At 72.3% G+C, this 57,671-nt stretch carries 51 protein-coding genes (2 of these 51 cut by a window edge); 27 read left to right on the top strand and 24 right to left on the bottom strand.

What is annotated here, in order from left to right:
• Both VKK44_RS28970 and moaC read right to left on the bottom strand, forming a co-directional pair.
• On the bottom strand, positions 1-32 hold the 5' portion of the coding sequence (locus VKK44_RS28970) for a MogA/MoaB family molybdenum cofactor biosynthesis protein (protein ID WP_343444324.1). 439 nt of this gene lie to the left of the window's left edge; the window shows 32 of its 471 coding nt (coding positions 1-32); it begins with the start codon at positions 30-32; its stop codon lies off the left edge, out of view.
• A complete protein-coding gene (gene moaC, locus VKK44_RS28965) occupies positions 29-520 on the bottom strand; it encodes a cyclic pyranopterin monophosphate synthase MoaC (protein WP_343444323.1) in 492 nt (163 codons plus the stop codon). Before moaC ends, VKK44_RS28970 begins: the two co-directional genes overlap by 4 nt.
• 636 nt (positions 521-1,156) lie before the next feature.
• On the opposite strand from moaC, the gene VKK44_RS28960 reads away from it, so the two are divergent.
• From VKK44_RS28960 to VKK44_RS28940, 5 genes are all read left to right on the top strand, one after another.
• Positions 1,157-3,685, top strand: coding sequence for a putative bifunctional diguanylate cyclase/phosphodiesterase (locus VKK44_RS28960; RefSeq protein ID WP_343444322.1), 2,529 nt, complete (start codon positions 1,157-1,159; stop codon positions 3,683-3,685).
• 53 nt (positions 3,686-3,738) lie between these two features.
• Complete coding sequence (locus VKK44_RS28955; RefSeq protein ID WP_343444321.1) at positions 3,739-5,094, top strand: glycosyltransferase 87 family protein; 1,356 nt, start codon at positions 3,739-3,741, stop codon at positions 5,092-5,094.
• Positions 5,078-5,710: a phosphoribosyltransferase gene (locus tag VKK44_RS28950; RefSeq protein WP_343444320.1), complete on the top strand. Its 633-nt coding sequence runs from the start codon at positions 5,078-5,080 to the stop codon at positions 5,708-5,710. Before VKK44_RS28955 ends, VKK44_RS28950 begins: the two co-directional genes overlap by 17 nt.
• Before the next feature lie 23 nt (positions 5,711-5,733).
• A complete protein-coding gene (locus tag VKK44_RS28945) occupies positions 5,734-6,123 on the top strand; it encodes a TFIIB-type zinc ribbon-containing protein (RefSeq protein WP_343444319.1) in 390 nt (129 codons plus the stop codon).
• A 99-nt stretch (positions 6,124-6,222) separates the two neighbouring features.
• Positions 6,223-6,906 carry a maleylpyruvate isomerase N-terminal domain-containing protein gene (locus VKK44_RS28940; protein ID WP_343444318.1) on the top strand — a complete coding sequence of 228 codons (684 nt, stop codon included), beginning with the start codon at positions 6,223-6,225 and terminating at the stop codon, positions 6,904-6,906.
• Between the two features lie 220 nt (positions 6,907-7,126).
• On the opposite strand, the gene dnaB is transcribed toward VKK44_RS28940, so the two are convergent.
• Positions 7,127-8,530, bottom strand: coding sequence for a replicative DNA helicase (gene dnaB / locus VKK44_RS28935; RefSeq protein ID WP_343444317.1), 1,404 nt, complete (start codon positions 8,528-8,530; stop codon positions 7,127-7,129).
• A gap of 483 nt (positions 8,531-9,013) precedes the next feature.
• Between dnaB and VKK44_RS28930 the strand changes: the two genes are divergently transcribed.
• Positions 9,014-10,423 carry a hypothetical protein gene (locus tag VKK44_RS28930; RefSeq protein WP_343444316.1) on the top strand — a complete coding sequence of 470 codons (1,410 nt, stop codon included), beginning with the start codon at positions 9,014-9,016 and terminating at the stop codon, positions 10,421-10,423.
• Positions 10,424-10,512: 89 nt separating this feature from the next.
• Here VKK44_RS28930 and rplI read toward each other — a convergent pair whose 3' ends face one another.
• The 4 genes from rplI to rpsF all read right to left on the bottom strand — a co-directional run bounded on the left by rplI (position 10,513) and on the right by rpsF (position 12,155).
• Positions 10,513-10,959 carry a 50S ribosomal protein L9 gene (gene rplI, locus VKK44_RS28925; RefSeq protein ID WP_343444315.1) on the bottom strand — a complete coding sequence of 149 codons (447 nt, stop codon included), beginning with the start codon at positions 10,957-10,959 and terminating at the stop codon, positions 10,513-10,515.
• Positions 10,960-10,973: 14 nt separating this feature from the next.
• On the bottom strand, positions 10,974-11,213 hold the full coding sequence (gene rpsR, locus VKK44_RS28920) for a 30S ribosomal protein S18 (RefSeq protein WP_007073789.1): 240 nt from the start codon (positions 11,211-11,213) through the stop codon (positions 10,974-10,976).
• Positions 11,214-11,254: 41 nt separating this feature from the next.
• Positions 11,255-11,785: a single-stranded DNA-binding protein gene (locus VKK44_RS28915; RefSeq protein ID WP_175438580.1), complete on the bottom strand. Its 531-nt coding sequence runs from the start codon at positions 11,783-11,785 to the stop codon at positions 11,255-11,257.
• A 79-nt stretch (positions 11,786-11,864) separates the two neighbouring features.
• Positions 11,865-12,155 (bottom strand): 30S ribosomal protein S6, encoded by a 291-nt coding sequence (gene rpsF / locus VKK44_RS28910; RefSeq protein ID WP_088643630.1) that lies wholly within the window; start codon positions 12,153-12,155, stop codon positions 11,865-11,867.
• A gap of 625 nt (positions 12,156-12,780) precedes the next feature.
• Between rpsF and VKK44_RS28905 the strand changes: the two genes are divergently transcribed.
• The gene (locus tag VKK44_RS28905) at positions 12,781-13,563 is read left to right on the top strand and encodes a deoxyribonuclease IV (RefSeq protein ID WP_343444314.1); all 783 of its coding nucleotides are present in this window, start codon (positions 12,781-12,783) and stop codon (positions 13,561-13,563) included.
• A complete protein-coding gene (locus VKK44_RS28900) occupies positions 13,560-15,803 on the top strand; it encodes a hypothetical protein (RefSeq protein WP_343444313.1) in 2,244 nt (747 codons plus the stop codon). The genes VKK44_RS28905 and VKK44_RS28900 overlap by 4 nt, the downstream gene beginning before the upstream one ends.
• A 17-nt stretch (positions 15,804-15,820) precedes the next feature.
• Here the strand turns inward: VKK44_RS28900 and VKK44_RS28895 are convergent, their stop codons facing one another.
• The 3 genes from VKK44_RS28895 to VKK44_RS28885 all read right to left on the bottom strand — a co-directional run bounded on the left by VKK44_RS28895 (position 15,821) and on the right by VKK44_RS28885 (position 21,025).
• Entirely contained in the window at positions 15,821-17,386 is a 1,566-nt protein-coding gene (locus tag VKK44_RS28895) for a glycosyltransferase family 87 protein (protein WP_343444312.1), read from the bottom strand.
• Positions 17,387-17,507: 121 nt separating this feature from the next.
• The gene (locus VKK44_RS28890) at positions 17,508-20,384 is read right to left on the bottom strand and encodes a transglycosylase domain-containing protein (RefSeq protein ID WP_343444311.1); all 2,877 of its coding nucleotides are present in this window, start codon (positions 20,382-20,384) and stop codon (positions 17,508-17,510) included.
• Positions 20,385-20,578: 194 nt separating this feature from the next.
• Positions 20,579-21,025 (bottom strand): DUF5318 domain-containing protein, encoded by a 447-nt coding sequence (locus VKK44_RS28885; protein ID WP_343444310.1) that lies wholly within the window; start codon positions 21,023-21,025, stop codon positions 20,579-20,581.
• Between the two features lie 177 nt (positions 21,026-21,202).
• On the opposite strand from VKK44_RS28885, the gene VKK44_RS28880 reads away from it, so the two are divergent.
• Entirely contained in the window at positions 21,203-21,841 is a 639-nt protein-coding gene (locus tag VKK44_RS28880) for a PadR family transcriptional regulator (protein WP_343444309.1), read from the top strand.
• Between the two features lie 23 nt (positions 21,842-21,864).
• Positions 21,865-22,944, top strand: a complete 1,080-nt coding sequence (locus VKK44_RS28875; RefSeq protein ID WP_343444308.1) for an inositol-3-phosphate synthase — start codon at positions 21,865-21,867, stop codon at positions 22,942-22,944.
• A gap of 329 nt (positions 22,945-23,273) precedes the next feature.
• Here VKK44_RS28875 and VKK44_RS28870 read toward each other — a convergent pair whose 3' ends face one another.
• A complete protein-coding gene (locus VKK44_RS28870) occupies positions 23,274-23,753 on the bottom strand; it encodes a methylated-DNA--[protein]-cysteine S-methyltransferase (protein WP_343444307.1) in 480 nt (159 codons plus the stop codon).
• A 67-nt stretch (positions 23,754-23,820) separates the two neighbouring features.
• Between VKK44_RS28870 and VKK44_RS28865 the strand changes: the two genes are divergently transcribed.
• Genes VKK44_RS28865 through VKK44_RS28850 form a run of 4 tightly spaced genes read left to right on the top strand, consistent with a single transcriptional unit; the run spans position 23,821 to position 27,521 of the window.
• A complete protein-coding gene (locus VKK44_RS28865) occupies positions 23,821-24,330 on the top strand; it encodes a SigE family RNA polymerase sigma factor (RefSeq protein ID WP_343444306.1) in 510 nt (169 codons plus the stop codon).
• The gene (locus VKK44_RS28860; RefSeq protein WP_343444305.1) at positions 24,327-25,427 is read left to right on the top strand and encodes a TolB family protein; all 1,101 of its coding nucleotides are present in this window, start codon (positions 24,327-24,329) and stop codon (positions 25,425-25,427) included. Before VKK44_RS28865 ends, VKK44_RS28860 begins: the two co-directional genes overlap by 4 nt.
• Positions 25,428-25,468: 41 nt before the next feature.
• Positions 25,469-25,990 carry an NfeD family protein gene (locus VKK44_RS28855; RefSeq protein WP_281933951.1) on the top strand — a complete coding sequence of 174 codons (522 nt, stop codon included), beginning with the start codon at positions 25,469-25,471 and terminating at the stop codon, positions 25,988-25,990.
• A gap of 25 nt (positions 25,991-26,015) precedes the next feature.
• Complete coding sequence (locus VKK44_RS28850) at positions 26,016-27,521, top strand: flotillin family protein (RefSeq protein ID WP_343444303.1); 1,506 nt, start codon at positions 26,016-26,018, stop codon at positions 27,519-27,521.
• 58 nt (positions 27,522-27,579) lie between these two features.
• Here VKK44_RS28850 and VKK44_RS28845 read toward each other — a convergent pair whose 3' ends face one another.
• Both VKK44_RS28845 and VKK44_RS28840 read right to left on the bottom strand, forming a co-directional pair.
• On the bottom strand, positions 27,580-29,619 hold the full coding sequence (locus VKK44_RS28845) for a S8 family serine peptidase (RefSeq protein ID WP_343444302.1): 2,040 nt from the start codon (positions 29,617-29,619) through the stop codon (positions 27,580-27,582).
• Between the two features lie 182 nt (positions 29,620-29,801).
• On the bottom strand, positions 29,802-31,259 hold the full coding sequence (locus VKK44_RS28840) for a CCA tRNA nucleotidyltransferase (RefSeq protein WP_343444301.1): 1,458 nt from the start codon (positions 31,257-31,259) through the stop codon (positions 29,802-29,804).
• Between the two features lie 131 nt (positions 31,260-31,390).
• Here VKK44_RS28840 and murJ point away from each other — a divergent pair, with 131 nt between their 5' ends.
• From murJ to VKK44_RS28805, 7 genes are all read left to right on the top strand, one after another.
• Complete coding sequence (murJ, locus tag VKK44_RS28835; protein WP_343444300.1) at positions 31,391-33,142, top strand: murein biosynthesis integral membrane protein MurJ; 1,752 nt, start codon at positions 31,391-31,393, stop codon at positions 33,140-33,142.
• Between the two features lie 373 nt (positions 33,143-33,515).
• On the top strand, positions 33,516-35,132 hold the full coding sequence (locus tag VKK44_RS28830; RefSeq protein WP_343444299.1) for a protein kinase family protein: 1,617 nt from the start codon (positions 33,516-33,518) through the stop codon (positions 35,130-35,132).
• On the top strand, positions 35,129-35,839 hold the full coding sequence (gene sigM / locus VKK44_RS28825; RefSeq protein ID WP_343444298.1) for an RNA polymerase sigma factor SigM: 711 nt from the start codon (positions 35,129-35,131) through the stop codon (positions 35,837-35,839). The genes VKK44_RS28830 and sigM overlap by 4 nt, the downstream gene beginning before the upstream one ends.
• Entirely contained in the window at positions 35,836-36,807 is a 972-nt protein-coding gene (locus VKK44_RS28820; RefSeq protein ID WP_343444297.1) for a hypothetical protein, read from the top strand. The genes sigM and VKK44_RS28820 overlap by 4 nt, the downstream gene beginning before the upstream one ends.
• A gap of 179 nt (positions 36,808-36,986) precedes the next feature.
• On the top strand, positions 36,987-37,940 hold the full coding sequence (gene trxB / locus VKK44_RS28815; RefSeq protein WP_343444296.1) for a thioredoxin-disulfide reductase: 954 nt from the start codon (positions 36,987-36,989) through the stop codon (positions 37,938-37,940).
• A gap of 28 nt (positions 37,941-37,968) precedes the next feature.
• Entirely contained in the window at positions 37,969-38,292 is a 324-nt protein-coding gene (gene trxA / locus VKK44_RS28810) for a thioredoxin (RefSeq protein WP_343444295.1), read from the top strand.
• Positions 38,293-38,459: 167 nt separating this feature from the next.
• Positions 38,460-39,620 carry an N-acetylmuramoyl-L-alanine amidase gene (locus VKK44_RS28805; RefSeq protein ID WP_343444294.1) on the top strand — a complete coding sequence of 387 codons (1,161 nt, stop codon included), beginning with the start codon at positions 38,460-38,462 and terminating at the stop codon, positions 39,618-39,620.
• 5 nt (positions 39,621-39,625) lie between these two features.
• Here VKK44_RS28805 and VKK44_RS28800 read toward each other — a convergent pair whose 3' ends face one another.
• Positions 39,626-40,291 (bottom strand): GNAT family N-acetyltransferase, encoded by a 666-nt coding sequence (locus tag VKK44_RS28800; protein ID WP_343444293.1) that lies wholly within the window; start codon positions 40,289-40,291, stop codon positions 39,626-39,628.
• A gap of 289 nt (positions 40,292-40,580) precedes the next feature.
• On the opposite strand from VKK44_RS28800, the gene VKK44_RS28795 reads away from it, so the two are divergent.
• Positions 40,581-41,894: an aminotransferase-like domain-containing protein gene (locus VKK44_RS28795; protein WP_343444292.1), complete on the top strand. Its 1,314-nt coding sequence runs from the start codon at positions 40,581-40,583 to the stop codon at positions 41,892-41,894.
• Positions 41,895-41,901: 7 nt separating this feature from the next.
• Positions 41,902-42,897 carry a D-alanine--D-alanine ligase family protein gene (locus VKK44_RS28790; protein WP_343444291.1) on the top strand — a complete coding sequence of 332 codons (996 nt, stop codon included), beginning with the start codon at positions 41,902-41,904 and terminating at the stop codon, positions 42,895-42,897.
• A 35-nt stretch (positions 42,898-42,932) separates the two neighbouring features.
• Here VKK44_RS28790 and VKK44_RS28785 read toward each other — a convergent pair whose 3' ends face one another.
• The 10 genes from VKK44_RS28785 to rpmH all read right to left on the bottom strand — a co-directional run bounded on the left by VKK44_RS28785 (position 42,933) and on the right by rpmH (position 52,039).
• Complete coding sequence (locus tag VKK44_RS28785; protein WP_343444290.1) at positions 42,933-43,796, bottom strand: hypothetical protein; 864 nt, start codon at positions 43,794-43,796, stop codon at positions 42,933-42,935.
• A gap of 1,433 nt (positions 43,797-45,229) precedes the next feature.
• Complete coding sequence (locus tag VKK44_RS28780; RefSeq protein ID WP_343444289.1) at positions 45,230-45,454, bottom strand: hypothetical protein; 225 nt, start codon at positions 45,452-45,454, stop codon at positions 45,230-45,232.
• Between the two features lie 167 nt (positions 45,455-45,621).
• Positions 45,622-46,662 (bottom strand): ParB/RepB/Spo0J family partition protein, encoded by a 1,041-nt coding sequence (locus tag VKK44_RS28775; protein ID WP_343444288.1) that lies wholly within the window; start codon positions 46,660-46,662, stop codon positions 45,622-45,624.
• Between the two features lie 27 nt (positions 46,663-46,689).
• Positions 46,690-48,021, bottom strand: coding sequence for a ParA family protein (locus VKK44_RS28770; protein WP_343444287.1), 1,332 nt, complete (start codon positions 48,019-48,021; stop codon positions 46,690-46,692).
• A gap of 241 nt (positions 48,022-48,262) precedes the next feature.
• Positions 48,263-49,054 carry a 16S rRNA (guanine(527)-N(7))-methyltransferase RsmG gene (rsmG, locus tag VKK44_RS28765; protein WP_343447937.1) on the bottom strand — a complete coding sequence of 264 codons (792 nt, stop codon included), beginning with the start codon at positions 49,052-49,054 and terminating at the stop codon, positions 48,263-48,265.
• A gap of 323 nt (positions 49,055-49,377) precedes the next feature.
• Complete coding sequence (locus tag VKK44_RS28760; protein ID WP_343444286.1) at positions 49,378-49,959, bottom strand: Jag family protein; 582 nt, start codon at positions 49,957-49,959, stop codon at positions 49,378-49,380.
• Positions 49,960-50,176: 217 nt separating this feature from the next.
• Complete coding sequence (yidC, locus tag VKK44_RS28755) at positions 50,177-51,169, bottom strand: membrane protein insertase YidC (protein WP_343444285.1); 993 nt, start codon at positions 51,167-51,169, stop codon at positions 50,177-50,179.
• A gap of 3 nt (positions 51,170-51,172) precedes the next feature.
• Positions 51,173-51,457: a membrane protein insertion efficiency factor YidD gene (gene yidD / locus VKK44_RS28750; protein WP_343444284.1), complete on the bottom strand. Its 285-nt coding sequence runs from the start codon at positions 51,455-51,457 to the stop codon at positions 51,173-51,175.
• Positions 51,454-51,867: a ribonuclease P protein component gene (rnpA, locus tag VKK44_RS28745; protein WP_343444283.1), complete on the bottom strand. Its 414-nt coding sequence runs from the start codon at positions 51,865-51,867 to the stop codon at positions 51,454-51,456. The genes yidD and rnpA overlap by 4 nt, the downstream gene beginning before the upstream one ends.
• A gap of 34 nt (positions 51,868-51,901) precedes the next feature.
• Entirely contained in the window at positions 51,902-52,039 is a 138-nt protein-coding gene (rpmH, locus tag VKK44_RS28740) for a 50S ribosomal protein L34 (protein ID WP_091061882.1), read from the bottom strand.
• 574 nt (positions 52,040-52,613) lie between these two features.
• Here rpmH and dnaA point away from each other — a divergent pair.
• From dnaA to recF, 4 genes are all read left to right on the top strand, one after another.
• A complete protein-coding gene (dnaA, locus tag VKK44_RS28735; RefSeq protein ID WP_343444282.1) occupies positions 52,614-54,452 on the top strand; it encodes a chromosomal replication initiator protein DnaA in 1,839 nt (612 codons plus the stop codon).
• A gap of 804 nt (positions 54,453-55,256) precedes the next feature.
• Complete coding sequence (gene dnaN / locus VKK44_RS28730; RefSeq protein WP_343444281.1) at positions 55,257-56,390, top strand: DNA polymerase III subunit beta; 1,134 nt, start codon at positions 55,257-55,259, stop codon at positions 56,388-56,390.
• A 40-nt stretch (positions 56,391-56,430) separates the two neighbouring features.
• A complete protein-coding gene (gene gnd, locus VKK44_RS28725; RefSeq protein WP_343444280.1) occupies positions 56,431-57,303 on the top strand; it encodes a phosphogluconate dehydrogenase (NAD(+)-dependent, decarboxylating) in 873 nt (290 codons plus the stop codon).
• Between the two features lie 16 nt (positions 57,304-57,319).
• Positions 57,320-57,671, top strand: partial view of a DNA replication/repair protein RecF gene (gene recF, locus VKK44_RS28720; protein ID WP_343444279.1) — the start only. It continues 782 nt past the right edge of the window; only the first 352 of its 1,134 coding nucleotides appear in the window; its start codon is at positions 57,320-57,322; its stop codon lies beyond the right edge, outside the window.

Genomic DNA, 57,671 nt, shown 5'->3' with positions numbered 1-57,671 from the left:
TTCGAGGCCACGATCACCCGGGCCCGGATCACGGCCGGTCCTCCGGCCGGAGCCACTCGCCGGTCTTGCCGCCCTCCTTGCGGAGCACCCGGACGGCGTCCACCGACGCGGCCGGGTCGACCGCCTTCACCATGTCGACCAGGGCGAGCCCGGCGACCGCCACCGCGGTGAGCGCCTCCATCTCCACCCCGGTGCGGTCGGCCGTCCGCGCGGTGGCCGTGATCTCCACGGTGTCAGCGGTGAGGCGCAGGTCGACGGTGACGCCGTGCAGGGCGATCGGGTGGCAGAGCGGGATCAGGTCAGGGGTCCGCTTGGCCCCCATGATCCCGGCGAGCCGCCCGACCGCGAGCGCGTCGCCCTTGGGCAGGCCGTCGCGGCGCAGCAGCTCCACCACCTCGGCGGTGGTGCGGAGCCGGCCGGCGGCGACCGCGAGCCGGCCGGACACCGGTTTGGCGGAGACGTCGACCATCCGGGCCGCGCCGGCCGGGTCGACGTGGGTGAGCTGCGCGGGATCGGTCACCGCCCGACCCTATCCGCCGGGTACGACGGCACGGCGTCGCCGCCCGGGCCGCAAATCCGGATGTCAGCCGTGCCCGCGACCCATTCGGACAACCTGGTCGCAATTAACGCCGGCGGGATCACCATTCATCGCCGGAAAGCCACTCCGATTTCATCTGCCGTCGACACCGCCCGCCGGCCCGTCACCGGCCGCACGTCCGACGCGACATCGAGTTGCCCCGGAGGGTATCTTCCCCTGATTCGAAGCCGAACCCGACTGAACTGTGGATGAGACGCCGCCGGGATGCGGTGAGACTGATGGAGCGCTCCGGACCGAGCAGGTAGCGACGTTGCAGTCCGCAATGGATCGCGCACGGAAAGGAGAGGTATAGACGCGCTCCGCACTCTTTTGCAAACGCAAAGTTGCGAAAAGCCAAGCTATTCGCTCATATTGCATATAGTTACATATTTGCCTTCTAAACGCCACGTTCCTGACCTAACCTCTTTTTCGTCAGAAAGATGCGCCGAAAGATACGGGCGCCGACGATCGAAGGAGGCAGGGACATGCGCGGGACCGACTGGAACTGAAAGCAGGACCGGCACCACGGAGCGTCCGCGGTAGGCTCTTGCCACAGCCGGCGCAGCAACTGGGAGCGGCGTGACTTCTTCCCAGCGACGTGAGATCGAGACCGACAGGCGGCTACGGCTGCTGGTCGGTCTCGTCGTCGTGGCAGCCGCCGTGGTGGTGCTGACCTCGCTCCCCGGCGCCCTCGTCGACGCGCCCCCCACATCGGTCTACGACGCCGCCACCCTGATGATGCTGACCTTCATGATCGCGGTGGGGACACTCGTCAAGGCCCGCATCCGGATCCGTTCCACCACACAGTCCATCAGCTGGAACGAGACCGCGATCGTCATCGGCGCCGCGGTCATCCCCCTGCCCTGGGTGGTGCTGTGCACCGTCGTCGGGATCACGCTCGCCTCGCTGCAACTGACCCCGATCAAGATCGCCTTCGGGATCGGCAAGAACACCCTGGTGGCCTTCGGCGCGGGTCTGACGCTCACGCTCCTGGACTGGACGTGGCCGTCCCCCCACCCGCTGGAGATGCTGGTCCCGCTCGGCGTCGCCTACCTGGCCGTCGCCGTCATCGACGACCTGCTCGCAATCCCGGTCATCGCGCTCGCCTCCGGCACCCGCGTACGCCGCCAGTTCCTCACCAACCTCGACCTCCGGGTGGCAGGCTTCGTCGTCCGCTTCGTGGTCGCGGTCTGCACCCTGGCGATCCTGTCGATCGACCCCCGCCTGCTGCTCGCCGTACCGCCGCTGGTGCTCAGCCTGCACCTGGCCTACTCCACCCGGATCCGCACCCGCACCGAACAGCAGGCCTGGCAGCGACTCGCCCGCACCACCGACGCGCTCAACGTCGTCGACCTCGGCCAGGTGCTCACCACCGCCGTCACCGAGGCCGCCGAACTCTTCTCCGCCGACGAGGTCGAGATCGAGCTGCGCGAGGGCGGGCGCACGGTCCGCGGCGGCGCGGCCGGCATCGCGTACGACGGAACGTCGCCACGGCCCAGCGGCACCGACGGCCGCATCATGCCGGTCTCGCTGGAAGGACACGACCGGTCCGAGGACATCGGCGAGCTGCGGCTCCGCTTCGCCGGGCCGGTCGAGCTCTCCGAGCGGGAGCAGTACACCCTGCGTACCTTCGCCTCCGCCCTGTGCACCGCGGTCCGCAACGCCCAGGCGTACGCCGAACTGGCCCGCGTCGCCGCCGACCACGCCTACGCCGCCACCCACGACGCGCTCACCGGCCTGTCCAACCGCCGGCACCTGCTGGACGAGGGAACCGCCCAGCTCACCACCCGGCACGCCGACGGCATCACCGCCCTGGTGCTGATCGACCTCAACCACTTCAAGGAGGTCAACGACACGCTCGGGCACGGCGCCGGCGACCGGGTGCTGATCCAGGTCGCCGAGCGGCTACGCGGCGCGGCACGCGCCGACGACCTGGTCGCCCGGCTCGGCGGCGACGAGTTCGCCGTCCTGCTGCGCGGCCTGCCCGCCCCGGCGGTCGCCGCGCACCGCGCCGAAACCCTGCTCGCCGCGCTGCACGACCCGCTCGACCTCGACGGCATGCGGATCAGCGTGGAAGCCAGCGGCGGCATCGCCGTCGCCCCCGCCACCGGCGGGATGCCCGAGCTGCTGCGCCGCGCCGACGTGGCGATGTACCAGGCCAAGCGCGCCGGCCAGCGGATCGCCACGTACGCGGCGGCCCGCGACACCGCCGACCTCAACCGGCTCACGCTCGGCGGGGAGCTGCCCCGGGCCGTCGCCGATCACGAGTTCACCGTCAACTTCCAACCCATCGTCGACCTGGGCAGCGGCCAGGTCACCGGCGCGGAGGCGCTGGCCCGCTGGCACCACCCCACCCACGGCCTGATCGACCCGCTGCGCTTCCTGGAGGCGGTGGAACGCTCCGGGCTGCTGCCCGCGTTCGCCGAGGCCATCCTCGACCAGGCCCTGATCGCGGCCGGCTCCTGGCACGACGCCGGCTTCGACCTGCCCGTCTCGGTGAACGTGTCGCCCCGCAGCCTCCTCGACGCCCGCTTCCCCGGCGCCGTGCTGGCCCGGCTGCGCGCCCACGACCTCCCACCCGACCGGCTCGTCCTGGAACTCACCGAGACGCTCACCCTCAGCCAGCTCGACGTGGTCGACCGGGTGCTCAGCCGGCTCCGCGACTCCGGCGTCCGGCTGGCCCTCGACGACTTCGGCACCGGCTACTCGTCGCTCTCCCTGCTCTCCCGCATCCCGGTCCACGAACTCAAGATCGACCGCAGCTTCGTCACCGCGATGGAAACCGCACCCGAGGCCGCCGCCGTGATCCGCTCCACCCTCGACCTGGGCCGCAGCCTCGACCTCACCGTGGTCGCCGAGGGCGTGGAGAGCGAACCCCAACGCCGCACGCTCTGGGAGCTGGGCTGCACGGCCGGCCAGGGCCATCTGTTCGCCCGGCCGCTGCCGGCCGGCGCGCTGCTCGCCGCCCTCCAACGCGGCGCCGGCGGCCGGCCCGGCGCACTCGCCGCACCGCTGCACGACACCGGCGCCGTCATCCGGCTGCCCGGCCGCCGCACTGCGGGCACCCGTACCCGCCCGGCCTCCGCCACCGACGTCCGCCACCCCTGACCGACCGGCCCGACCCGGCCGGACCGCACCCCCGGTCTGCCAGACTGGCCCGCGTGACCGCCCACGCCGACCCGGCCACCGCCACCACCCGCCGCTGGTCGGCGCTCGACACCGCCGCCGGCGGTCTCGCCCTCGACCTGGGCCTCTACGCCGCCGCCACGATCTTCGCCGCGGTCACCGCCGCCACCTCCACCCTGCCCCCGCACCGCGCGTGGGGCACCGTCGCCACCATCGGGTACGCCCTCGCCACGCTCGCCGCGACCACCCAGCTCCTCGCCCGCCGCCGACGCCCCGGCACCCCGCTGGCCGGCCTGCCCGCCCGCTGGACGGTCACCGGCCTGACCTGGGCCACCACCGCGCTGCTGCCGGTCGTCGTGCAGAGCGTCCAGCGGGCCGGCGGGCACCCCGGCCGGGCCCAGGAGGAGGTGCTCGTGGTGGAACACGCCGGCACCCGTCTCGCCGAGCACGGCACCCCCTACCTCGGCCCCGACGCCATCGCCGCCCTGCCCCCCGGCGAACAACTCCTCGGCTACACGCCCTACCAACCCGGGATGGCACTGTTCGGGCTGCCCCGGGCCGCCGCCGACGCCTGGTGGACCGACGCCCGCGTCTGGTTCGCGGTCGGCACCGCGCTCGCGCTCGCCGCCCTGGTCACCACGCTGCGCACCGGCACCGGCCCCACCTCGCCCCGCCGCTGCGCCGCGCTGCTGCGCGTCGTGCAGGCCGCCACCGTCCTGCCCGTCTCCGCGCTCACGCTCGCCACCGGCGGCGATGACCTCCCCGTACTCGCGCTCTGCCTGCTCGCCCTCGCGCTGGCCGCCGCCGACCGGCCCGGCCGCGCCGGCCTCGCGGTCGGCGCCGCCGGCGCGCTGAAGCTCTTCGCCTGGCCGGTGGCGGTCGTGCTGGTCTGCTGGGCCGCCACCCGCCGGGCCGCGCCCCGCACCGCGCTGGGCGCCCTCGGCCTCCCCGTCCTCGCGCTGCTGCCGGTCCTGCTCGTCGACCGCGACGCCCTCGTCGAGAACGTGCTCCGGTTCCCGCTCGGCCACGGCCTGGTGACCAGCCCCGCCCAGTCCCCGTTCCCCGGCCACCTGATCGCCGAGACGCTCCCCGCCGGCCGGGTGATCGCCGCCGCGCTGCTCGTCGCGGTCGGCCTGGCGATCGCCGTCCGGCTGCTGCGCCACCCGCCGCGCACCGCCGCCGCCACGGCGCTCGTCAGCGGGTACGGGCTGCTCGCCGCGATCCTGCTGATGCCCTCCACCCGCTTCGGCTACCTGCTCTACCCGGCCGCGCTCCTCGTCCTCGCCCCGGCGCTGGCACTCGCCGAGGCACCGGCCGGCCGGCATTCCCGGCAACCGCCCGACGCGAAGCGGCCGGAAGGCGTACACCTGAGGCATGACCACCTACCGTGACCGGGCCGAAGCGGGACGGGACCTCGCCGAGCGACTCACCGACCTCGTCGACCGGCCCGACGTCGTCGTCCTCGCGCTGGTCCGCGGCGGCGTACCCGTCGCCCGGGTGATCGCCGACCGGCTCCACGCCCCCCTCGACGTGCTGGTCGTCCGCAAACTCGGTGTGCCCTGGGCGCCCGAGGTCGCCTACGGGGCGCTCGGCCCCGGCGGCGTGCAGGTCCTCAACGACATGGTCGCCGGCCGGATCAGCGAGAACGACCGGGCCCAGGTCCGCCGCCGCGAACAGGCCGAACTGGACCGCCGCGAGCAGCGCTACCGCGCCGGTCGCCCCCCGCTGGACCTGACCGGCCGGACCGCCCTGATCGTCGACGACGGGCTCGCCACCGGCGCCACCGCCCGCGCCGCCGTCCAGGTCGCCCGCCACCTCGGCGCCGCCCGGGTGGTCGTCGCCGTCCCGGTCGGCTCCCCGCAGGCGTACGAGATGCTCGCCGCCACGGCCGACACGGTCGTGAGCAGCCAACTCCCGGCCGACTTCGCCGCCGTCGGCGCCTACTACGACGACTTCCACGAGGTCTCCGACGACGAGGTGACGCACGCGCTGACCGCCGCCGCGTGAAAACACCCGGTACCGTCGGTGTCATGCAGCTCACCTGTCCCAAATGCCGTGGAGAGATGCGCCAGTACGAGCGCAGCGGAGTAGTCATCGACCAGTGCGGCGAATGCCGCGGGATCTTCCTCGACCGAGGCGAGCTCGAAAAGCTGTTCGAGGCCGAGGCCAACTGGAACCGGCAGCAGGGCGGCGCCCCGCAGGCCGCACCCGCCGGGGCCGGCTACCCGCCGCCTCCGCCGCCCCCGCCCGCCGCCCCGCACCAGCCGGGCTACGGCGCCGTCCCCCCGCCCCCTCCGCCGCCGCCCGGCCACGGCTACCCGCAGCCCGCGTACGGCCACGGTCAGCAGCAGCACTACGGCTACCACGGCCACTACCGCCGCAAGAAGAAGCACGGCTTCCTCGGCGAGCTGTTCGACTGACGAGCGTGTAAAGGAGGGGCCCCTTCTTAACGCCTGGCGATAAGAGGGGGCCCCCGCCTGACCGTGCCGACCGCCGCGCGCCGTGGCAGGCTGCACCCCATGAGCCCGATCCGGCCGCACGAGGCGCTGGCCCAGGCGTACGACGGCATCACCGCCGTCGTCAGCCCGCTCGACGACGCCGGCCTGCAACGACCGACCCGCTGCCGGGGCTGGCTCGTCGCCGACCTGCTCTTCCACGTGCTCTGCGACGCCCAACGCGCGCTCGTCGCGCTGGCCAGCCCGGTGCCCGGTCCGGCCGACGTCGACGACGTCAGCTACTGGCGCGCGTTCGGCGCCGACGGCGAGGACGGGGCCGACGCGCGGCACGCCTGGTGGGCCCGCCGCTCGGCCGCCGCGTTCGACCGGCCCACCGGCGTGGTCCGGATCTGGTCCGACACCGCCCCGGCTGCCGCCCGCGCCGCCGCCGCAGCGGACACGGGCGGGCACGTCACCACCCAGGGCCACGTGCTGCGCGTACCCGATCTGCTGGCCACGCTGACCACCGAGGCGGTCGTGCACCACCTCGACCTGGTGGTGGACCTGCCGGACGCGCCACGGCCGGCGACCGGCCCGACGCGGGTCGCGGTGACCACGATGGACGGCCTGCTGTGCGACGACGCGGTACGCCCGGCCGCCTGGGACGACCACGAATATCTGCTCAAGGCCACCGGGCGGGTGCCGTTGACCGACCGGGACCGGTTCGAGCTGGGCGAGGCGGCGGGCTGGTTCCCGCTGCTCGGCTGACGGGGCCTCCCGCCTTGATCAGCGAGTGTGGGGCGTGCGGTCCAGCCGACGAAGCGGTCGAACAGTTCCTGCGGGTCCGGGTTCTGCCTCAGCAGAACGGGGGTGGCGTCGAACAGGCAGGCCGGCGGTGACCATGAACCTGACGGCATCAACGTAAATCAACAACGCCGTCAATCTCATGATCACGGCCTCGGAGGAGAACCCCGTACAAGGCGGTCGCTCAGACGATGGCCATGTCCACGAAGCGCGACAGGTGCAACTGCGCGGCGACCGTCACCGTGTCGGTCGGCCCATTCCTGTGTTTGGCGATGATGAAATCCGCCTCCCCGGCCCGCGGCGACTCCTTGTCATAATAGTCATCGCGGTGCAAAAGGATTACTACGTCAGCATCCTGCTCAATAGATCCCGATTCACGCAGATCGGACAATTGCGGTCGCTTGTCCGTACGCTGCTCCGGGCCACGGTTCAGCTGACTCACCGCGATCACCGGGCACTCGACCTCCTTGGCCAGCAGCTTCAGGCCACGGGACAGATCCGCGACCTCCTGCTGCCGGCTCTCGGTGCGCTTCGGTGAGGTCATGAGCTGGAGGTAGTCGACCACGATCAGCTTCAGGTCGTGCTTCTGCTTGAGCCGTCGTGCCTTCGCCCGGATCTCCATCAGGTTCATGCTCGGGGTGTCGTCGACGAAGAGCGGCGCCTCGCTGATCTCGCCCATGCAGCGGGCCAGCTTGGTCCAGTCGTCGTCGGAGAGCTGCCCGCTGCGCAGCACGTGCAGCGGCACCCGCGCCTCGGCCGAGAGAAGTCGCATGACGATCTCGACCTTGCTCATCTCCAGCGAGAAGATCGCCGCGGCCTGGTTAGCGCGAATAGCCGCATTTCGGGCAAAGTCCATAGATGCGGTCGACTTGCCCAGACCAGGTCGGCCGGCCACGATCACCAACTGCCCCGCGTGCAGGCCGTTGAGCAGGCGGTCGAGGTCGGTGAAGCCGGTCGGGACGCCGGTCATCACGCCGCCCTGGGCGCCGACCGCCTCGATCTCGTCCAGCGTGGGCTGGAGCATGTCGGCCAGGATCGCGAAGTCCTCGCTGACCCGCTTCTCGGTGATCTCGTAGACGGCCTGCTGGGCAAGGTCCACGATGTCGTCCACGTCCCGGCTGCCACTCGGGCCGGTGCCGTAGCCGAGCTGCACGATCCGGGTGCCGGCCTCGACCAGCCGGCGGAGCACGGCCCGCTCGCCCACGATGCGGGCGTAGTAGGCGGCGTTGGCGGCGGTGGGCACGCTGGCGATCAGGGTGTGCAGGTAGGGCGCGCCGCCGATGCGGGCGAGGTCGCCGGAGTCGGCCAGCGCCGCGGCCACCGTGATCGGGTCGGCCGGTTCACCCCGACCGTAGATGTCGAGGATCGCGTCGAAGATGGTGGCGTGCACCGGGCGGTAGAAGTCGTTGGTCTTGAGGATCTCCACGACGTCCGCGATGGCGTCCTTGGAGAGCAGCATGCCGCCGAGGACGCACTGCTCGGCGGCCACGTCCTGGGGTGGTGTCTTCTCGAAGGACGCCTCCCGCATGGGCGGCTCGGACGGTTGCCCCCCGGTCCGTTCCGCGCGCGTCTCGTCGGTGACCGACACGGGTCCCCCCTTGCTGCGTCGGATCGAGTCCAGCTCTATCGCCGGGGTGTGACAACTTCCGCCGACCCTCCGGTCGATCGGGGGCCATCGCCCGGCGGTCGCTGGCCACGATACGGAACCCGAGGTCAGCCACCAACAGGGCCGGTGGACGAGCCTCGGGACAACCTGTGGACGCAGGGGGACCGGCATGTGCGCAGGGTGTGCACAGGGGTGTGGAAAAGTGATGGAGGATTCCGGGCCTATCGCCTCTGACCTGGGCTTTTCCTATCCCCACCCTGTGGACGGAAGATTTCCGGTCGAGCCTTGGCGTCGTTCGTCCCGTACTATCGCTGCGAACGGCTGCACCTTGACAGCGGATTGCACTTTCGGGTTGAGAAGGGTCACGCTCCGGCCGTGAGACACCGGGACTGGGCAAGCGGGGAGGACAGCCCGCGCGAGCGCCGGCCGAGCGCTTCCTGGGACGCTTCCGCTGGTCCGCGCCCCGTGGACCCGTACGCGCCGGAGCGCCAGCGCACGCCGAGCCGACGGCGGGCCATCGAGCGCGGCCAGGACGAGCCGGTGGACGCCTACCTTCCGCGGTGGGCGGTGGAGTCGGGGGTCAGTCGGGCGGACGGCGGTGGGCGGCATGCCGCGCCGGACGACGACGACGCCGAGTCGCCCGCCTCCGGCGGTGGTTGGCGGGCCGACACCGGTCGGCGTCGGGACGACGGCCGACGCGAGCTGCGGGCCGTCGGGCCCGGGCCGGTGTCCGACCACACCGCCGAGTGGACCATGGACGCCCCGCAGGAGCAGGGCTACGTCGGGAGCAGACGGGCCGAGGCCGGGGAGGACGGGCCGGTGTCGGGGACGGCGCCCCGGAGCCGTCCGCGGCGGGCGGCAACCCGCCGACCGGAGGTGATCTGGTCGGGGCTGCCGGACGAGACGGGCCCGGGTGGTGGCACCGGCGGGTGGGACGCCGAGCGGCCGGCCCGGCGGAGTCCGCGAGCGACCGGTTCGTCCTGGCCACCGCCGGCCGTGGATCCCTGGGAACGGGGTCGGGCGGCCGAGCCGGCCCCGGTGGAGCAGCCCGCGGTCGATCCGTGGGACGCGTCGGGCGTGCGCGCGTGGGGTCGGGCGGACGCCGGAGGTCGGTGGGAGCAGGCCGGGAGCCGGTGGGACCGCACCGAGCACACCGGTGAGTGGGACCGGTTCACCGACACCGGTCACCTCGACCGGGTGCGGGACGCCGGTCCGCGGTATCCGGCGGCCGATCCGTGGGACCGCACGGCGCCGCCGGTCCGGGAGGGTTGGGCGTCGCCGGAGCAGGTCGAGGAGTTCTGGTCGGGGACCCGGTTGGCGGGTGACGATCCGCGGTGGATGGAGACGCCGACGTCGGCGCCGCAGTCGCCGGTGGTCGCGTACACCGCGCCGCGTCCCCGGGCCGCGCCGCGCCGTCGGGCGGCGGAGCCGGTCGGGCCGGTCGGTTCCCCGACGCGGCGGCGGATGGACCCGGTCGGCGGTGGCTCGTGGAGCCGCCGGCTGGAGGACGACCTGCTGGATCCGGATCCGGGTGGGCCGCTGCGACCGCTCGTCTACACGGCCGCCTGCTATCTGGTGCCGGCGGTGCTGCTCTTCCTCGGCCTGGTGTTCCTGGACGGGCAGGCGCCGGCGGGGTGCGTCACCGACATCAGTGGCGGTGGCTGCGACTCGCCGCGGGCCCACGCGTTCGCGTCGTTGTCGGCGGCGGCGCCGAGGTTCGGGCTGGCGCTGGTGAGCAGCCTCGTGGTGGCGGTGCTGCTGCGTCAGGTCGGTACGACGTGGCGGTCGGCGACGGTGGCGTTGGCGGCGGCCGTGGTGGGTGGTGGGCTGTCCACGGTGGTGATCAGCGCGGTGACCGGCCAGCCGATCGGCTGAGCCCGCCGGTCGGGGCGCGCGTCGTCGGAAGATGCGAGAAAGGGCCCGCACCGGACAACCGGTGCGGGCCCTTTCGTGGTGCGGTGGGGTCAGCCCTTGACCACGTTCAGGTCGAACTTGGCGGTCACCTCGGGGTGCAGCCGGATGCTGACCGGGTAGGCGCCGAGCGACTTGATGTGGCCGGGCGTCTCCAGCCGACGCCGGTCCAGGCTCGGACCGCCGGCCGCCTTGACGGCGTCGACGATCTCGGCCGGGGTGACCGAACCGAAGAGCCGGCCACCGTCGCCGGCGCGGGCCTTCAGGCTGACCTTCAGGCCCTCGATCTGGCCCTTGATCTCGTTGGCGTGGTCGAGGTCACGGACCTCGCGGGCCGAGCGGGCCCGCTTGATGACCGTGACCTGCTTCTCGGCACCCTTGGTCCAGGCGATCGCGAAGCCCTGCGGCAGCAGGTAGTTACGGCCGAAGCCGTCCTTGACCTCGACGATGTCGCCCGGAGAGCCGAGGCCGGACACCTCCTGAGTAAGGATGATCTTCATGTCCGTGCCTCCCCTCAGCGGGCCGTGGCCGTGTAGGGCAGGAGCGCCATTTCACGGGCGTTCTTGACCGCACGGGCGATCTGCCGCTGCTGCTGCGAGGTCACGCCGGTCACCCGTCGAGCGCGGATCTTGCCGCGGTCGGAGATGAACTTGCGCAGCAGCGCGGTGTCCTTGTAATCGATATAGGTGATCCCGTCCTTGTCGAGCGGGTTCACCTTCTTCTTCGGCTTGCGCAGTGCCGCAGCCTTCGCCATTGCTCTTGCTCCTGGTTTGCGATCGCGGGCGCTCGGCGCCATCAGAACGGGGGCTCCTCGTCGAAGTTTCCGCCGCCCGAACCAGCGCGGGAGGGGGCCGGGGCAGCAGAGGCCCAGGGGTCGTCGAAGTTGCCTCCGCCGCCGCCCTGGCCGCCACCACCACCGAAGCCGCCGCCTCCGCCACCGGAGCGGGACATCTTCTGCACCTTCGCCGTGGCGTAGCGCAGGGACGGGCCGATCTCGTCGACCTCCAGCTCGATGACGGTGCGCTTCTCACCCTCGCGGGTCTCGTACGACCGCTGACGCAGCCGGCCGGACACGATCACCCGGGCGCCGCGTTGCAGCGACTCGGCGACGTTCTCGGCGGCCTGGCGCCAGACGGTGCACGAGAGGAACAGCGGCTCGCCGTCCTTCCACTCGCCGGACGCCTTGTCCATGAACCGGGGCGTCGAAGCGACCCGGAACTTGGCCACCGCCGCACCGGAGGGGGTGAACCGCAACTCGGGGTCATCGGTCAGGTTGCCGATGACCGTGATGGTGGTGTCTCCTGCCATGACCATCTCCTCGCGCACTCATCGTTGTGCCGTACAGGCTCTCAGAGCCCTCCGACAGCGCGGATGAGCTTGATCCGGACGTGCCGGGTCTAGATGCTCAGCGCATCTCCGGGCGAATGACCTTGGTGCGCAGCACCGACTCGTTGAGTCGGAGCTGACGGTCCAGCTCGGCCACGGCCTCCGGCGTCGCCTGGAGGTCGACGACGGCGTAGATGCCCTCGGCCTTCTTGTTGATCTCGTACGCGAGGCGCCGGCGGCCCCACACGTCGGTCTTCTCCACCGAGCCACCCGCGGTCCGGATCACGTTCAGGTACGTGTCGAGCGACGGGGCGACGGTGCGCTCCTCGAGGCTGGGATCGAGGATCACCATGACTTCATAGTGACGCAAGACGTGCTCACCTCCTGTGGGCTAAGCGGCCACGGTCCTTCCGTGGCAGGAGGTCGTGCGTCGTGCCCGCCCGGTGCCGGGGGAACCCGGCCGGACGCGGACAACCGGACCAGGATAGCCGGTCCGGACGATCATGCCGGGGCCGGTGGCCCCGGACGGCTCCGGACGCGGTGACAGGGGCCCACCCCCGGCGTCGGGCGCCGGAAAGGTGGACCCCTGTCCACGGGGCCGCGGGGCGTCCCGTCCGCATTCCTTGGGTGGGACCTGGGGAGGAACGACCACACCGATGAGGTTGGATCGAGGACGCCCCGCGGAGCTTTATCATGTTGTCATCTGGTCTGACCATACAGCGGCTCTCGTCACCACTTGGGGTAAATGCTGGAATTAATCCATCTGACCGATTGCGGTGTGGTGACCAGGGGACCCCGCCCCGTCGTGCCGGGCCGCACGGCGGGGCGACCCGTCGCCGGGCGTCTCCCCTCGCCGTCCGTGCTGTGGACCACGTCGGGCGGAGCGTCGACCATCGATCCCACTTCGGACAACGACCGCCGGGCCGGGTGGTGACGCGTCCGCCCCCCGCGCGCGTGCGCACCGCCCGTCGTAGACGCGACGTAGGCTGCCCTGCATGCGAATCGGAGCCCACGTCGACGCGACCGACCCGCTGGCCGAGGCGGCCACCCGGGAGGCCGAGGCGGTGCAGTTCTTCCTCGCCGACCCGCAGGGTTGGAAGGCACCGAAGCCGCGGGAGGACGCCGAGCGCCTGCGCGCCGCCGACGTCGACCTCTACGTCCACGCGCCCTACGTGATCAACGTGGCCACGCTCAACAACCGGATCCGCATCCCGAGCCGCAAGCTGCTGCTGGCCCACGCCACCGCCGCGGCGGCCGTCGGGGCCCGCGGGCTGATCGTGCACGGCGGCCACGTCAACGCCGGGGGCGATCTCGCCGCCGGCTTCGACAACTGGCGCAAGACCTTCGCGTACGCGGCGGACTCCGGCGGCTTCCCGCTGCCGGTGCTGATCGAGAACACCGCCGGCGGTGACAACGCCTGCGCCCGGCACCTGGACGCGCTGGCCCGGCTCTGGGACGCGCTCGGTGACCACGAGGTCGGCTTCTGCCTCGACACCTGTCACGCCCACGCCGGCGGTGAGGAGCTGCTGGGTCTGGTCGACCGGGTCAAGGCGATCACCGGCCGGATCGACCTGATCCACGCGAACAACTCGAAGGGCGCCTTCAACTCCGGCCAGGACCGCCACGACAACCTCACCGGCGGCACCATCGAGCCGGAGCTGCTGGTGGCCGTGGTCCGGGCGGCCGGAGCGCCGGTGATCGTCGAAACCCCGGGCGGCGTCGAGGGTCAGGCGGCCGACATCGCGTTCCTGCGCGGCCAGTTGGGCGCCACGGCATGACCATGGAGCAGTCCGGTGCGACCGGTCGTTCCGGCGCCGGCCCGCGACCGACCCGCAAGGGCTCCCCGGCCGACGAGGGGAAGCCGGCACCGACCGGAGCCGGCGACCGGGTGGACGGCGGCACGAGCACGGCGGCCGACACGAACACGGCGCGAGCCGACAAGGACGCGGCACGGGCCGGCAAGGACGCGGCACGGGCCGGCAAGGACGCGGCCGTCGACAAGGACGCGGCCATCGGCAAGGACGCGGCCATCGGCAAGGACGCGGCCATCGGCAAGGACGCGGCCGTCGACAAGGACGCGGCGGCCGACAAGGGCACGGCACCGGGCGGCAAGGGTGGGACCGACGCGCCAGGGGACAGCACCGACGAGGGCAGTACCGACGCCGCCGCCGGCCCGAGCAAGCGTGACAGCGACGGCGAGAGCGGCAGCACCGGCACGGCCGAGACCGCCGGCACGGACGGCGGGAAGGCGGTTGACCCCTGGACCGCGTTCGGGCCGGCGCCCGAGCCGGTGCTCGGCCGTGCCCGCCGGGCCGTCCGCGCGGTGGGCCGGTTCCTGGTGCACGAGTGGACGCTCGCCGCCGTCGCCGCGCTGGCGCTGGCCGCGGCGATGACCTGGCCCACGCTGCGCTACCCGCGCTACACGCTGCCGCAGGACTACTGGGACCCGAGCCTCCAGGCGTGGCAGATGGCATGGTCCGGCCATATCCTGCGCACCGATCCGGCGATGCTCTGGCACTCCAACACGTTCTTCCCGGAGAACTGGAGCTTCGCGTTCTCCGACACACTGCTCGGCTACGCGCCGGCCGGCCTGATCGGGGTCGGCCCGGAGCACGCCGTGCTGCGCTACAACATCATGTTCGTGCTGGCGCACGCGCTCGCCGCGTTCGGGGCGTACGCGCTGGCCCGGCAGCTCGGCGCGGGCCGGATCGGCGGCGCGGTGGCCGGGGCGGGCTTCACGTACGCGCCGTGGTTGCTGGCCCAGGCCGGGCACCTGCACATCATCTCCAACGGCGGCATCCCGCTGGCGTTGGCCATGCTCGCCCGTGGTCACGGCTGGTCGCTGCGGTACGGCTACCGCCCGCGCCGCCGGCACGCGGGGTGGGCGCTCGCCGGTTGGCTGGTGGCCGCCTGGCAGCTCAGCCTCGGCTTCGGCATCGGGCTGCCGTTCGCGTACCTGCTGGCCGGTGTGGTGCTGGTCTCGGCGGTGCTGTGGTTCGTCCGGCGCCGCCGGGTGAAGCGCCCGTTCGGCCGCCGGCTGTTCCTGGCCGACCTGGTCGGCGGGCTGGTCTTCGCCGCGGTGGGCGGCCTGCTGGCGATCCCCTTCTTCAAGGTCGCCGAGCTGCATCCCAACGCGGCGCGCACGCTCGCCGAGATCCAGCTCTACTCGCCGCCGGCCAGCGGCTTGTTCACCGCGCCGGCCGAGTCACGGGTGTGGGGCGAGCTGCACGAGGGGGCGCGGGCGGCGCTGCCCTGGCCCCCGGAGATGACGCTGCTGCCGGGCTTCGCGCTCTACGCGTTGGCCGCCGGCGGGTTGTTCTTCTCGGTCTGGCGGGTCCGCCACCGGCTGTTCCTGCTCGCCGGCGTGCTGGTGACGATGGCGCTGGCGATGGGCACCAGGTTCCTCGACGGCCGGTTCACCTACGTGCCGCTCTTCGACTACCTGCCGGGCTGGAACGGGCTGCGTACGCCGGGCCGGATGATGCTCTGGGCGACGCTGCTGCTCGGCCTGCTCGCGGCCGGCGCGGTCACCGCGTTCTGCGCCCGGGTGCGGGAACTCGCCGCGGAACGGGTCCCGCCGTGGCCCGGCCCGTGGCTGCGGCTGGCCACGCTGCTGCCGCTGGCGCTGGTGCTCGCGGAGGGGTTGAACGTCACCCCGCATCCGGTGGTGCCGCAGCAGCCGGCCGTGATGCGGACCGTCGACGGGCCGCTGCTGGTGCTGCCCAGCAGCCAGAACCTCGACCAGCCGGTGATGCTCTGGTCGACGGACCGGTTCCAGCAGATGGTCAACGGCGGCAGCGGCTTCACCCCGGCGTCGCAGGCCCGGACCCGCGAGGCCACGGTCAGCTTCCCCGACTACGCCAGCATCGACTACCTGCGCCGGATCGGCGTCCGGAACGTGGTGGTGCTCCGGGACCGGCTCGGCGGCACCCCGTGGGAGGGGATGCTCGACCGGCCGGTCGAGGGCCTGGGCGTGACCCGGGAGCAGGTCGGCGACGCGGTCGTCTACCGCTTGTAGCGCCGACGCCGACCGGGTCAGGCCGGTACGGGTTCGACGGGGTGGTCGGCGGCACCGGAGCGTGCGCGCCAGCGCTGGTGCCAGGGCGCGTCCGGCGCGCCGTCGAGCACCCCGCCGTCGGGGTCGTCGGCGTAGGTCTGCCGCACCGCGTCCTGCTCCGGCCGCAGGATGTCCCGGACGATGAAGCCGCAGAGGACCGCCACGGTGATCAGGCGCAGGCTGGAGGCCAGCACGAACACCCCTTCCGGGAAGACCGGCCGGGAGGTGGCGGTGCCGAGCAGTTCGCCGTAGAACGCGGCGAAGTAGCAGACCTCGGCGAACTGCCAGGCCAGGAACGCGCCCCAGCGGGGTCGGGCGAGCACCGCGAGCGGCAGCAGCCAGAGCACGAACTGCTGCGACCAGACCTTGCTGAAGATCAGGAAGGCGGCGACCACCAGGAACGCGATCTGCGCCAGCCGGGGCCGGCGCGGGGCGAGCAGCGCGAGCGCGGCCACACCGAGGCAGGCCAGCCCGAAGAGCAGGTACGACACCCAGTTGAGGGTGGGGATGTTCGCGTTGAGCCACTCGAACGGGCCGAGTTCGCCGGGCGCGGACGGGCTGATCCGGCCGTCCAGGTAGCGGCCGATGTACCAGAGCGTGCCCCAGTCGATGGGGCGGGTGGTGTTCAGGTCGAAGAACCGGCCCCAGCTCTCCGGGTACGGGATCGCCACCGGCAGGTTGGCTGCGACCAACGCCACCAGCGCGGCGCCGGTGGCGACGAGCCCGGCCAGCAGCCGGCCGGCGCGCAGCGTGAGGACGAGGATCGGGCCGAGCAGGAACAGCGGCCACATCTTCGCCGCGCCGCCGAGCCCGAGCAGCACGCCCGCCAGCCCCGGCATCAGCATGCCGAACCGGTCGGGCCGGGTGCGCGCCCAGGCCAACAGCCCGAACGCGGCCAGGCCGACGGCGAGCAGGTCCCAGTTGACGGTGGCGGTGAGCACCAGCGCCGGTGAGAGGGCGAACAGCGCCGCGTCCCAGGGTCGTCGGCGGCGCAGGCTGAGGATGACCGCGACGGTGGCGACCGCGAGCGCGCCGAGCACCAGCGCGTTGAGGTTGTAGAACCACTGCCCCTGGTTGAGGCCGGGGTTGTCCACGCCGAGGGCGTGCACCGGGAGGCCGAGCGCGCCCATGAAGTAGCCGGTCAGCACCGGGTACTCCACCGGGTGGTCGGCGTAGGGCACCTTGCCCTCGTTGAGCCCTTCGGCGTAGTAGAGCGCCAGCACGTCGGTGTAGCACATCCGGGTGTACTGGACGTTGTTCTGCCAGGCGCCGTCCTGGCAGGGGGACTTCTGCACCCAGTGCAGCGCGAGCGTGAGGCAGATCAGGGCCAGCACGATCCGCGCCGCGCTCCAGAACCGGCCGTCGCGACCGGCCGGCCGGTCGAGGGCGGCGGCGTGGTCACCGAGCGGACCGCCGATCAGGCCGGACGTGCCCCGGACGAACCAGTCCGAGCGGGACGGGTGGTCCTCGGTCGCTCCGGGCCGGGGCGTCTCCTCCCCGGACGTGCCGGGTTCATCGATGCCTGCGGTCGACTGGGTGCTCATGGAGAGGCATCCTGCCGTACGTCAGGGCCGTCCGTCCCGCCGTGCGCGCAGAAATTCCGGTACGCGAAACGCGGCGGCGGCCGGACCGCTCGGGTCCGGCCGCCGCCGTCGGTGGTACGCGTCAGTTGGTCTGACGGGTGGGTGGGGTGCTGGGCAGCACTCCGCCGCCACGGCCACCCCCGCCGGGGAGGCCGCCGCCGGGGGTGCCGCCGCCCTGGTCGCCGCCGCCGGGGTTACCGCCACCGCCCGGGTTGCCACCGCCGGGGTTGTTGCCACCGGGGCAGAACAGGCCGAGCGGGTCACAGGCCGGCCCGCCGGGCCCATTCGGGGTCGGCGGCGGGGGCGCGGGCATCTCGCCGTTGCCGGTGTCGTCCTTGCCGACGTTCGCGGCCGGCGGGAAGTCTTCCTTGTCCTTGCCCTTGAGCGCGTCGTTCATGAAACGCTCGAAGATGTCACCGGGCATCTTGGCACCGCTGATGGTCGCGCCGCCCTTGTACTTGATCGCCTTGCGGTCCTTGACGTTGCCGACCCAGACGGCGGTGGCGAGCTGCGGCGTGTAGCCGATCATCCAGGCGTCACCGTTGTCGTTGCTGCCGTCGCCGAGTTCCCAGGTGCCGGTCTTCTCGGCGGCCTTGCGGCCGTCGTCGAGCCGGTGGTCCACCTGGGCCGGGTACTGCTCCAGCACGGAGGTGACGTCGGCGACGATGTCCTTGTCGATGCGCCGCTGCGGCTTGAGCTTCTCACCGCCGACCGTGTCCCACTTGCCGGTGTTCGGGTTCTGCTTCTGCACCAGCTTCACGAAGTGCGCCTTGTTGTAGACGCCCTGGTTGGCGAACGTGGCCACGCCGTTGGCGTGGTCGAGCACCGTGATCGGGTACTGGCCGTAGCCGATCACGTGGAAGAACGGGTTCGGCGCGAGGTCCTTCGGGTCCGCCTTGGTCAGGTCGTGTGCCTTCGCCGGGTTGGTGTCGGTCTGCCACATGGTGGTGACGCCGGCCTGCTTGGCCATGTCGAGCACCTTGTCCGGGCCGATCTTCTCGGTGATGTAGTAGAACGGCACGTTCAGCGACTTGAGCGTGGACAGCTCCAGCGTGCAGGAGTCGCCGCAGGAGACCCGGTCCGCGCCGGCGTTGCTGACCTTGAACTTCGTGTCCTTCGGCGTGAACGCCGAGCCCTTCCAGCGGGACTTGATCGAGATGCCTTCCTTCAGCGCCGCCGCCAGCGTGTAGATCTTGAAGCTTGAACCCGGTGAGTGGCCACCGCTGATCACGCCGTTCTCGACGTTCTTGCCGGCGTAGTCGGTGCCGGTGCCGTTGTCCCCGCCGTAGTAGGCGCGCACCGCCCCGGTCTTCGGCTCGATGGACACCACGGCGGCCATCAGGTTCTTCGGCTGCCCCTCAAGCTCGGAGCCCTTCTTGGCCCGCTGGGCCGCGGCAAGCGCCGCCTCCTGCATCTTCTTGTCGATCGTGGTAGTGATCTTGTAACCACCACGGCTCAGCGCCTTCGAGCAGAGCGGCTTCGCGTCGGTCGCCTCGGCCTCGTTGTCGGTGCAGAGGTTCATCTCGCGCAGTTCCTGCGAGACGTAGTTGACGATGTTGCCGTAGGGCGTGTCGATGCCGAAGCCGCCGGCGCTGTTCTTCGTCGGCTTCAGGATGTTCTTCGGGTACTCGGTGGGGTGATCCGGCATGTTCGGCGCGTCCAGCCACTTCTCCGTGATCATGCCGTTGACGACGTAGTTCCACCGGTCCAGCGCGGCCTGCGGGTTGATCGCCGGGTCGTAGCCCTGGTGGGTGGAGCTCGGCTCGGGCTGCTTGATCAACGCGGCCAGCACCGCCGCCTCGGCCACCGTCAGCTTGTTGACGTCCTTGTTGAAGTACGTCTTCGCCGCCGCCTGGATGCCGTACGCGCCCCGGCCGAAGTAGATGACGTTCAGGTAGTGCTGCATGATCGTCCGCTTGTCGTAGCGGTCGTTCAGCTTGGAGGCGAGGACCGCCTCCTTCACCTTGCGGCCGTACGAGTCCTGGTTCAGGTTGTCGAACGCGTTGCGGGCGTACTGCTGGGTGATCGTCGAGGCACCCTGCTTGTCGCCGCCGCTCAGGTTGTTCCAGGCGGCCCGCGCGATGCCCTTGTAGTCCACGCCGGAGTGGCGGTAGAAGTTCCGGTCCTCCGCCGCCGCGACCGCGTGCTGGACGTGCTCCGGGATCTGGTCGATGGTGACCAGCTGCCGGTTCTGGTCGCCGATCCGGGCGATGGGGTTCTTGCCGGTGGAGTCGTAGATGGTGGTCGACAGCGGCGGGATGGTGTCCTCCGGGAGCACCACCTTCGTCGAGTACCAGGTGAAGCTGACCACGCCGATGCCGGCGAGCATGATGAACACGGCGAAGCCGGCGATCAGCATGTTGAGCCGGCGGCGCTTCTTCGACCGCGCCGGGTCCTCACCGCGACCACCGCGCCGGGGGCCGGTCGGCCCACCCGGACCGCCGGGACCACCGGGGCCGCCGCTGAAGCCGGGCACGCCGGCCCGGGCCACCGCGGCACGGCCACCGACGGGCGCCGCGCCGACGCCCGCCCGCCCGGCGCCGCCCACGCTCGCCGCGCCCACCGAGGCCCGGCCGGCCGGTCCGGCCGGGGAGACCGGGACGGACGCCCGTCCCGCGCCCGCGCGCCCGGCGACGCCGGGTGCCGGTGAGACCGGCACCGAGGCCCGTCCCGCGCCGGCGCGGCCCACCGAGGCCGAGCCCGCCGCCCCCCGGGGTGCCGGAGCGACACCGCCGACCGGGGCCGAGCCCGCCGACCCGCGGGGCACCGGAGCGACGCCGCCGACCGGGGCCCGGCCGCCCGCACCACCCGGTGTGACCGAGGCACGCGCCGAGGCGCCCCCCTCGGGGGCGCCGGACCAACCGTTCCCGCGCGGACTCCGCTCGGAGCCGGGGTCGCCGCCGTTCGGGCCCGGGATCTGGGCCCGCCCACGCGAAGAACTGGAATCGCCGTAGTTCATTCCTCACACCCTGCCGGTCGCGGTGGGGCGCGGGGGCGCCGCCACCGGGTTGCCGTGAGCTGAAACACGGGACACTACCGACCCGCCGCGCCGGTCCGTGCCCATCAAATTAGACCTATTCGGACCAATTACGCTTAAAGGCTGTCGCTCGTGCCGCCCTGACAACGGGCCGGCAGCGGTCGGGACAGCCGCGTTCACCGTTGCGCCTCTCGCCTTCGCCGGGCGGTGGAGCCGTCGGCCACGGCCGACCCGGTCGCGTCCGTCGCCTCGCCCGTGAGACCGTCCCGACCGAGCAGGAACTGCTCGACGAGGTGGTTCCAGTCACAGCCGGGGCAGACCTCCACCACGAACACCTGGAACTCACGCAGCGTCATGGCCAGGACGGGCAACTCGGCCCGAGTGCGCGCCTGACCCGCCGACTGCTTGAGTTCGTCACCGTAAATGTAGTGGACGTGGATGAGGTTCTCACCGCGGCAGATCGGGCAGCGGTGATCGGTCGGCTCGCCGTGGAAACGGGCGGCGTTCTTCAGGTACGGCGACGCGTCGCAGACGTCGTACGTGCCGATCCGCCCGGCGAGGAGTTCACGCAGCACCGCTCGCTTCTGGAGCGAGTAGTCGACGACCTGGCGCTGCGTACGCATGCGGCAAAGGGTACGCGCTCCGGCGAACCGAGGCGACCATGGTCACGATCCGTGATGACCACGTCGCGTAACCGAGGGTTTGCCCTGGCCACCGCTCTCCGCTAACGTGCGATGTATCGGCCCGATACATCGCGGCGGTTAGCCCTCCGCGCAGGGGGAAAAGAAGGGATGGCACCCGTGCTCGAGTTCGCCATCCTGGGCCTCCTGCAGGAGGCTCCGATGCACGGTTACGAGCTGCGCAAGGAGTTGACCGCCAAGCTCGGCGCCATCCGGGCGGCGATCAGCTACGGCTCGCTCTACCCGACCCTGCGCCGGTTGCAGGCGGCGGGGTGGATCACCGAAGCCGCCGAGACACCCGCGACCGCCGAGGAGGTTCCCGCGCTGACCAGCCGACGCGGTCGGGTGGTCTACACCATTACCGCGGAGGGCAAGGAACGCTTCGCCCAGCTCATAGCGCAGGCTGGACCCGAGACGTACGACGACACGGGCTTCGGCGTGCACTTCGCGTTCTTCGCCCGGACCGACCAGGCCACCCGGCTCCGGATCCTGGAAGGTCGCCGTCGCAAGATCGAGGAGCGCCGCGAAGGTCTTCGTGACGTGCTCGGCCGGGCAGCCGAGCGCCTCGACGCGTACACCCTGGAACTGCAGCGCCACGGGCTCGACGCCTGCGAGCGCGAGGTCCGCTGGCTGGAGGAGCTCATCGCCAACGAGCGCTCCGGCCGGGCCCCGACCGCCCCGGATTCCCGGAGGGTCGGCGGCCGAGGAGACAACGACAGCCCGCCCACGCCTGGAACGTCCAGGACAGAGCGGCCGTGATGAAGAAGAAGGAGGCAGACGCTATGGGCTCCGTCCGCGTCGCCATCGTCGGTGTGGGTAACTGCGCCTCGTCCCTCGTGCAGGGCGTGGAGTACTACCGGAACGCCGACCCGAACGACCGCGTCCCGGGTCTCATGCACGTCACCTTCGGCGACTACCACGTCTCGGACGTGGAGTTTGTCGCGGCGTTCGACGTGGACGCCAAGAAGGTGGGCATGGACCTCGCGGAGGCGATCGTCGCCAGCGAGAACAACACGATCAAGCTCTGCGACGTCCCGCCGACCGGCGTGACCGTGCAGCGCGGCCCGACCTTCGACGGCCTGGGCCAGTACTACCGCGAGATCGTCGAGGAGTCGGACGCCCAGCCGGTCGACGTGGCGCAGGCGCTGCGCGACGCGCAGGTCGACGTGGTCGTCTCCTACCTCCCGGTGGGCTCCGAGCAGGCCGACAAGTTCTACGCCCAGGCCGCGATCGACGCCGGCTGCGCGTTCGTGAACGCCCTGCCGGTCTTCATCGCCTCCGACCCGGAGTGGGCGCAGAAGTTCACCGACGCCGGCCTGCCGATCGTCGGTGACGACATCAAGAGCCAGGTCGGCGCCACCATCGTGCACCGCGCGCTGGCGAAGCTCTTCGAGGACCGCGGCGTCGAGCTGCTGCGCACGTACCAGCTCAACTTCGGCGGCAACATGGACTTCATGAACATGCTGGAGCGCAACCGCCTGGTCTCGAAGAAGATCTCGAAGACCCAGTCGGTGACGTCCCAGATCCCGCACGAGATGCAGAAGAGCGACGTGCACATCGGCCCGTCCGACCACGTGCCGTGGCTGGACGACCGCAAGTGGGCGTACATCCGTCTGGAGGGCCGCTCCTTCGGCGACACCCCGCTCAACGCGGAGCTGAAGCTCGAGGTGTGGGACTCGCCGAACTCGGCCGGTGTCATCATCGACGCCGTCCGCGCCGCGAAGATCGCGCTGGACCGGAAGATCGGTGGCCCGATCCTCTCCGCGTCCTCGTACTTCATGAAGTCCCCGCCGCAGCAGTACGCCGACCACGACGCGCACGCCGCCGTCGAGGCGTTCATCGCCGGCGAGATCGAGCGCTGACGCGCTGACACACCTTGAAGAGGGCCGGGTCCGTCGGGACCCGGCCCTCCGTCGTCGTTCGGGCCGCGCCGACGCCGAGGTGTAAAGGAGGTGATCAAGGAGTTCGCGTCACCGCGAAGATCGACTCCGACCCCAACTCCTTGATCACGCCCAAGAGGCCTCCCAGGAGCGGGAGAGGGGGTGGGGGTGGGGGTGGGGCATGAGGTTGGCGGCGACGGGTCGGGCGACGAGCGCCGCAACCTCATGATCACCGCGCTGGAGGTGGGTGGGCCCGTGGCTTTGACCGGCGTGGCACGCGTAACGCCGAGGGGCCGGAGTCGAGTCAGTAGTCAGGACCAGGCGCGGCGCAGCGCGACGCCCGCCTCCAACTCCAGCAGCGTCACCTTGCGCGGCAGCCCGCCGCCGAAGCCGACCAGCTTGCCGCCCGCGCCGACGATCCGGTGGCAGGGCACGATCACCGGCACCGGGTTGCGGTTGCACGCCACCCCCACCGCCCGCGCCGCGCCCGGGTCGCCGAGCGCCCGGGCCACCTCGCCGTAGGTGATCGTCTCGCCGTAGGGGATGCGGGTCATCTCCCGCCAGACCGCCCGCTCGAACTCCGAGCCGCGCTGCGCCGACACCGGCACGCCGAACTCGGTCAGCTCACCGGCGAAGTAGGCCCGCAGCTCCGCCACGGCCCGCCGGGCCACGTCGTCGCCGGGCTCCTCGACGGCCGACGCCACCCGGCCGAAGTGCGCGCCGCGTACGGCGTCGGCGTCGGTGCCGACGGAGAACTCCCCGATCGGCGAGTCGAGCACGGTCCAGCGCATGCCACCCATTGTCGCGCGGCGGGCAAAGTTTCACCCGTGCCGCGCGTCTGAGACACGGAGGTGGACGGTGGCGGAGGTCGACGGGGAGTTCACCGCGTTCGTCAACGAGCGGGGGGCGGTCCTGCTACGGGTCGCGTACGCGCTGGCCGGCAACCAGCACGCGGCGGAGGACCTGCTCCAGAACGCGCTGGCCAAGGCGTACACCCGGTGGCCCCGGATCCGCGGCGACGCGGAGCCGTACGTGAAACGGATCCTCTACCACGACCAGGTCTCCGGCTGGCGGCGACGGGCGCGGCGCGCGGAGGTGCCGGTGGCGAACCTGCCGGAGCGGCCGGCGGCGGGTGACGACAGCGACCTGCGGCTGCTGCTGCGGGACGCGCTCCGGGCGCTGCCACCCCGCCAGCGCGCGGTGCTGACGCTGCGCTACCTGGAGGACCTGAGCGTCGAGCAGACCGCCGCGCTGCTCGGTTGTCGGCCCGGCACGGTGGCCAGCCAGAGCGCGAAGGCGCTGGCCCGACTGCGGCAACTGGTGCCGGCACTCGACGAGCTGACCACCCGGGCGGAGGTGACCCGATGAGCACGTCGCTGGACGAGACGCTCCGCAGGGCCGTACGCGAGCTGGCCGACGGCGCCGCGCCCGCGCCGGACCTGGCACTGCGGGCGCTCGGGCGGGGCCGCCGGCTGCGTCGCCGCCGGCGTGCCGCCGCGACCGCCGTGGCGCTGGTCGCGGTGGTGGCGGTGACACTGCCGTTCGTGCTGCTGCGCCCCCGTTCCGCTCCGCCGCCCACCACGCCCCCGACGCCACCGGTCACCGCCAGCCCCTCGCCGGTGCTCCGGGCCGAACCCGGCGCGGACTGGGCGGACCGGCCGCTGGTGCTACCCGGTGAGTGGGTGGTCACCCGCGCCCAGGTGGTGGGCGGCTCCGGTAGCGGGTTCCTGCTCGACCGGGGGCGCGGACGGTACTTCGCCACCGACCGGTACGACGGCATCTTCCCGGCGCCGGCCGGCTCCCTCGTCGCGGTCCGGGACGACGACCGCGCCCGGGACATCGGTCTGTTCGATCTGGCCACCGGAAAGACCCGCTGGTACGAGGTGGGCCGCGCCCTCTCCGCGCCGCGCTGGTCGCCGGACGGCCGGCGGCTGCTGTTCACCACCAGCCAGCTCGACCACTTCGGTTTCGTCGTGCTGGACCGGGACGGCCGGCAGAAGACCCATCCGGTCGGGCGGCTCGGCTGGCCCTGCGCCGACCGGTGCGAATTCACCTGGATGCCGGACGGCCGGTCGGTCGCGTTGACGCTGAGCAGGCAGAAGTCGGAGTCGTGGCCCCGGGACCTCGCCAAGGGGGTGCAACTCCTGTCGGTCGACGACGGCCGGCCCACCCGACTGATCGACCTGCCGGGCGGGCCGGTCGGCCCGGACGCCTGGTCGCCGGACGGGACGATGGTGGTCGTCCAGGGGCATCAGGAACCGCTGCTGGTGGAGACCGCGACCGGCCGGGTGGTGAACCCGCTGCCCAGCGCCGACGTCGCCTGGGTCACCGGCGACCGGCTGCTGTACCGCCGGCCGTTCGGCGCCGGCGACTTCGTGCTCACCGACACCAGCGGCCGGGAACTGGTCCGCCAGCCACTGCCGCGGCAACTGGTCGACCTGGAGGTGACGATCGCGCCGTACTGAGCGTCCGCTCAGTGCGGACGACCTTGCGCCGTGCCGATACCGTGCAGGTCGTGGCCACCGGGACGCTCATCTTCCTGATCATCGGCGGAGTGGGCGTCGGCGTGCTGACGCTGGCCCTGCTCGGGTCGGGAGTGCTGCACCTCGGTCACCCGGACGTCGACGGCCCGGTGTCGCTGGAGGCGGTCGCCGGGTTCATCGGCGCGTTCGGGTTCGGCGGCGCGATCGTCAACGAGATGCTCGGGGCGCGTACCCCCGGCATGATCGCGGCGGCGGTGGCCGGCGGCGCGCTCGCCGCGGTGCCCACCGGCTGGCTGGCGGCCCGGCTGAGCCGCGCGGCCCGCGACATGCGCACCGACCCGACACCCACCCGGGACCACCTGGCCGGCGCGATCGGTCTGGTGGTGACCCCGATCCCCAGCGACGGCTACGGCGAGGTCCGGGTCCGCCTCGCCGGCCAGCCGGTCAAACTCAACGCCCGGTCCGACCGGCCGATCCCGGTCGGCGCCCGGATCTTCGTGGTCGAAGCGCTCAGCGAGACCAGCGTGCACGTCGAGACCTACTGATCCCTCCGCACAGACGGGAACCCCCATGCCCCTGCTCGTCGCCATCGGCGGCGCGGTCCTCCTCGCCGTCCTGCTCGTCTTCTTCGTGCTCTCCCGGATCAAGGTGGCCGGGCCGAACGAGGCGTTCATCGTCACCGGCCGCAAGGGCCGGACCACCCAGACCGCCGACGGCATCCGATCCACCGACATGTCCGGGCAGAAGGTCGTGCTCGGCGCCTCGGTCTTCGTGCTGCCGGTGGTGCAGAAGCTCCAGTCGCTCGACCTGTCCAGCCGGCGCATCGACGTCGGCATCCGGGGCGCGGTGAGCAAGCAGGGCATCCGCGCCGACCTGCACGGCGTCGCGATCGTCAAGGTCGGCGGCACCGAGGACGCCATCCGGGCCGCCGCCCAGCGTTTCCTGCACCAGCAGGACGAGATCGACAACTTCACCCGCGAGGTGCTGGCCGGCGCGCTGCGCTCGATCGTCGGCCGGCTCACCGTCGAGGAGGTCATCCGGGACCGGGCCGCGTTCGCCAGCGCGGTGGCCGAGGAGGCCGAGCACTCGATGACCAACCAGGGCCTGGTGCTGGACACGTTCCAGCTCCAGGACATCCTGGCCGAGGGGTCGTACCTGGCCGACCTGGGCCGGCCCGAGGCCGCCCGGGTGCTCAAGGACGCGGCCATCGCCGAGGCCCGCGCCCGGCAGGCCGCCGAGCAGGAGCGGCTGCTCGCCGAGGAGGCGATCGCCGAGGCGAACCGGAACCTGTCGCTCAAGCAGGCCGGCATCCAGGCCGAGATCGACGCGGCGAAGGCGAAGTCGGCCGCGGCCGGACCGCTCGCCCAGGCCGAGCGGGACCAGGCGATCCTCTCCGAGCAGCAGAAGGTGGCCGAGCGCAACGCCGAGCTGAAGCAGCGCCAGCTCGACACCGAGGTCCGCAAGCCGGCCGACGCGCAGCGGTACAAGGTGGAGCAGGAGGCCGAGGCGGCCCGCAACGCGGCGGTGCTGCGCGCCGACGCCGAGCGGCAGGCCACCATCGCCGCCGCCCAGGCCATCGCCGAGCAGTCCCGGCTCACCGGTGAGGGTGAGCGGGCCCGCCGCGCCGCGCTGGCCGAGGCGAACGCGATCGAGGGCGCCAAGGAAGGTGAGGCGGAGCAGCGCCGGCGGTCCGCGATCGCCGAGGCGGTCGAGCGGGAGGGCCAGGCCGAGGCCGCGGCCATCCTGGCCAAGGGGCAGGCGGAGGCCGACGCGATGGCCCGCAAGGCCGAGGCGTTCGCCGCGTACGGCGAGGCTGCGGTGCTGGACCTGCTGGTGAAGGTGCTGCCCGAGGTGGTCGGTGCGGCGAGCGCCCCGATCGGCGCGATCGACAAGATGACCGTCATCTCCACCGACGGCGCCTCGTCGCTGACCAAGTCGGTGGCCGGCAACGTCGCCCAGGGCCTCCAGCTCGGCAGCGACCTGACCGGCATCGACCTGGCCGGCCTGCTCGCCCGGCTCGGCAGCGCGCACACCAACGGCAGGAACGCGGTGGACGGCAGCACGGTCACCCCGTGAACGACGGCGCCCGCCGGTTCCCCTCGGGGAGCCGGCGGGCGCCGTGCGGTGGTACGGGTCAGAGCACGGCGAGGACGAACTTCTCGCCGGCGCCCAGACCGAGGGTGTCGCTGTCCCAGTCGATGACGCGACTCGCGACGAGCTGGCTGGTGCCGGCGCTGCCGGCGGTGACCGCCTTGCCGTTGGCGTTGGCGTAGAGGCTCACCGAGCCGTCACCGTAGTAGTCGAGGAAGACGAACGCCTCCCACGCGCCGATCGAGGTGCTGCGCGCGATCAGCGGCTTCGCACCGGCGCTCTCCGCCGCCACGAACTTGCCGTTGGCCAGCGCCTTCAGGCCGAAGAAGCCGTCGCCGTCGCTGACCACCTCGTACTTCTCCCAGGCACCGACCGTCGTCGAGCGGGGGATCAGCGGCTTCGCGCCGCCGCTCTCCGCCGTGACGTACCGGCCGCCGGCCACCGCCTTGATGCCGACGATCGGGGCCGGCGCGTCGAAGTCGAACTTCTCCGCGGCGCCGATCGAGGTCTTGCTGGCGATCAGCGGGGAGGTGGCGCTCGGCGCGGTGACGTACCGGCCGTTGACCGTGGCCTTCAGGCTGACCGTGCCGTCGGTGTTGTCGACGATCTGGAACTTCTCCCAGGCGCCGATGGTGGTGCCGCGCGCGATCAACGGCTTCGCGCCGGCGCTCTCCGCCGTGACGAACTTGTTGGTGACGCGGGCGCGCAGGCCGTACAGGCCACCGCCGGCGTCGACCACGTCGAACTTCTCCCAGGCGCCGATGGTGGTGCCGCGCGCGATCAGCGGCTTCGTCCCGGCGCTCTCCGCCACGACGTAGCGGCCGTTGGCCCGGGCCTTGAGCCCGTACGAGCCACGCGCCGTGGGGACCGTGCCGAGGTGCAGGAGCCGGTCCAGCGAGCCCATGCTGTCGTGCACCGCGCCGCCGATGCCGGTGGTGACGACGGAGTCGCGCACCTGCTGCGGCGTCCAGGTCGGGTGCGCCTCCAGCAGCAGCGCGGCGGCGCCCGCCACGTGCGGGGACGCCATCGAGGTGCCGCTCATCGCCACCGACCCGTCGGTGGTGCCCTGCTCCGCCGAGACGATGCCGGCGCCCGGCGCGAACGTGTCCAGGCAGGACCCGTAGTTGGAGAACCGGGCCCGGAAGTCGAGCCGGTCGGTGGCTCCGACCGTGATCGCCGCCGGCACGCTCGCCGGCGAGACCGTGCAGGCGTCCGCCGACTCGTTGCCGGCCGCGACCGCGTACGTGACGCCGGAGGCGATGGAACGGGTGACCGCGTCGTTGATCGCCTGGTCGACCCGGTCGGAACCCAGGCTCATGTTGGCCACCGCCGGCTTGACCGCGTTGGCGGTGACCCATTCGATGCCGGCCAGCACCTGGTCGGTGCGACCGGCGCCGTCGCAGTCGAGCACCCGCACGGCGACGAGCTCGACGTCCTTGGCCACGCCGTACTTCGTCCCGCCCACCGTGCCGGCCACGTGCGTGCCGTGACCGTTGCAGTCCTGCGCGACGTCGTCGCCGTCGACGGCGTCGTAGCCGTAGCTCGCCCGCCCGCCGAAGTCCTTGTGGTCGATGTCGATGCCGGTGTCGATGACGTACGCGGTGACCCCGGCGCCGGTCGCCGGGTAGGTGTACCGGCCGTCGGTCTTCGGCTTGAGCTGGTCGATCCGGTCCAGTCCCCACGGCGGCGTGGTCTGGCTGCCGGAGGTCTTCCAGCGCTGGACCTGCTGGACGTACGCGACGGCCGGGTCGGCGGCGAGCCGCTCCGCCTGCCGGCGGTCCATGGCGGCGGAGTAGCCGTGCAAGGCCCGGCTGAACACCTGCCGGACGGAACCGCCGTGCTCGCCGGTGAGGGCCGACGCGGTGGACCGCACCTTGGCCGGGCTGGCCTTGCCGTCCTTCAGGACGACGATGTAGCTGCCGGGCACGGCGCTGGTCGTGCCGGCGCCCCGGACGTCGCCACGCGGCGGGGCGACCGGATCGGCCAGGGCGGCGCCGCCGGTGGCGGCGCAGATGATCGAGGTGGCGGAGGTGAGGGCGAGCCCCACCAGCGCGGAGCGGCGCAGCGCGCCGGGACGTGACACCGAATTGTCTCCCCGTGTCCAGCGACCGTCCGGATCGGACGGGCGGATGAGATCAGGACAGCCGCGCCCGTCGAGCGGGGGGCTGGCGATGACCAACATCATGCGGCAGAGATCGACCGGAACACGTCAACCGTTCGGTCGACACGCCGGCGTATCGTCGTCGCTTTTTCCCAGCCGGCGGATCAGCCGACGATGCCCTCGCCGCGGGCCCAGCGCAGCAGCTCCGCCTCGGCCTCGTCCCGGTCCAGCGGGCCACGCTCCAGGCGCAGCTCCTTGAGGTGCGCCCAGGCGCGGCCGACCACCGGCCCCGGCGGCACGCCGAGCAGCTCCATGATCGCGTTGCCGTCCAGGTCGGGCCGGACCCGGGCCAGGTCCTCCTCGGCGGCGATCCGGGCGATCCGCTCCTCCAACGCGTCGTAGTCGGCCGCGAGCTGGGCGGCCTTGCGCCGGTTGCGGGTGGTGCAGTCGGAACGGGTCAGCTTGTGCAGCCGGGACAGCAGGTCACCGGCATCGGTCACGTACCGGCGGACCGCCGAGTCGGTCCACTCGCCCCGGCCGTACCCGTAGAAACGCAGGTGCAGCCCGACCAGCTTGACCACCTGCGAGGTGACGTCCTTGGGGTAGCGCAGCGCCTTCATCCGGGCCTTGGTCAGCCGCGCCCCGACCACCTCGTGGTGGTGGAAGCTGACCCGGCCGTCCGGACCGACCGCCTTGGTGCCCGGCTTGCCGACGTCGTGCATCAGCGCGGCCATCCGCAGCACGAAGTCGCAGCCGTCGGACTCCATCGACATGGCGTTGACGACCACGGTGAGCGTGTGCTCGTAGACGTCCTTGTGCTGGGCGTGCTCGTCGATGGTGAGCTTGAGGCCGGTCAGCTCCGGCAGGAAGCGCTCGGCCAGGCCGGTGTCGACAAGCAGGCGCAGCCCGGTCACCGGGTCGGCCCCGCAGAGCAGCTTGGTGAACTCGTCCCGGATCCGCTCGGCGGTGATGCGGTCGAGGTCGGACGCCATCCGGGCCATCGCCGCGCGGACCTCGGGGTGGACGGCGAAGCGGAGCTGGGCGGCGAACCGGGCCGCGCGCAGCATCCGCAGGGGATCGTCGCGGAACGACTCCTGCGGCGTGCCGGGCGTACGGATGACCTTGGCGGCGAGGTCGTCCAGACCGCCGTACGGGTCGGTGAACCGGTGGTCCGGGAGGCTCACCGCCATCGCGTTGACGGTGAAGTCGCGACGCTTCAGGTCCTCGGTCAGGCTGGTGCCGTACTGCACCACCGGGTTGCGGCTCACCTGGTCGTAGACCTCGGCGCGGAAGGTGGTGATCTCCAGGTTGAGGCCGTCGCGCTGGCAGGCGATGGTGCCGAACTCGCGTCCGGTCTCCCAGATCGACTCGGCCCAGCCCCGGATGATCTTCACGGTCTGGTCCGGGTGCGCGTCGGTGCAGAAGTCGAGGTCGTTGCCGAGCCGGCCGAGCAGCGCGTCCCGCACCGATCCGCCCACCAGGTGCAGCTCGTGACCGGCACGGGCAAAGCGCCGACCCAGCTCGTCGGCGACCGGGGAGACGCGGAGCAGTTCGGCGACGGCGTTGCGCTGCGCGGCGGTCAGCTCACGGCGATCGGCGGCGGAGGCGGAGGCTTCGGACATGGGATCGCCAGCCTAGCGGGCCGGGGGTGGATCGACCGCGCCGGGCGCGGGTAACCGGCCGAGGTTGACTAAGGTTCCGGTGGTGCGGGGCCGTCGGGGCCCGGTTCCGACGTCCCCTGGGAGGCTGTGAGATGAGCGGCGGCGGGCTCTACCGCAGCGCGAACGCGCACGGCGGCGGCCTGCCGCCGGACGACGGCGCCACCTTCATCTCGGCGGACCCGCTGAACCAGCCGGGCGTCGAGGCGGTGGCGCCGCCGCAGGAGGTGGTCGCCGAGACCAGCGCCGCGGCGAACAGCGCGGTGATGGCGATCGGCAGCCTGGTCAGCCGCGGTACCGGGTTCGTCCGCAACCTGATGATCGGCGCCGCGCTCGGCACCATGGTCGGCGACGCGTTCACCACCGCCCAGTTCCTGCCGAACCAGGTGTACGAGTTCCTGCTGGGCGGTGTGCTGACCAGCGTGCTGATCCCGGTGCTGGTACGCCGTCGCAAGGCGGACGCGGACCGGGGCGAGGCGTACGCCCAGCGGCTGTTGACCCTGGCGGTGCTGGCGCTGGCCGTGACCGCGCTGATCGCGGTGGTGCTGGCCCCGGTGCTGACCGCGCTCTACGCCGCCGGCGGGAAGGACCCGGCGTACACGCTGCTGGTCACCCGGCTGTCGTACCTGATGCTGCCGATGCTGTTCTTCACCGGCATCAGCGCGCTGATCGCCGCCGTGCTGAACACCCGGGGGCACTTCGCCGCCCCGATGTGGGCGCCGATCCTCAACAACCTCGTCTCGATCGGCACGTTCGGCCTCTACATCGTCGTCTACGGCGCGACCGCGCTGCGCCCCGGCGAGGTCGGCTGGGACCGGATCCTGCTGGTCGGCGGCGGCTCGCTGCTCGGCGTGGGGGTGCAGGCGGTCGGCCTGCTGCCGGCGCTGCGGAAGGTCGGCTTCCGGTGGAAGCTGCGGTTCGACTTCCGGGAGCTGGGGCTACGCGAGCTGGCCCGGCTCGGCGCCTGGATGTTCTGCTACGTCGCGGTCAACCAGCTCGGCCTCTTCGTGGTGGTGAACCTGCTCAGCCGGGCGACCGGCGGCGACGGCGACAACGCCGGTCTGCTGATCTACAACAACGTCTTCCTGCTGTTGATGATGGCGCACGGCATCATCGCCGTCTCGATCATCACCGCGCTGATGCCCCGGATGAGCGCGGCTGCCGCCGAGGGCCGGTTCGGCGACGTCACCGCCGACCTGTCCCGGGGCACCCGGATGGTCACCGCGGTGCTGGCCCCGATCGCGGTCTGCTACGCGGTGCTGGCCGCGCCGATCTCCGTGGTGGTGTTCCGCTACGGCGCGTTCACCGGCGACAACGCGGTGGCCACCTCGACCGTGCTGCTGGTCGCGGCGCTCGGGCTGGTGCCGTTCGCGGTCAGCCAGCTCTTCACGTTCGCGTTCTACGCGCTGCCCGACACCCGCACCCCGGCGTTGATCAACATTCCGGTGGTGATCCTGCGTGTCCTGCTCCAGGTGGGCCTCTTCCTGCTCTTCTCGAACACGTTCGCGGCGGCCGGGATGATGCTCGGCAACGCGGTGTCGTACCTGGCCGCGGCCATCATCTCGGCGATGCTGCTGCGGCCCCGGGTGGGCCGGATCGGGTTGGGCCGGATCATGCGCACGCTCGGCCGGGTCGTGGTGGCCGCGCTCGGCGCCGCGCTGGTCGGGGTGCTCGTGGTCGCGGTGCTGCCGGGCGACCCGGCGAAGCTGAGCTGGTTCGCCGCCGCGGCCCAGTTGGTGATCGGCGGCGCGGCGATCGGCGGGACGTACCTCGGGCTGGCCATGCTGCTGCGGATCGGTGAGATCACCGAGGTCGTCGGCATGGTGCGACGGCGGCTCGGGCGCTGAGCGCCCACCCGTGACCGACGGTGAACGAGGATCACCAGGCTGGGGATACGGCTGTGGATAACTCGGGATTCCGCCGTCCAGTGGGCCTCTCGGCCTGTGGACAACCAACCGTACGGACGAGGGTGCCCAGGCCGGGACGGGGAAACCCCCGGCGCGCCACACCGGTACGCCCCTGCGCCGATCACTTGCCGTCAACCTCTAGATTGGCGGTGCGTGTCCGCGGTGGCTGGCTTCCCGCCCGCCGCAGCGGGAAGATGACATGTCGGAGAACCGGGCATCCCGGGTAAGGTCGCTCTCGACGGGTACGTCCGGCGTCGACGTGGGCGTCGACGCCGACCGTGCCGGTTCCACCGAAGCCAGAGCGGGAAGCCACATGCCCAGCAGCACGGGTCCATCGATCGACACGATCACCGAGGGAGGACGGGTGACCCAGGTCGGCGAGGGTCAGGAAGCGGAGGAAACCTCTCCCGCGGTCGTGACCCTCGGTGCTCCCACAGTCGGTGAGCTCCTCGCCGAGCGCTACGAACTGGTCGAGCACATCAACAACGACAGTGCCGGCCGGCTGGTCTGGCGCGGGGTCGACGTGGTGCTGCGCCGGCCCGTCGCGGTGGTTCTCCGCTACCCCGGCGGTGACTCCGCCACCGAGATGCTCCAGGCCGCCGTCGCGGCCAGCCGGGTCATCCACCCCAACCTGGTCGGCGTCTACGACGCCATCGACGAGGACGACCGGGCCTACGTGGTCCGCGAGTGGGTGGACGGCCAGTCGCTGCGGGAGATGGTCGCCGCCGACGGGCCGCTGGACCCGGCCCGCGCGACCGCGATCGGCAACGCCGTCGCCAGCGCCCTGGCCGCGGTGCACGCCACCGGCATGGTGCACGGCAACCTCCACCCCGGCACGGTGATGATCAGCGACGACGGCCGCGTGGTGCTGGCCGACGCGCGTACCGACGGGGCGGACAGCCAGGAAAACGACCTGCGGGCCGTCGGCGGGGTGCTCTACTTCGCGCTGACCGGGCACTGGCCGCACGGTGAGGCGCCGCTGCACGGCGCCACCGCCGGGCACGGCCGGGCCGCCCTGCCGGACGCCGTCCGGGACGCCAGCGGCAGCATCGCCGCGCCCCGGCAGGTGCGCGCCGGGGTGCCGGCGTACCTCGACGACCTCACCATGGACCTGCTCGACCCGGAGATCGCCCCGCCCTCGTCGGACGTGCTGTCCGCCGAGTTGAGCCGGCTCGACATCCCGGCCGACGAGCAGTTCCTGGAGCAGGCCGGCCCGCTGCGCTTCACCGCCGACCCCGGCGAGGAGCCGTCCTCGCCGCTGGCCGCGGCCGGCGGACGCAAGGTCGCCCTGGGCATCGCCGCCCTGCTGGTGGTGGCGCTGGTCGGGTTGCTCGTCGGGATCAGCGTGCTCGGCGGCGGCGACGACGACAAGCAGCCGGTGGCCCAGCCGACCGGCAGCGCCCCCGCCACGGGCGGCAGCACCGAGGCCGCCGCGCCGGTCCGCAAGCTCACCGTCTCCGACGTCCGGATCATCGACCCGGAGAGCGGGGACCGCGCCGAGGTGCGCAACGCCGAAAAAGTCATCGACGGCAGCGACGACGAGGGCTGGGAGACCCAGACCTACCGGAACAACGGCAAGTTCGGCGGCCTGAAGAAGGGCATGGGCGTCTGGATCGACCTCGGCGCCCCGCACACGGTCAAGTCGCTCCAGGCCACGCTCTCGTCCACCGGCGCCTCGGCCGAGCTGCGCGCCGGCACCAACGGTGAGTTCCCGTCCACCTCCAAGGGCGACAAGGACCTCGTCGCGGCGTACCCCACCGTGATCGGGCAGCCGTTCGAGGACCACGACGGCACCAAGATGATTTTCAACGGGTTCGACCCGGCCCAGAAGTACCAGTACCTCCTCTTCTGGATCACCGAGCTGCCGAAGAAGGACGACGGCAGCGGCTGGAAGATCGGGGTCCAGGAGATCACGGTCCAGGGCTCGTGAGCCGCTGGTCGGCGACCGGCGACGGCCCGCCGGCCGGCTCCGACCTGGAGCTGCTCCGGGCCCACGTCGCGGGCGACCGCGACGCCTTCACCGAGCTGTTCCACCGGCACCGCGACCGCCTCTGGGCGGTGGCGCTGCGGACGGCAGGTGACCGCGAGGAGGCGGCCGACGCGCTCCAGGACGCGATGCTGTCGGCGCACCGCGCCGCGGCCCGTTTCCGGGGCGACTCGGCGGTCACCACCTGGCTGCACCGGATCGTGGTGAACGCGTGCCTGGACCGGATGCGGCGACGGCAGACCCACGCGACCGTCCCGCTGCCCGACGGGGTGCACACCGACGGGGAGCCCGGACGCCACACCGGTGGCGTCGAGCCGGCCGCGCCCGCCCCCGACCACGACACCGCGCTGGTGGTCCGGCAGGCGCTCGCGGCCCTGCCGGCGGAGCAGCGGGCCGCGCTGGTCCTGGTGGACGTGCAGGGTTACCCGGTGGCCGAGGTGGCCCGGATCCTCGACGTCGCCGAGGGGACGGTGAAGAGCCGGTGCGCCCGGGGCCGGGCACGACTCGCCGTGCTGCTGGGGCACCTGCGTACCGGTGCCGACGACGCGGTGGACGTGCCCCGGGTCACCACAGGGAACCGTCGGCCGCCCGAAGGCGTCCGATCCTCGTCGGGACTCACCCGGCCGGACGTCAGCCAGGAGGAGCCGTGAGTTCGCGGGAGTTCAGCGAGGTCGACCACGACCTCCTCGCCGACTACCTCGGCGGGGCGCTGGACGGCACCCCCGAGCAGGCGACCGTGGCCCGGCTGGTCGAGCAGGACCCGGCCTGGCGCGCGGCGTACGCGACCCTGGCCGGCGCGCTCGACCTGGTGCACGCCGACCTCGCCGCCTGGGCGTCGTCGCCCGCGCCGGAGCTGCCGGCGGCGGTGGCCGACCGGATCACGGCCGCGCTCGCCGGCGCCGGCCCCGTCCCGGCCGCCGACCACGTGCCCGGTCACGCCGGCCGGGACGCGGCACCGGTCGTCGTGCCGGCGCAGCCCGGCCGGGCGACCCGCCCGCCCGGCACGGCCACCCGCCCCGAGCGGCACACCGGGCCCGGACGACGCTCCCGGCGCTGGGCCCGGCTCGCCGGCCCGGTGGCGTTGGCCGCCGCCTCGGTCGCCGCGGTCAGCCTCGGCGTCGGCCGGCTGGCGGACACGGGCGGGGACAGCAGCGGCACCGCCGACCGACCGGCCGGTGAGGCGGCGCCGGCGGCGGGTGCGCCGTACCGGACCACCGGCCCGGCCGTGCGCAGCGGCACGGACTGGACGCCGGAACGCCTCGGCCGGGCACCCGCGGCGACGTCGTACCGGCCGGACATGGCCGGGCCGTCGGGCGCGGCGGACAACGGCCGGGAGACCCCCCTGGCCGCCGACAAGAGCCGCCTCAGCGCGACGGGCGGGTTGGACCGGCTCGCCCGACCCGAGGCGCTGGCCGCCTGCCTGACCGCGATCGGCGCCGAGCACGGCGCGACGCCGCTCACCGTCGAGCTGGTCGACTACGCCCGGTTCCAGGGCAGCCCGGCGCTGGTGGTGACGTTCTCGGACGCCGTCGGTGTCCGCTGGGGCTGGGTGAGCGGGCCGGAATGCGGCGTACCCGGGTCCGGCGCGGACACCCGGTTCCGCACGCGGGTAGGCTGAAACCGCGCGGTCAGCGGGCCTGTCCCGCCACGTGACGTGACCCACCGGATGACCGGTCCGGGAATCCCCGCTTCGTACGATGACGTTCTGGAAGTCAGGCGCCGACCCCTCCGCGCGGTCGGCACTCGGGATCGACATCGGTGCGCGCCGGTGACGAACACACACATCGGGAGACGGCAGTGGACGAGGTCCGCAACCTGATCATCATCGGCTCCGGGCCGGCCGGCTACACCGCGGCGGTCTACGCCGCACGTGCCAACCTCAAGCCGCTGATCATCGAGGGCGTGCAGTCCGGTGGCGCGCTGATGACCACCACCGAGGTGGAGAACTTCCCCGGCTTCGCCGACGGCATCCTCGGCCCCGAGCTGATGGACAACATGCGCAAGCAGGCCGAGCGGTTCGGCGCGGAGTTCCTCACCGACGACGTGACCCGGGTCGAGCTGAAGGACACCGGCGAGATCGGCTCCGACGCGGTGAGCACGGTCTGGGTGGGCGAGACCGCCTACCGGGCCCGCGCCGTCATCCTCTCCACCGGCTCGGCCTGGCGTCCGCTGGGCGTGCCGGGCGAGCAGGAATACCTCGGCCACGGTGTGTCGTCCTGCGCCACCTGTGACGGCTTCTTCTTCCGTAACCAGCACATCGTGGTGGTCGGCGGCGGCGACTCGGCGATGGAGGAGGCGAGCTTCCTCACCCGCTTCGCCGAGTCGGTGACGATCATCCACCGCCGCGACTCGTTCCGGGCCAGCAAGATCATGGCGGAGCGGGCGCTGGGCAACGAGAAGATCAAGGTGGAGTGGAACACCACGGTCGAGGAGATCCTCGGCGACGACGGCAAGGTCAGCGGCGTACGGGTGCGCGACGTGCACACCGGCCAGACCAAGGTGCTCGACGTGACCGGCGTGTTCGTGGCGATCGGCCACGACCCGCGCAGCGAACTGTTCCGCGACCAGGTGGAGCTGGACGACGAGGGTTACGTGAAGGTGCAGGCGCCGAGCACCCGCACCAGCGTGCCGGGCGTGTTCGCCGCCGGCGACGTGGTCGACCACACGTACCGGCAGGCCATCACCGCGGCCGGCACCGGATGTGCGGCAGCGCTGGACGCCGAGCGGTTCATCGCCACCCTGCAGGGCTGAGAATTTTCACGAGGAGGAGGGGTTCATAGTGGGAGCCACCAAGGCGGTCACGGACGCGAGCTTCGCGAGCGACGTGCTGAAGTCCGACAAGCCGGTTCTGGTCGACTTCTGGGCGGAGTGGTGCGGTCCGTGCCGCAAGGTCTCGCCGCTGCTGGAGGAGATCGCGGGCGAGATGAGTGACCAGGTCACCATCGTCAAGCTCAACATCGACGAGAACCCCGAGACGGCGCGCGCCTACCGGGTGATGTCCGTGCCGACGCTGACCGTCTTCAAGAACGGCGAGCCGGTGCAGTCGATCGCCGGCGCCAAGCCGAAGGGCGAGCTGGTCAAGCTCATCCAGTCGGCGCTCTGACCCGACCCGACACCGTCGGAGCCCCCGTCACCCCGCCCGGGTGTCGGGGGCTCCGACGTTCCTGACCTGCGCGAACCTGAGCCCGGTGGGTAACCGGTCACGGTACGCTCCGTAGGCGTCCGTCGGAGTTTCCGCCTCCGCCAGCGTCCGTGCAGAGGGGGGTCGTCGTGCGTCCGATCCGACCCGGTGACCGGGGCCCCGCGGTGGCCGAGATCCGTACCGTGCTCGCCGGCCTGGAACTTCTGCCCACCGACGGTCGCGCCGACGACTACGACGCCGCGACGGAACGCGCGGTCCGCGCCTTCCAGCAGTCCCGCGGCCTCAGCGTCGACGGGCGGGTGGGCGCGGAGACCTGGCGGGCGCTGGACGCGGCCCGCTGGCGGTTCGGCGCCCGCGCGCTCTACCACGCGGTGCCCGAACCGCTCACCGGCGAGGACGTCCGGTCACTTCAGGAACGCCTGTTGGAGATGGGGTACGACGTGGGCCGCGCCGACGCCATCTACGGCATCCGCACCTCCCGCGCGGTGGCCCAGTTCCAGCGCGAGATGGGGTTGAAGCCGGACGGCGCCTGCGGCCCGCACACCGTCAACGCGCTGCGCCGGCTCGGCCGCAAGGTCGTCGGCGGGCGCCCGCAGTGGTTGCGCGAGTCCGACGCGATCCGCCAGGCCGGGCCGACGCTGGTCGGCCGGACCGTGGTGATCGACCCGGGGCACGGCGGCACCGACCCCGGCGTGGTGGTGCCCGACGGCTCGCTGCGCTGGAGCGAGGCGGACCTCGTGCACGACCTCGCCAGCCGGCTGGAGGGACGGCTCGCGGCGGCCGGCGTACGGGTGCAGCTGACCCGGGGCCCGTCGTCCCCGACCTGCCTGCCGGACGCGGACCGGGCCCAGCTCGCCAACTCGCTCGGCGCGGACGTGTTCATCTCGCTGCACACCGACGGGCACGCCAACCCGGAGGCCGACGGCGTCGCCACCTACCACTACGGCACCGACAACGGCGTCACCTCGGCCACCGGGGAGCGCCTGGCCGGGCTGGTGCAGCGGGAGATCGTGGCCCGCACCGGGCTGCGCGACTGCCGCACCCACGCCAAGGCGTGGGACCTGCTGCGGCTCACCCGGATGCCCGCGGTCCGCGTCGAGGTGGGCTACCTGACCTCCCCCGCCGACCGCGGCCGGCTGATCGACCCGCGCTTCCGCGACCGGGTGGTCGAGGCGATCGTGGCCGGGGTGCAACGGATGTACCTGCCGATCGAGCGGGACGTGCCGACCGGCTCGATCGACGTGAGCGAGCTGCGGGCGATCGTGGCCGCCGGCACCGTGGTCGACTGAGCCGGTCAGCTCGTCGAACGGGTGGCCGGCGCCGGCCGCACCGGGCGCAGCAGCGTCTCCGGGCTCATCGAGCCCAGCAGCTTCTCCAACGCGTACTCGACGTCGGACTTCCAGCTCAACGCGGTGCGCAGCTCCAGCCGCAGGCGCGGGTAGCGGGGGTGCGGGCGGACCGTCTTGAAGCCCACCGAGAGGAAGAAGTCGGCCGGCGCGACGCAGGCCGAGGCCGGACCGTCCGGCTCGTCGCCGAACTTGGCGTCGCCGAACGCCTCGATCGCCTTGATGCCGCGCTTGGTGAGATCCCGGGCCACGCCCTGCACCAGCATCCGGCCCAGGCCGCCGTCGGCGAACGCGGGCACCACGTGCGCGGTCATCAGCAGCGCCGCGTCCGCCGAGACCGGCGAGGTCGGAAACGCCATCGAACGCGGGACGTACGCCGGCGGGGCGTACATGACGAAACCGGCCGGCATGCCGTCGACGTAGACCAACTTGCCGCAGGAGCCCCACTCCAGCAGCGTCTGGGAGACCCAGGCCTCCTTCTCCAGGCCGGGATCGCCGGCCGCGCAGGCCCGCTCGGCGGAGACGGGATCCAGCTCCCAGTAGACGCACCGCCGGCAGGATCGGGGAAGGTCCTCCAGGGTGTCAAGCGTCAGGCTGACCAGACGTCGCGACATGAGCGCACCCCACCAACAGTCTCGGAACGTCGGTCACCGCGGTGTCCCGCCGCCTCCTGCTCCCGACGAGCGATCGTACGCTTCCGCCCGCCGGTGCGGGAGGGGACGCGCGAACGCCCACCCGGGCGACGGACCGGCGGTCCGGGATGTGGACGTGTCCACACGGCGGGTTCCGCGCCGGTCACCAGGGACTACGATCGACCAATCGGCCGCGCGCCGCCATTGGATGCCGGCATCGCGGGTACCACACCGGGCGGCAGCCCCGCCGACACCCGATCGAGGTGATGTCATGACCGGCACGACGCTCGACGACTACACCGACCGGTACGCCCGGCGTGTGCGGGGGATGACCGCCTCCGAGATCCGGGCACTCTTCGCGGTGGCCAGCCGGCCGGAGGTCGTCTCGCTCGCCGGCGGGGCGCCCTACATCGCCGCGCTGCCGCTCGACGCGGTGGGCGAGATGCTCGGCCGGCTCGGCGCCGAGCACGGCGCCACCACCCTCCAGTACGGCATCGGCCAGGGGACCCTGGAGCTGCGCGAGCGGATCTGCGAGGTGATGGCGCTCTCCGGGATCGACGCGTCCTGCGGCGCCTCCCCGGAGGACGTGGTGGTGACCGTCGGCGGGCAGCAGGCGCTCGACCTGGTGGCCCGTCTCTTCCTGGACCCGGGTGACGTGGTGCTCGCCGAGGGCCCGACGTACGTCGGCGCGCTCGGGGTGTTCCAGGCCGCCCAGGCGCAGGTGACCCACGTGCCGATGGACGACCAGGGCCTCATCCCGGAGGCGCTGGAGGTGGCGATCGCCGACCTGGCCCGGGCCGGCCGGCGGGTGAAGTTCCTCTACACCATCCCGACCTACCAGAACCCGGCCGGCGTGACGTTGAGCGAGGAGCGGCGCGAACGGGTGCTCGACATCTGCGAGCGCGCCGGGCTGCTGGTGGTGGAGGACGACCCGTACGGTCAGCTCGGTTTCGAGGGCGAGGCGCCGGCGCCGCTGCGGGCCCGCCGGCGTGACGGCGTCTTCTACCTGAGCACGTTCTCCAAGACGTTCGCCCCCGGGCTGCGGGTGGGCTGGATCCTCGCCCCGCACGCGGTGCGCGACAAGCTGGTCATCGCCAGCGAGGCGCAGATCCTCTGCCCCAGCGCCTACGCACAGGCCGCCGTCTCGACGTACCTCGGCACCATGCCGTGGCGGGAGCAACTCAAGATCTACCGGGAGGTCTACCGCGAGCGTCGGGACGCGCTGCTCGACGCGCTGGCCGACCTGATGCCCGAGGGAACCACCTGGACCACCCCGACCGGTGGTCTCTTCGTGTGGGCCACCCTGCCGGACGGGCTCGACGCCAAGGCGATGATGCCGCGGGCCGTCGCCGCCCGGGTCGCGTACGTGCCGGGCACCGGCTTCTACGCCGACGGGACGGGCACCGGAAACATGCGGCTCAACTTCTCCTTCCCCCCGCCGGAGCGGATCCGGGAGGGCGTGCGCCGGCTGGCCGGCGTGATGGAGCAGGAGCTCGCCATGCGGAAGGTCTTCGGGGCGGTCGGCAGCGCCGGACCGCGCCGACGCCAGGGCGGCTCCGACGCGCCCGGTCCCGACTTGGCATGATGCCCGCATGGCCGTCACCCCTGCCGCACCGACACCTGTGACCGGATCCTCCGGCGACGAGCTGCACGTGCTCGTGCTCGCCGGCGGCCTCTCCTACGAGCGGGACGTCTCCCTCCGGTCCGGTCGTCGGGTGCTCGACGCGCTGCGCGCGGTCGGCGTGCAGGCGGAGCTGCGGGACGCCGACGTCGCGCTGCTGCCCGCGCTGGCCGCCGACCCGCCGGACGCGGTGGTGATCGCCCTGCACGGCGCCACCGGCGAGGACGGCTCCCTGCGCGGCGTGCTCGACCTCTGTGACGTGCCCTACGTCGGCTGCGACGCCCGCTCCTCCCGGCTGGCCTGGGACAAGCCGTCCGCCAAGGCCGTCCTGCGCGAGGCCGGCATTCCCACGCCCGACTGGGTGGCGCTGCCGCACGACCGCTTCTCCGAGCTGGGCGCGGTCGCCGTCCTGGACCGGATCGTCGACCGCCTCGGGCTGCCGTTGATGGTCAAGCCGGCGCAGGGCGGTTCCGGACTGGGCGCCGCCGTGGTCCGGGATGCCGCGTCGCTGCCGGCCGCGATGGTCGGCTGTTTCGCGTACGACCAGACGGCGCTGGTGGAGCGCTACGTGGCCGGAATGGACGTGGCGGTGTCCGTGCTCGACCTGGGCGACGGCCCGCAGGCCCTGCCTCCGGTCGAGATCGTGCCCCGCAACGGGGTCTACGACTACGCGGCCCGCTACACGGCGGGGCGCACCACCTGGCACGCGCCCGCCCGGCTCGACGCCGCCACGACCGCGCAGGTGACCGACGTGGCGCTCGCCGCGCACACGGCGCTCGGCCTGCGGGACGTGTCCCGCGTCGACCTGATCGTCGACGCGGAGGGCCGGCCGCACGTGTTGGAGGTCAACGTCTCGCCCGGCATGACGGAAACCTCGCTGCTGCCGCTGGCGATCCAGGCGGCCGGGCTCGACTTCGGCCGCGTCCTGGGCGCGCTCGTGGGCCGGGCCGCCACCCGCCGCCGCTGAGCTGACTCAGCCGGCGCACTCCGGTACGCCCACCCTCATTCCCGGCTCGACCCGGCCGGGCCCGTGGCCGACTCCCCGCCGCCGTCGCCAGCCGTGGGAGCGGCCTCGTCGGTCGCGGGCTCGCCACCTCCGTCGCGGTGCTCGCCGGTCGGGGTGTGCGCGGGCGTCTCGTCGGTCGCGGGGCTCGGCGCGGTCCCGTCGGCGTTATCGGCCGGCTCCGCCTCGGGGATCTCGTCCGCCGCCTCGATCACCGACGCGGTCTCCTCGTCGGGCTCCTCGACCTTGCTCACCGGCGACGGCGAGGAGAGACTCGACGGCGCCTGCCACCGGATGCGCGGCGGCTCGGCGAGCGGCCGGCCACCGAACTCGGCGAGCCACGCGGCCACCATGGCGAGGTTCTCCCGCCACTGCTCCTCGGAGATCGGCGGCAGGATCGAGTCCCACAGGGACAGGAACGTGCCCCGCAGTTGAAGTCGCCCGTAGGGCCGGGCCAGGAACCACATGTGCAGGTGTGCCGACCCGTCGCCCCAGCGGTTGACGTGCACCCGGGCGACCCCGTCCAACGAGCGGATGGCCCGTTCCAGGCGCACGGTCATCACCCCCAGCTCGGCGGCGAGCAGATTCGGCAGGTCTCCGAGGTCCAGGTGGGAGCGGGACTCCAGGATCAGGACCATCGGCAGGCCGGTGGGCCGGTCCATGGTGCGGACCCGCCACCGCTCACCGACCCAGATGTACGCCTCGTCAGGGGCGTTGCACGCGGTGCACTCCCGGTCCTCCTCGCCCCGACGGGGAGGTTCGACCGGTACGGGATCGTCGAGCTGCTTGACGCGGAGATCGCCCTCGAAGGGGAAGGAAGGCCACTGGGTGAAGTCCGGGACTGAGGGAGGGGTGTCCTGCACGACGCTGACCCTAACGGAGTTGGCGACGCCTGTCCCTCCCCGTTCCCACCGGAGCCTTCGCCCCGTTCCACCCGGGGTCGAGCCCGCTCCGGCCCTCCACAGCATGTTGTCCACCACGTTGTCCACAGGCCGCCGAGATCACCACCACAGCGCGTCATCCACAGCTCAGCAAGGGTTTCCGGGTTTTGTTTCACGTGAAACGGAGTGAGCCTGTGGACAACCGCTGTGGATAACTATTGCGACGCGACGTCTCCGTCGACCCTTCCTTACAACGAGCGGACGGCCTCGCCGTAGCGGTCCGGGCGACCCCCTGACTCTCTGCCCCGCCGACCCCGTTTCACGTGAAACGGAGCGCTCCGTGATTCCTGGGCTCGTGGCGCGGTGTCGCCCAGAGAGAGGCTGTCCGTCGGGCGGGGGCGTTCGGTTTCACGTGAAACGAGGCTGGCGGCTTCATGGGCACGGACGTCCGCCTCCCCCGAGGCCGACGTGCCGACTCGTGCGGTTGGACTCGACTAGCCCTCTCTGAGCGGCGCCGGCGTCCCAGCCCTCCGATGCGGTGCGCCCGCTGATGCGCATCCGGGTTCGGCACCGTCCGGCGGCGGGGCTCACTCCGGGTCCACACGACGCCAGGCCGGCGGTCCCTGCCCTCGGCGAGTGCTCTCCGTTGCGACGGCTCATTGCGTGGCCGCTCCGGGCGTCGCAACGGTGCCCGGTAGGACCGTGCGGTTGAACGACCCCATGCTTGTCTCGCCGCCTCCACACGTGACGCGTACCCGCCACCGTCATCTCACGGTCGTACCGAAGCGCGCTGCCGGCTCCGGTCTCATCGTGTCGGTGCGAAGCGGGGCCGCACCTCTCGGGTGCCCGTCCCACGTCGTCATCGACGCCGGCCCGGGTTCGGCGCGTCGGCTGTGCTCCGCGATCGGGCGCTCCGGTCGGTTGTCATGCCTCCGATCAGGCATGAAATGGGAACGGTGTCCGGGGCTCCGGTCTTTTCACCGCGCACGCCTTCACCGCCAGGCGGCGGTTCCGGAACGAGGCCCGGCTCGCGGTCGACCCCGCGATCCGGGGCGGCTGGTTTCCAGCCACAGCTGGTCCGCCGGTCGATCGGATGGATTCTGGTGGCGCTCGGGATCTCTTCCTCGGCAGCACACCGTTGCGTCTACTCGCGGCAGCGCACCAGGCCGCCTTCCTCAGGAGAGGGGACGGCCGTGCGACCTTTGGCAGACGAGCCCGCCGACGCCACGGCTCACTCGGATGCGGCGGACGAGGACGCCGCACTCGCCGGCAGGCCACAGCCGCCGCCGTCGTGCTCGTCGTCGGTGCCCCGCTCGTCCTGACCGGGGACAAGCAAACCCCGACGTCACCCGGCCCTGCTCCCGCTGGCCGGGCCGGTTTCACGTGAAACCGCGCTGCCGCCAAGCTCTGTCGTTTCACACTGCAAGGAGACGCCCCGGCTCGCCCTCGCCCTCGCCCGGCGCGGTCCGGTCCGGCGCGGTCCGGTCCGGCGCGGTCCGGTCCGGCGCGGTCCGGTCCGGCGCGGTCCGGTCCGGCGCGGTCCGGTCCGGCGCGATCCGGTCCGGCGCGATCCGGCCCGGCGCGATCCGGCCCGGCGCGATCCGGCCCGGCGCGGCCCGGCCCGGTGCGGCCCGGCTCATTTCCGCGCGGTAGCTGGCGGTCGGCGGTCGGCCATGCCGGCGGTGCGCTGGCGAACCTCGGGCGGGTGCGGTATCGACGCCGGCGGGCCCGCTGCGGATCGGGCCTGAGCCGGAACGCCACCGGCCGCACCCCTCGACGGAGATGCGGCCGGATGTCGAGCAGAGACTCACTCCTCGGGCTGGTCCTCCTGGGGCACCCCGATGATGCCGACGATCCGCTCCAGATCGTCGACGGTCGCGAACTCGATGGTGATCTTGCCTTTGCTCCGGCCGATGTCGACCTTCACGCGCGTGTCGAACCGGTCGGAGAGCCGGTCGGCGAGGTCGGAGAGCGCGGGGGCGTGCGCCTTGGTCCGGCGCTTGGCCGCAGGGGGCTTCGCCGGCCCCTCAGCGAGCGCCAGAGCCACCAACTCCTCGGTGCCGCGTACGGATATGCCCTCGGCGACGATGCGCGTGGCGAGCTTCTCCTGGGCCTCACTGTCATCGAGGCTGAGCAGTGCCCGCGCATGGCCGGCGGAGAGCACTCCGGCGGCGACCCGCCGCTGTACGGCTCCGGGGAGATTCATCAGCCGGATGGTGTTGGAGATCTGCGGTCGGCTGCGGCCGATCCGGCGTGCCAACTCCTCGTGGGTGGCACCGAACTCTTCCAGCAACTGCTGGTAGGCCGCCGCCTCTTCGAGCGGGTTCAGGTTGGCGCGGTGGATGTTCTCCAGCAGCGCGTCCCGGAGCATCGCGTCGTCCTTGGTCTCCCGGACGATGGCGGGAATGCTCTCCCGGCCGACCGCCTGGGCGGCGCGCCAGCGCCGCTCACCCATGACGAGTTCGTACTTCTCGTCGTCGAGTTGCCGGACGACGATCGGCTGGAGGAAGCCGACCTCCTGGATGGAGGTCTTCAGTTCCTCCAGCGCCTCCTCGTCGAAGACGTGCCGGGGCTGCTTCGGGTTCGGCACGATGGAGTCGACCGGGATCTCGGCGAAGCGGGCGCCGGGCACCGGGCTCAGCTCGAACTCCGGTTCGGCGGCCGGCACCGCGCGGCCGGCGAGCGCACCGGTCACGGCAGGGGGCGGGTCCGCGACGGGAGGAGCCGGGGTGGCCACCGTCGGGACGGGTGCCTCATCGACCTCCGGCGGCGCGGCACCCGGTGCCGGCCCGGTCGGGATGAGGGCACCGAGTCCTCGGCCCAGACCGCCGCGGGGACGGTTCTTCATGCGACGCCTCCCAGCGACATCTCCGCACTACGCATTCCGGCTCACCGGCTCCTTGACCCCTCGTTCAGCGATCTCCTGGGCGGCCTCGAAGTAGCTCGTGGCACCCCGCGAACCGGGATCGTAGGTCATGACCGACTGGCCGTAGCTCGGTGCCTCGGAGACACGCACGTTCCGGGGGATGACGGCCTGGAGCACCTTGTCCCCGAAGTGGTTCCGGACGTCCTGCTCCACCGCGTCGGCCAGCCGGGTACGCCGGTCGTACATGGTCAACAGGATGGTGGAGACGTCGAGCTTCGGGTTGAGGTGCTGGCGTACCAGGTTGATGTTGTTGATCAGCTGGTTGAGGCCCTCCAGCGCGTAGTACTCGCACTGGATGGGAATCAGCACCTCCTGCGCGGCCACCAACGCGTTGACGGTCAGCAGGCCGAGCGAGGGCGGGCAGTCGATGAAGACGTAGTCGAAGTGGCCCGGGTACGCTTCGATGGCGCGCGACAGGCGGGACTCCCGGGCGACCACCGAGACCAGCTCGATCTCGGCGCCGGCCAGGTCGATGGTCGCCGGCACGCACCACAGGTTGGGGATGCCCTCGACCGCCTGGGCCACCTCTTCCAGCGGCACGCTGTCGATGAGGCAGTCGTAGACGTCCGGGACACCGGTGTGGTGCGGCACGTTCAGCCCGGTGGACGCGTTGCCCTGCGGGTCGAGGTCGACCACGAGCACGCGGTTGCCGTGCAGCGCGAGCGCCACCGCCAGGTTCACGGTGGTGGTGGTCTTGCCCACGCCACCCTTCTGGTTGGCGACGCACATCACCCGGGTCCGGTCGGGGCGGGGCATGTTGACCTCGCCACTGGGATTCAGGATCTGCACGGCGCGCATCGCCTCCATAGCCAACGGTGGGTCATCCTCTTCGCGCGTCGGGGTTTCACGTGAAACGTACGTGTTGGCCGCCGCCTCATCCTCGTATCCGGCGACCGGTGGCGTGTCGGCCGGTGCCGCGGCGGTGGCAGGTTGGTGCGGTACGGCGGAGACCGGCGGTTGTGGTTCGTAGCGGGCGGGGATCGCGGCGTTCGCCCGTGCCGACGCCGGCCGGGGGGACGGGGCGTTCACCGGCCCGTCGCTCGGGTCGTGCGGTTCGCGGGCCGGCGGGACGTTGGCCGGCGCGGACGAGACCGGCCGGACGGCTCCCGTCGCCGATGCATCCGGCCGGTGGACCGGGTCGACGGGGTGATGCGGCGACGCGTCACGGGGATCGTTCACCGCCCACTCCTGGTAGCTGGTTTCACGTGAAACGGAACCGTCCGGGGCTCGCCCCCCGGAACCGGTCAGCCGTGGATCGTCGTACCTGCCGTCGTCATGCACCTGTCATCCCTACCCGCTCCGGATGGTCGGTCCGCACCGTCGATCGGGTCTCCGCTGTGCGCGGCGTCACCGGCTGGCGGAACGGTCGGGTCGGGTGCCGCCCGGCACCGCCGCTCCACACTATCGACGCGCGGTCAGCCTACGGCCGACGGGCGTGGTGGGTCCATGTCGGGTTGTGATCGATCCGGTCACGCCCCCTGGGGTCCAACGACCGGCCGGACGTCCGGAAAGCCTTGCCCGCTCAGCGATCCCGATTCCGGTCGCCGCGTCGACGACCGCCGCGCGAGCGTTTCGGCCCCTTCGCCTTCTTCGGGTTGACCACCCGTTCCCGGACCACCTCGACCACCGTTGCCGCCGGCTCGATCATCCCGGTCCCGCACCGGTGCAGCGTGGGCTCCCCACCACCGAGACGGGCCACCGCGTCGGCGTGCTCGGTGATCTCCTCGGCGGCGGACGCGCCCTTGAGCGCCAGCAGCCGGCCACCCGGAGCCATCAGCGGCAGGCACCAGCCGGCGAGCCGGTCCAGCGGGGCAACGGCGCGCGCGGTGACGATGTCGGCGGAGAGCGGCTCGCGGTCGCGAGAACCGGCCGCCGCCTCGTCGGCCCGCCCACGGAACACCCGGACGGACCTGGTCAGACCGAGCCGCTGCACCGCCTCGACCAGGAAGGCGACCCGCCGCGCGAGCGGCTCGACCAGGGTCACGGTGAGATCCGGGCGGGCGATCGCCAGCACCAGGCCGGGCAGCCCGGCCCCGGAGCCGACGTCGATCACGCTGGCGCCCTCCGGGATCCGCTCCGCCACCACGGCGCAGTTGAGCAGGTGCCGGTCCCACAGCCGGGGCGTCTCGCGGGGCCCGATCAGGCCCCGGAGCACGCCCTCGGTGGCCAGCAGTTCGGCGTACGCGGCGGCGAGGTCGAGCCGGTCACCGAAGAGCGCACGCGCGGCTTCCGCCAGCTCCGGCGGCAACGTCGCGTCGGCCGGGTCGGGCGCGGTGCCCGCGACGGGGCCGTGCGTCGTGGACGGCTCGGGCACGGCCGCCGGCTCCGCGAAGGCCGGAACCGCCACCACGTCCGGCTCAGCGAAGATCGGGTCGACCGTCCCGGCCGGAGCGTCGGAACCGGCCGGCTCGGCCTCCGCCGGCGGCTCACCGGAGAAGGCCGGTGTCACCTCGGTGGCGGCGGGCTCGGCACCGCCCACCGGTGCGGGTTCGCCGGAGAACTCGGGATCGGCCGGCCGGCCCTCGTCGGAGCGGAACGGGTCGGGAGTCGCGTCGGGCCGCACAGCCGGCGGCCCGGGTGGCGTACCACCCGGGCCGGCCACGGCGTCCGCCGTCGTGTCGTCGGAGGTCACTGACCTCAGTCCGCAACCGGGCGGACGACGATGCGGCGGTTCGGCTCCACGCCTTCGGACTCGCTCTCCACACCGCTCATCGCGTTGACCACGTCGTGTACGCACTTGCGCTCGAACGCCGACATCGGCTCCAGGCGCACCGGCTCGCCGTGCTCCTTGACCTTCTCGACCGCGTTCTTGGCGACCGCGGCCAGTTCCTTGCGCCGGGCGGCCCGGTAGCCGCCGACGTCCAGCAGCAGGCGGCTCGGCGTGCCGGTCTGCCGGAACACCGCCAGCCGGGCCAGCTCCTGGAGCGCCTCCAGCGTGGCGCCGCGCTGGCCGACCAGGCTCTGCAGTCGGCCGCCGACCACCTCGACGACGGGGCGGCCACCGGAGACCAACTCGTCGATGTCGCCGTCGTAGTCGAGGATGTCCAGCAGACCCTCGACGTAGTCGGCGGCGATCTCGCTCTGCCGGAACAGATCGCTGTCGGCCGGGGCCTTCTTCTCCCGGGTCCCGGCCGTGCCCTCCTCGATCTCGGTGGCGGCAGCCGCGGGGCTCTCGTCGTCCACGGACTGGTCGGCGCTGGGGATGCTGGTGTCGGTCACGGTCTCATCTCCGTACTCGCTCGGCCGGACCGTCGAGGTCCGCTTGTCTCCCGGGGGCCGGCGGGAGGTTCGCCGGATGCCCTCGGGCACGTCCGTACGGGCCAGTCTCGCCCGTGACCGCGCGTCGCGCGGTGGTTCCGGCCCGGCGCCGACCTCTCGGGTGGCTGCTCGGGAACCGGACGGGCCACCGCCGGTCGCGGCGGTGGCCCGGTTGGGCTCAGCCCTGCCGCTTGGCGGGGCGGCTGCCGCCCTTCTTCGGGTTGGCCGGCTTGGCGCCCGGCTTCGGGCCGGCCACCTTCGGCGCGGCGGCCGGGGCCTTGGCCACCGGCGGAGCGGCCTTGCGACCGAACAGGCCGCTGGTCTTGGCCGGCTGGGCGGCGGTGGCCTTGCCGGCGGTGGCGGTGGCCTTCTTCGGCGGCACCAGCGGCGGGAACTTCCGCAGCACCCACTGCTGCTGGCCGAGCGTGAAGAGGTTGTTGGTGACCCAGTAGATGATCACACCGATCGGGAAGATCGAGCCCGAGACCAGCAGCGAGACCGGGATGCCGTAGAGCATCAGCCGCTGCACCATGCGCTGCTGCGGGTCCTCCGCCCAGCCGGTCTTGAGAATCATCTGCCGGCTGGTGAGGTAGGTCGTGGCGATCATGATGAGCACCAGGACACCGGCGATCAGCTTCACCGTGCCGGTGTTCGCGCCCAGCGGGGCCAGGTCGGCGGCGGTGGAGCCGAACCGGCCGGAGATCGGGGCGGTGAAGAGCTTCGCGCTGGAGGCGCTGTTGAACTGGTCGGCGGTCCAGCCGTAGAGCGTCTTGCCCGGGTTCGTCGGGTTGAGCCGCTTGAGGGTGTGGAACAGGCCCAGGAAGACCGGGATCTGGAGGAACATCGGAAGGCAGCCCATCAGCGGGTTGGCCTTTTCCTTCCGGTAGAGCTCCATCATCTCCTTCTGGAGCGTCTCCCGGTCACCCTTGTGCTTCTCCTGGAGCTCCTTCACCTTCGGCTGGAGCGCCTGCATGGCCCGTTGCGACTTGATCTGCTTGACGAAGACCGGGAACAGGATCACCCGGACCGTCACCACCAGGAAGATGATGGAGAGGATCCAGGCCCAGTTCGTGCCGATGACCGCGCCGACCGGCACCCCGATGGCGTCCCAGGCCGAGTGCCAGGTCAGCAGGATCCACGAGATCGCGTAGTAGATCCAGTCGAGACTCAATTCTCAGGCTCCAGTCACGTCGGCACGGCGGCGTCCGCCCGGCTCCGGCACCGGGTCGTGTCCACCTGGGTGAAAGGGGTGGCAGCGCGACAGCCGCCGGACCGTCAGCCAGGCTCCCCGCAACGCGCCGTGCCGGGACACCGCCTCCACGGCGTAGGCACTGCACGACGGGTAGAACCGGCAGCGGGCCGGCAGTGCCGGACTTATCCAACGACGGTACGCGACGATGGGTACCAGCAGCAGGCGGGCACCGGTAGTCGGCGATGGAGTCGCGGTGTCGCCGTTCATCGCGACCGCCGTCCCCGGGGGGCACGCGCGGCGGTGAGGGCGGCGTCCAGGTCGGCCGCCAGTCGGGCGTACGTCGCGTCGGCGGCCGGGGGCAGGGCGCGTACCACCAGGGTGGTGCCGGCGGGCAGCTCGGCCAGGCGCTCCCGGACCAGGTGCCGCAGCCGGCGGCGGACCTTGTTGCGCACCACCGCGCCGCCGACGGCCTTGGACACGACGAAGCCGGCGCGGCGGGGTGCGGAGATCTCCGCACCGCTGCTCCGCGCCGGCTCCGGCGAGGGTGTCGCGGTGGCGCCGGCCGGCTCGGGGACTGTCAGGTGAACCACGACGGCGCCGCGGCCGACGCGTCGGCCACCACGAACCGCTGCGGCGAAGTCGCTACTGCGCCGCAGTCGCTGTGCGGCGGCCAGCACGACTGCCCACGTCCCCGTACCGGACCGGTCGGCCTCAGGCCGCCAGGCGGGTGCGGCCCTTGGCGCGACGGGTCGAAAGGATGGCGCGGCCGGCACGGGTGCGCATGCGCAGCCGGAAGCCGTGGGTCTTCGCGCGCCGGCGGTTGTTCGGCTGGTAGGTGCGCTTGCTCACGTCAGGCTCTCCGTTGTCGTACGCCCCGCGCGGCGGATCGCCCGGGGTCCTGTGCTGGTCCAGATCACCACGACGGTGACCGCTGATCGACGCTGCCCGGTGAGCCGGCCTCCGGTGGTGCCGGGGAGGTGGCCGCGGGCAACGAGCATCCATCACCCTAGCAGAGGGCGAGAGAGCATCCGCTCCAGCCTACGCAGCACCGCAATGACCGTCAAACCCTTCCCGCCGGCCCCGACCTGCGCCGGAACGGCGACCGGAGGGACGGTTCGCGGCGAGGTCGTCACCGCCTCCCGGGTGTCGGCGGTTGATGGCGCGGGGTCCGCGCTGTTAGCGTGCGCGATTGCGGTCGGTGTCGGGTGCCCGGGTTTGTCGCCGACCGGCAAGACCGGACAAGCTGTTGAATCGTTCGGCACGGTGAACCCGCTTCAGCGCCTCCGCGAATCAGGGGGCAGGTCCGACCCGCGTCCGGTGGGCGGCCACAATCGGTCGGTACACAGGCTGTGGATAACTTGTGGATGACGACCGGTCAGCCGTCCGGGCGGGCGTGAGGATCAGGCGAGGGGGGTGGCACGACGTGACCGGAGCGACAGACCTTGCCGCGGTGTGGGCGGCAGCCACCGAGGAACTCGCCGACGAGATCATCTCCGCTCAGCAGCGGGCGTACCTCCGACTCACCCGGCTCCGCGCGATCGTCGAGGACACCGCGCTGCTCTCCGTGCCCGACGCCTTCACCCGGGACGTGATCGAGTCGCGGCTCCGTCCGGCCATCACCGAGGCGTTGAGCCGCCGGCTCGGCCGGCCGATCCAGGTGGCCGTCACCGTGCGGGTCGCCGAGGACCCGAGCGGGCGACCGGCCGGCACGGTGTACCGCAGCGGCCCGGAACAGCTCCCGGACCGGGACGGCGCGGCCGATCTGCTCCCCGGCTTCGACCGGGCGGGCCCGCCGCCCCAGTCCGCCTATCCCGCCCCCCGCCCGGAGCCCCAGTACGCGGACACCCGGCCGGAGCATCCGATGGAGGAGCCCGCGCCACGGCAGCGCGGCGCGGACGGCGGACGGCCGCACCTGATCCCGGCCGGTCGGGACGGACAGGACACGCTCTTCGGCGCCGCGTTCGCCGAACCGCTGCGGGCCGCCCCCGACCGCCGTTCCTTCGACGACCGTCCCCGCCTGGAGCCGTCCGCCCCCGAGCAGGGGTACGAGCCCCGCTACCGGGAGGCACCCGGGCCGGTCGACTCCCCGCCGCTGCGCGGACTGCCGCGCGACGGCGCCACCGACAACGGGCCGGGTCGCGGTGCCACCGACAGCGGTCCCGGCCGCGGCACCCCCGACCACCACCGGCCCGGCGGACAGGTCGACCGCCGGATGCCCGGCGTGGAGAGCGGCGGCAACCGGCTCAATCCGAAGTACATGTTCGAGACGTTCGTCATCGGCTCGTCCAACCGTTTCGCGCACGCGGCGAGCGTGGCGGTGGCCGAGTCGCCGGCCAAGGCGTACAACCCGCTGTTCATCTACGGCAGCTCGGGGCTGGGCAAGACCCACCTGCTGCACGCCATCGGGCACTACGCCACCACGTTGGGCAACGCCCGCTCGGTCCGGTACGTCTCGACCGAGGAGTTCACCAACGACTTCATCAACTCGTTGCGGGACGACAAGACCAGCGCGTTCCAGCGTCGCTACCGGGACGTGGACATCCTCCTGATCGACGACATCCAGTTCCTGGAGAACCGGGAACGGACGCAGGAGGAGTTCTTCCACACCTTCAACACGCTGCACAACGCCAACAAGCAGATCGTGATCACCTCCGACCGCTCGCCGAAGCAGCTGGCGACGCTGGAGGACCGGCTCCGGACCCGGTTCGAGTGGGGCCTGCTCGCCGACATCCAGCCGCCCGACCTGGAGACCCGGATCGCGATCCTCCAGAAGAAGGCGGCGCAGGAGCGGCTCTACGCCCCGCCGGACGTGCTGGAGTTCATCGCCTCCCGGGTGTCGAACTCGATCCGGGAGCTGGAGGGGGCGTTGATCCGGGTCACCGCGTTCGCCAGCCTCACCCGGTCCTCGGTCGAGTTGTCCCTGGCCGAGGAGGTGCTGCGCGACTTCATCCCGGACGGCACCGGCCCGGAGATCACCGCGGACCAGATCATGGTTTCGACCTCCGAGTACTTCGGGGTCAGCCTGGAGGACCTGCGCGGTCACTCCCGGTCCCGGGTGCTGGTCAACGCACGCCAGGTGGCCATGTACCTGTGCCGGGAGCTGACCGACCTGTCGCTGCCCCGGATCGGCCAGGCGTTCGGCGGACGCGACCACACCACGGTGATGCACGCCGACCGCAAGATCCGGCAGCAGATGGCGGAGCGGCGCTCGCTCTACAACCAGATCGCCGAGCTGACCAACCGGATCAAGCAGAACACCTGAGACGCTCGTCTCGTACCCGTCACGACAGCCCGGCCGGACGACGTTCCGGCCGGGCTTCTTCGTGCCCGACGGGACCCGCGTCGGCGGCGCCCGGTCGCTCGCGGACGCCGCCGGTTGACCCTCGACCCGGTGGAGGGCCCAGAATCGGCGTCGTGGTTGTCCACAACTCGTACCGGTTGTCCACACCCCCTGTGTCACAGGCAGTGGAAAACCACCCTGTGCACTTGGCCGGTTACCCACAGACTGTGGACAACTCCTGGGGATGAGCCTGTGGACGCCTGGGGATGACGGCGGCGTTGTCCACCGACGACGGTCCGCCTGTGGGCAGCCTGTTGAAGGCTCTGGGGATGACGGTGGTCCGGGCCGTCGGCGTTGTCCACAGCCCTGGGGAGAAAACCGGTGGATTACCGGTGGACAACCGGTGGACAGCGGTGGAAAACCCGGCGGCTGGCGGGGCCTGTGGACCGGGACCCCGGTTGTACCCCGGGTTCTCCACAGCAAAGCCACTTGTGGATAAGGTATCTGACCTGCGCAGACGCCGGTTCTCCACAGTTTGCACAGGTGCGATGAAGACGATGAGTTATCTCTTCTAAACAACAAAAACCAATCATCACCGTTGGACTTCCTGTGGATCGGGCCGCAGCGCTGCCGTCGGCAGTCGCCCGGGCACCTGGATCCACGGGGTCGGGCGCACAGCCGATGCCCACGCGCCCTAAGGTGCGATGGGTACCCGCACGGTCGGGCGGGACGGGTGGCAGCGGTCGGCATGAGAGAGTTGTCGCTGACGTCGACGCGGAGGCATTGATGAAGTTCCGAGTGGAGCGCGACGCGCTCGCCGAGGCGGTCGCGTGGACCGCCAAGAGCCTGCCCAACCGACCCTCCGTGCCGGTGCTGGCCGGGGTGATGCTCCGGGTGACCGACGGCAATCTCCAGGTCTCCGGCTTCGACTACGAGGTCTCCAGCCAGGTGACAGTCGAGGTGCAGGGCGACGCGGACGGCGCGGCCCTGGTCTCCGGTCGGCTGCTCGCCGAGATCACCAAGGCGCTGCCGGCCAAGCCGGTGGACATCGCCGCCGTCGGCGCCCACCTGGAGCTGGTCTGCGGCAGCGCCCGGTTCACGCTCCCCACCATGCCGGTGGAGGACTATCCGACCCTGCCGGAGATGCCGGAGAGCGCCGGCACCGTCGACGCCGCCGCCTTCGCCGCCGCCGTGGCCCAGGTGGCTGTCGCCGCCGGCCGCGACGAGACGCTGCCGATGATGACCGGCGTCCGGATCGAGCTGTCCGGCAGCACCATGGCCATGCTCGCCACCGACCGCTACCGTCTGGCGCTGCGCGAGATGGAGTGGCACCCGGACGACCCGGAGATCAGCCTCAACGCGCTGGTGCCGGCCCGCACGCTCAACGACACCGCGAAGGCGCTCGGCCCGCTCGGCGGGCACGTCACCATGGCGCTCTCCGCCGGCGGCGCCGGCGAAGGCATGATCGGCTTCTCCGGCGGCACCCGCCGGACCACCAGCCGCCTGCTCGACGGCGCCAACTACCCGCCGGTGCGCTCGCTGTTCCCGGCCGACCACAACGCCGAGGCCCAGGTCGCGGTCGCCACCCTCATCGAGGTGGTCAAGCGGGTGGCGCTGGTCGCCGAGCGCACCACCCCGGTGCTGCTCAGCTTCAGCTCCGACGGCCTGGTGGTGGAGGCCGGCGGCACCGAGGAGGCCCGGGCCAGCGAGGCCATGGAGGCCACCTTCAGCGGTGACCCGCTCACCATCGGCTTCAACCCGCAGTACCTGATCGACGGCCTGTCCAACCTGGGGGCCCAGCACGCCCTGCTGCGGTTCGTCGACGCCTTCAAGCCCGCGGTCCTTTCCCCGGCCGGCGAGGATGGCGAGGTCATTCCGGGGTACCGGTACCTCATCATGCCGATCCGCGTGTCCCGCTGATCGCCGGCAGCACCACCCCGACGTACGGAGGTAGCAGCACATGCAGCTCGGCCTGGTAGGACTCGGCCGGATGGGCGGCAACATGCGCGAGCGGTTGCGCGCCGCCGGGCACGAGGTGGTCGGCTACGACCGGAACCCGGAGCTCAGCGACGCCGCGAGCCTCGCGGAGCTGGCCGAGAAGCTCGACTCGCCGCGCGCGGTCTGGGTCATGGTCCCGGCCGGCGTCACCGACGCCACCATCGACGAACTCGCCGGCGTGCTCGGCGAGGGCGACATCATCATCGACGGCGGCAACTCCCGGTTCAGCGACGACGCCCCGCGCGCCGAGCGGCTCAACGAGCAGGGCATCGGCTACGTCGACGTCGGCGTCTCCGGCGGTGTCTGGGGCAAGCAGAACGGGTACGGCCTGATGGTCGGCGGCGCGCAGGAGCACGTCGACCGGCTCATGCCGATCTTCGAGGCGCTCAAGCCCGAGGGTGAGTTCGGCTTCGTGCACGCCGGCCCGGTCGGCGCCGGCCACTACGCCAAGATGGTGCACAACGGCATCGAGTACGGCCTGATGCACGCCTACGCGGAGGGCTTCGAGCTGCTGTCGAAGTCCGAGGTCGTGACCAACGTGCCGGGTGTGTTCAAGTCCTGGCGCGAGGGCACCGTCGTCCGGTCCTGGCTGCTCGACCTGCTCGACCGGGCGCTCGACGAGGACCCGGAGCTGGCCGAGCTGAGCGGCTACACCGAGGACACCGGCGAGGGCCGGTGGACGGTCGACGAGGCGGTCCGGCTCGCCGTGCCGCTCAACGTCATCACCGCCTCGCTGTTCGCCCGGTTCGCCTCCCGGCAGGACGACTCGCCCGCCATGAAGGCCGTCGCCGCGCTGCGCCAGCAGTTCGGCGGCCACGCCGTCCGCAAGCGCTGACAAGCATCCACAGGCTGTGTACGTCCGCCGGCTCGAACTGGTCGACTTCCGCTCGTACGAGCGGGTCGGCGTCGACCTGGAGCCGGGTCCGAGCGTGCTCGTCGGCGCCAACGGCGTCGGCAAGACCAACCTGGTCGAGGCGTTGGGCTACGTGGCGACCCTGGACTCGCACCGGGTCGCCACGGACGCCCCGCTGGTCCGGATGGGCGCCACCTCGGCGGTGATCCGCTGCGCGGTGGTGCACGACGGCCGGGAACTGCTCGTCGAGCTGGAGATCGTGCCGGGCAAGGCGAACCGGGCCCGGCTCGGTCGCTCGCCGGCCCGCCGCGCCCGGGACGTGCTCGGCGCGCTGCGGCTGGTGCTCTTCG

This window comes from Micromonospora sp. DSM 45708 (assembly GCF_039566955.1).
Taxonomy (GTDB): Bacteria; Actinomycetota; Actinomycetes; order Mycobacteriales; family Micromonosporaceae; genus Micromonospora.
This window is presented reverse-complemented; position numbering and strand designations above follow the sequence as displayed.

Bases quoted from the DNA above. Each gene is read 5' to 3' on its own strand.
- VKK44_RS28895 (WP_343444312.1), bottom strand. From the start codon at position 17,386: ATGAGCACCCAGTCGACCGCAGGCATCGATGAACCCGGCACGTCCGGG.
- VKK44_RS28850 (WP_343444303.1), top strand. From the start codon at position 26,016: ATGCCCCTGCTCGTCGCCATCGGCGGCGCGGTCCTCCTCGCCGTCCTG.
- VKK44_RS28875 (WP_343444308.1), top strand. From the start codon at position 21,865: ATGGGCTCCGTCCGCGTCGCCATCGTCGGTGTGGGTAACTGCGCCTCG.
- VKK44_RS28900 (WP_343444313.1), top strand. From the start codon at position 13,560: ATGACCATGGAGCAGTCCGGTGCGACCGGTCGTTCCGGCGCCGGCCCG.
- yidD (WP_343444284.1), bottom strand. From the start codon at position 51,457: ATGAACGGCGACACCGCGACTCCATCGCCGACTACCGGTGCCCGCCTG.
- VKK44_RS28890 (WP_343444311.1), bottom strand. From the start codon at position 20,384: ATGAACTACGGCGATTCCAGTTCTTCGCGTGGGCGGGCCCAGATCCCG.
- VKK44_RS28905 (WP_343444314.1), top strand. From the start codon at position 12,781: ATGCGAATCGGAGCCCACGTCGACGCGACCGACCCGCTGGCCGAGGCG.
- VKK44_RS28790 (WP_343444291.1), top strand. From the start codon at position 41,902: ATGGCCGTCACCCCTGCCGCACCGACACCTGTGACCGGATCCTCCGGC.
- VKK44_RS28795 (WP_343444292.1), top strand. From the start codon at position 40,581: ATGACCGGCACGACGCTCGACGACTACACCGACCGGTACGCCCGGCGT.
- VKK44_RS28945 (WP_343444319.1), top strand. From the start codon at position 5,734: ATGCAGCTCACCTGTCCCAAATGCCGTGGAGAGATGCGCCAGTACGAG.
- gnd (WP_343444280.1), top strand. From the start codon at position 56,431: ATGCAGCTCGGCCTGGTAGGACTCGGCCGGATGGGCGGCAACATGCGC.
- VKK44_RS28830 (WP_343444299.1), top strand. From the start codon at position 33,516: ATGCCCAGCAGCACGGGTCCATCGATCGACACGATCACCGAGGGAGGA.
- VKK44_RS28860 (WP_343444305.1), top strand. From the start codon at position 24,327: ATGAGCACGTCGCTGGACGAGACGCTCCGCAGGGCCGTACGCGAGCTG.
- VKK44_RS28870 (WP_343444307.1), bottom strand. From the start codon at position 23,753: ATGCGCTGGACCGTGCTCGACTCGCCGATCGGGGAGTTCTCCGTCGGC.
- VKK44_RS28800 (WP_343444293.1), bottom strand. From the start codon at position 40,291: ATGTCGCGACGTCTGGTCAGCCTGACGCTTGACACCCTGGAGGACCTT.
- VKK44_RS28940 (WP_343444318.1), top strand. From the start codon at position 6,223: ATGAGCCCGATCCGGCCGCACGAGGCGCTGGCCCAGGCGTACGACGGC.
- VKK44_RS28885 (WP_343444310.1), bottom strand. From the start codon at position 21,025: ATGCGTACGCAGCGCCAGGTCGTCGACTACTCGCTCCAGAAGCGAGCG.
- rpsR (WP_007073789.1), bottom strand. From the start codon at position 11,213: ATGGCGAAGGCTGCGGCACTGCGCAAGCCGAAGAAGAAGGTGAACCCG.
- VKK44_RS28775 (WP_343444288.1), bottom strand. From the start codon at position 46,662: ATGAAGAACCGTCCCCGCGGCGGTCTGGGCCGAGGACTCGGTGCCCTC.
- rplI (WP_343444315.1), bottom strand. From the start codon at position 10,959: ATGAAGATCATCCTTACTCAGGAGGTGTCCGGCCTCGGCTCTCCGGGC.
- VKK44_RS28950 (WP_343444320.1), top strand. From the start codon at position 5,078: ATGACCACCTACCGTGACCGGGCCGAAGCGGGACGGGACCTCGCCGAG.
- VKK44_RS28840 (WP_343444301.1), bottom strand. From the start codon at position 31,259: ATGTCCGAAGCCTCCGCCTCCGCCGCCGATCGCCGTGAGCTGACCGCC.
- murJ (WP_343444300.1), top strand. From the start codon at position 31,391: ATGAGCGGCGGCGGGCTCTACCGCAGCGCGAACGCGCACGGCGGCGGC.
- VKK44_RS28780 (WP_343444289.1), bottom strand. From the start codon at position 45,454: ATGAGCCGGGCCGCACCGGGCCGGGCCGCGCCGGGCCGGATCGCGCCG.
- dnaN (WP_343444281.1), top strand. From the start codon at position 55,257: ATGAAGTTCCGAGTGGAGCGCGACGCGCTCGCCGAGGCGGTCGCGTGG.